We start from the raw sequence: 42,504 nt of genomic DNA, 5'->3' as shown, positions 1-42,504 counted from the left end.
AAAATTTGGTAAGTCGCAAAGTCGACTTACCAAACGTAAGACTATATATCGGTATTGTCACCTAGATTTTGAGTTAGCTCTTCTAATAGCTCTTTAATCTCTTCACTTACTAAAATGAAATCAGCATCAAGCTTTACTGCCATATCTTCTTTAGGGATGTCTGCGTTTTGCTCTTTAAGCGCATCAGCATAACCTAAACGTTTAATAGAACCATCATTTTGTAGTATGAATTTTACACGCTCACGCCAGTCAAATGCGAGTTTGGTGACACGCTTACCATTTTCTAAATGACTTTTTATCTCATCAGAGGACAAGTCATGCTGTTTTAATTTAACTTGAGCACCGTTATCGTCAGGCTCTTGAAGCTCTGCATCAGTGCCAATTGCAAATCCTTCCGGCGCTTCAAATTTTGTTAACCAATCAGTTAAAAATACATCGAGATCATAATTGGCAAAAGCGGGTACCACTGGAAGCGTACCTAAGGACTTTCTCAGTAAAGCAAGTAACTCTTCTGCTTTGTTAAAGCTGGCGCTATTAACAACGACCCAGCCACTTTCTTGGTCAATAAACGCAAATTGCAGGCTTGATTTCTTAAATGCTTGAGGTAGCAAGGTGCTTAAAATATTTTCTTTTAGTTCGTCTTTTTCTTTTTCTTTACTGGACGATTTTCTTCGCGTTCTATCAATTCAACTTTTTCAGCAACCATATCGTTAATTACAGACGCGGGAAGTACTTTTTCTTCACGTTTGGCACATATTAGAATACTTTTTTGCGAAAAATGCGACAAACTGTCACCATGTTTACCCAGTGCTTTAGACCAGCCAAAGGTGCTCATATCTTGGCTGCCACATGGTCTAAACAAGTCTTGCTCTAGGGCTTTTTCAAACTCTTCTTGGTTGTATGAAACATCTTGCTTAAATCGATAACAGATCAGGTTACTAAACCACATATATTGAGAATCCGTGCTTAAAAATAGATAAGCATAATAGCAAGAAATTTAACTTAAAGGGCAATGCCATACTTAAACTTTATGTAGGACATTGCGTATTCAGCTGAATATACCCATGGGCGCTTGCATGTTTTTTGGAAACCTAATGAAGTAAGTTAAGCCTTCGCCTTCTTCACTACTCACTTCAATATCGCCATTAAGAGTTTGTTTTACTAAGTTTAAAGTTATGTGAGTTCCTAAGCCGCTACCGCCTTGATCTCGTTTAGTCGTGAAAAATGGGTCAAAAAGTTTTTCAAGTTGTCCACTACTTACGCCGCGACCATTATCTTTGTAAACAATTTTAACATCGTCATGGTCATCGGTAATGCTAATATCAATAGCGCCCTTATCAATACCATCAAAGCCATGGATAAGAGAGTTCATAATTAAGTTAGTGAATATTTGACTTATTGCACCTGCTGGCAGGTTAAGTATTAGGTCATCCGGACAATCAATATCAATGGTATGTTTCGTCTTTTTGATTTTTGGATGCAATGAACGAACAACTTCTGAGAGGTATTCTTTGAAGTTAATTTTCCTTACCGCTTCACTTGCCTGATCAACGGCAATTTGTTTAAAGCTAGCAACTAATTCTGATGCTCTATCTAAGTTGGTCGTCAATAAACTGGTGCTTTGTTTTGCTTCATTAATAAACTCCTCCAGCGCTTTGGGAGAGAGTGTTTTTTGCGTGTACGCGGCTTCTAGTTTGTTTAAGCGTTCTTGTAAGAATGATGTTGCAGTAACGCCAATTCCAACAGGTGTATTTATATCATGTGTAATACCTGCAACCAATCCGCCAAGCGCGGCCATTTTTTCGGAGCCTACAAGGCGCTCTTGTGCCATATTCAGCTCATCAACATATCGTTCGAGTTCTTTTTGCTTAGTAAGCAACTCTTGCTCTGTTTGGCTACGCAGATCAACCTCTTCTGTTAATGTGAGTTTTTGTTTTTCAAGCTCATATTTTTGTTGTTGTAGGTCCATCATGGCTTGACTGAGGTTGGACGTTTTTCTTGCCACTTCTTGCTCTAGTTGCAAATTGTGTTGGTCAAGCTTTTCATTACTGATAATCAGCTCTTTTTGAGTTTGATTTAGTTGTTTGCGATACCCAGATACTTTGTCGATTAATTTGTTAAAAGCCTCTTCCATGACTTTTAACTCATTACGTTCAGTCGTTCCAATATCAATTTTTTTGCCATCAATGTCATCAAGTTCGATTTCCTCAATCTGGTCGGTTAAGTCTGTCAACGGCTCAGTGAGCAGGCGGCGGAATGCAATTAAAAATAAGATGATTAAGAAGGTGGTCTTAATCATGGCATTACCAATTAAAAAGTAAATCGAGATCATGATACGGCTAAAAACTACATCGCGAGATGAGAATAATGTGACATCACCAACCTGAGTAGCGCGGCCTGAAAACTCAAAAATGAGTGGGAAGGTATATCCAAATAAGCCAGAAGGAGTATCCTCTATAATGGCTTCTTCTTGAACCAGTTGCTGGCTATATAATTCATGTATATCGAGTGAGCGACCAAGTTGAGAAATAATCTCTCCGCTATCATCTCGCACAATGATGCCTTCAATCATAGGGATAGCCAGTAGCCCCTCAGCAGTTGTTACGGTTTGTTTGGTGTTTAGCTCCCAAATTGCACGAGTTAGGCTACGACTGAATGTTTTTTGTAACATGGTCAACTCATTACGGATGTAATCTTTAGTATTAACATACTCCGCGACAACTTGGCCGCACGTTACGACGAATGTCAACAAAAAGTAAACGGAGAGCACATTCGTGAGTAGCTTTTTTGATAGGCTTTTTTGTAGCATGAATGAACGACTGCTCCCCAGAGAAGAATTATTTTAGAATGGCTAATGGTAAACTTAGCTAATAAAGGCTTAAAAATAAATAAATATCTTGTTTTTCGCATAGAAAAAACGCCTCAATATCATTGTGTCTAGGGTCTGTTGATTTTTGCAGTTTGTTTTTACAGCAGTGAGTTGGCGGTTTAGGCAAGACAGAGGCTACGTAGCATAGTTATTCTATGTGAGTTAGCCGATAACGCAGAATAAACCGCCTACTCGCGTTGCTCGCAGAGTTCAACCAAAGGCTTTTACTATTTTGTCATTCGCAACTTACATAACTCATTATGCTACATCGCTCATTTCGCGTATTAAAAGCCTTTGATTTGAATAAAATCTATACCTCAAAGATCAACAGGCCCCAGTATTCCTTACTGATGAAAGAATATTGTGTTATAAGAGCCATGTATAAAAAACAGTAGATAGATTGTAATGAATTACTCAATATTAGTGTGTGACGATTCAACGGTTGCACGTAAACAAGTTGTTCGCAGCTTGAGTAGCTCGTTGAATGCAAATATAAAACAAGCGAAAGATGGTTTGGAGGCAATTGAATTGTTAAAAAGCCATGCAATAGATTTATTATGTTTAGATTTAACTATGCCACAGCTTGATGGTATTGGTGTGCTGGAATATATAAAAAATGATCCACAGATAGAAACTTTTGTGGTTGTTATATCAGCGGATATTCAAGCAACGATGAAGCAGAAAGTGATTCAATTAGGTGCTATTGAGTTTTTAGAAAAGCCGGTTGATAGTGAGCACCTTTTAAAACTGCTGCACACATATGGTATACGCTAATTAAGTTACAAACAGATTGTTAACCTTATATTTTTTCACCTCAATAAACTTTTGAGTCGACTTGCCTAAAGTGAAATGCATAATTTTTGCAAATAGATAAACCAAGGTTGAAATTTTTGCATATTATTCGTTTGTTTTATCGGTTGACAAAGTGCCTATATTTCGGGCAAGCTAAAAACATGAAAACAAAATTTAACACCACCACGATTATTACAACCACCATCCAATCTGGATAGTGGCATAGGTCGGTGCGTATTTGAAAAGGCCTGTGTTCACTAAGAACACAGGCCTTTTTTCGTTTTAGGAATGAGGAAACTTTAAAATGCGTGTTTTAAAATTTGGCGGCTCATCGCTGGCTAACTTTGAATGTCTTAAACAAGTACAAAATTTAATCTTAAATCAGGCGGGTGAAGAAGCGTTGATTGTGTTGTCAGCGCCCGGTGGCATAACTGATCAGCTCGTGGAGCTTGTGGAATTAGCTGAACAGGGAGCAGATTATACCGCTCAGTGGCAGGCGTTGTCAGAGCGTGCTACTGCGCTGCTAGAGCAAGTGGAAAAACTTTACGGCAGTGTGACGCACTGGCCCAAGTTTGACGATTTACAAAATAAGTTGGCAGGAGTTAAGTTGCTAAACAACTGCCCTGACTCGGTTCGTGCCTATGTCATTAGTTTTGGCGAGCGAATTAGTGTGGCATTGATGCAAGCGATGTTAGGTACCTCACAAGCCGTGTACCTTGAAGCGACAGATTGTATCGCCAGTCATGGTGGTTATTTAGATGCTGAAGTGGACTTGCAATTGAGTCAGTCTAAATTTGCCACAGCCATGAATATTAACCCGAGTAAGTATTACATTATGCCAGGCTTTACTGCCAGTAATGCACGTGGTGAGTTAACCACTTTAGGCCGTAATGGCTCTGATTATTCAGCCGCCGTTGCGGCAGCCTGTTTACGTGCTCAGGTGTGTCAAATTTGGACTGATGTTGATGGTGTATATAATGCAGATCCGCGGTTTATTAAAAAAGCCAGTAAGGTTGATTGGTTGTCATATAAAGAAGCTATGGAGTTATCATACTTTGGCGCTAAGGTGCTACATCCTAAGACCATTTTACCTTGTGCAAAGTTCTCTGTGCCATGCGAAATAAAAAATACTCATAACCCAGACGTTGCAGGCTCAGTGATCAGTAATGAACGGCGCGGTGATGAAGCGGTGAAAGCGCTATCAAGCCTTGAAAACTTGGCTATGCTCACCGTATCAGGCCCTGGTATGAAGGGTAAAGTAGGTATGGCATCACGGGTATTTAATGCGCTTGCAAGTGATAGTGTTTCTATTGTTTTAATTACACAGAGTTCATGTGAGTTTAGTATCAGCTTTTGTGTCCATGAGGCTGATTTAGATCTTGCACTTAATGCGTTAGAGTTAGCCTTTGAGCTTGAAGCGCAAGCAGGCTTGATTGAGCCTGTTCAAGTGCAGCGTGATTTAGCTATTGTGACTTTAGTTGGCGATAATATGAAAGCCCATAAGGGGCTTGCTGCAAAGTTTTTTGCATCTTTAGCGCAAGCGCAGTTAAATATTGTTGCGATAGCACAAGACTCAACAGAAAGTGCGATTTCAGCAGTTATAGATGGAGCGCGATGTAATGATGCTGTTAAAGTCTGTCATGAAAACTTCTTTACACACATTCCGTCTATTGACGTATTTTTATTAGGCTGTGGGCTTGTAGGTCAAGAGCTGATTAAGCAATTAGAAAAACAACAAGCTTGGTTAGAAGCACGTAATATAAAGTTAAACTTATATGGTGTGGCTAACTCTAAACAGCTGTATTTAAATGCTGAAGGTGTACCGTTTGATACTTGGCAGTCTCAGCTTGCTAGCCAGCAGCAAGAGTTTGCTCTTGAGCATGTTGAAGCATTTGTTAAGGCCAATCACTTAATTAACCCAGTATTGGTTGATTGCACATCATCACAACACCTTGCGGATCAGTATGTTGACTTTCTTAATGCTGGATTTCACGTAGTAGCAGCAAATAAAAAAGCCAATACAGGTAGCTATGAGTATTATCAGGCGTTAATGCAAGCGGCACAAAGTAAACAAAGAAAGTTCTTGTATGAGACGAATGTAGGGGCTGGGTTGCCTGTCTTAGATAATTTGCAATTGTTATTTGGTGCAGGTGATGAATTGTTATCGTTTAACGGTATTTTATCTGGATCTCTTTCTTACATGTTTGGTGCACTTGAAGATGGTTTGAGTTTATCTCAAGCAACACTAAAAGCCAAAAGCAATGGCTTTACTGAACCCGACCCAAGGGATGACCTCTCTGGCACCGATGTTGCGAGAAAGCTACTTATCATAGCTCGTGAATCTGGGTTAAAACTAGAGCTAAGTGATATTGAAGTAGAGCCAGTGGTGCCGGTTGATTTTGCTCAAGGTAGCTCAGTGGATGAATTTATGGCACGTTTACACGAGCTTGATGCCAGTTTCACAGACAAAATACAAAGTGCGGCAAACGAAAATAAAGTTTTACGATATGTGGGTAGTATCGAAAACGGACATTGTCGTGTCGGTATTGAAGCAGTAGATAAAGCACATGCGCTTTACGATATTCGTGATGGTGAAAATGCACTGGCTATTTTAAGCCAGTACTATCAACCTCGCCCGTTTGTTATTCGTGGCTATGGCGCAGGTGCTGAGGTTACCTCCGCGGGTGTATTCGCTGATATTTTAAAAACACTTTAGGGTAGGAATTATTGATGATTTCAATTTATGCACCTGCATCGATTGGTAACTTTTGCATTGGTTTTGATTCTTTGGGGGCAGCGCTTGCACCAATTGATGGCACTTTACTTGGAGACGTTGTTCATATTGAGCAAGCAAAGCAAGATGCCTTCAAGTGCGTCGGTCCTTATGCATCGAAACTACCCAGTGATGCCAGCGAAAATTTATCTTTTCAATGTTTAATGCATTTTAGAGAGCACGTCGCACCGAGTATGCCTCCTGTACTGCTAACGTTAGATAAACGCTTACCAATTGGTTCAGGGCTTGGCTCAAGTGCTTGCTCTGTGGTTGCAACATTTGCAGCGTTAAACAAATTTGCAGGTACACAATTATCACAATCGGCGATGATAGAATTGATGGCTGATTTTGAAGGTAAAGTCAGTGGTGCGCGTCATTATGACAATATTACACCTTGTTATTTAGGTGGCTTACAACTGACTGCTGAATTAGTACCAGATAAAGCGTTGTCCTTGCCAGTAGATAAACATTGGTATTATGTTACTGCTTATCCAGGATTTGCGCTCAATACTGCGAAAGCTAGGGGCGTATTACCACAAAGCTTAACCACTCACAGTGCGGTGGAATTTGCTCAGCGTTTATCAAGTTTTTGTGTGTTGCTGCAAAGTGAGCGTTTTGAACAAGCGCTTGAGCTGATGCAAGATGATATGGCAGAGCCTTACCGTCAATCACTCATTCCTGGGTTTAGCGACGCTAAGGCTGCATTACCATCACAAGGGGCGAAGCTGGTTAGTATCTCTGGTGCTGGCCCTACGCTATTTGCTCTTTGTCAATCACTTGAAGATGCTAAACAATGCCAGCAATGGCTTGAAAATAACTATATTAATGAACATGGGTTTAGTCATATCTGTAAACTCGATAACTTAGGTACTCGTGACATTTCTCAAGGAGAACATTCGTAATGCAATTGGTTAACTTAAAAGATGAACAGCAAAAAGTATCGTTTACAGAGGCAGTTAAAACGGGTCTTGGGCGTAATCAGGGGGTGTTTTTCCCAACTGATTTAACGCGTTTGGACAATGTTGACGCTTTGCTAGATTTACCATTTGCTGAACGTAGTGCGCAAATACTGGCACATCTAATTGGTGATGAATTACCTAAAGACACCCTTACTGAGATGGTTGCCCGCGCTTTTGATTTTCCAGTTAAATTAGCAAAAGTAGATGAAAAAAATTATTGTTTAGAGCTATTTCATGGTCCTACGCTGGCTTTTAAAGACTTTGGTGGTCGCTTTATGGCTGAGTGTATCGGTTTGTTTAATCACGGTGAGCGCGTTACTATTTTAACAGCAACAAGTGGTGATACTGGGGCTGCTGTGGCGCATGCCTTTTACAATAAGCCCCATGTAGATGTGGTGATTTTATATCCTGAAGGCAAAATATCGCTGGCGCAGCAAAAGTTATTTACTACCTTAGGTGGCAATATCCACTGTTATGCTGTTGAAGGCAGCTTCGATGATTGTCAAAGTTTGGTTAAACAAGCGTTTTTAGATGATGAAGTAAAGCAAAAACTCGGTTTAAACTCAGCTAACTCGATTAATATTAGCCGTTTGGTTGCTCAGGTTTGTTATTACTTTGAGGCATTGGCTCAACTGCCCAAAGGTGAGCGCGGCGATGTACATATTTCAGTACCAAGTGGTAATTTTGGTAATGTATGTGCAGCAATGATTGCATCAATTATTGGTTTACCTGTGAGTAAGTTATCAGCCGTGACCAATCAAAACGATACGGTGCCGCGTTTTATTGCCTCAGGACAATGGTCGCCAAATGCAACTATTGAGTCACTCTCAAATGCAATGGATGTGAGTAAACCTAATAATTGGCCTCGTGTTCAAAGTATGTTAGATAGTGGACAGTTTGAACAACATGATTTTTATTCACGTTGTGTTAGTGAGCAACGTACGCAAGACGTGATGAAAGAAGTGGCTGCTCGTGGTTATGTTGCAGAGCCTCATACCGCTATCGCCCATGAAGGCTTAACACAAGATAAAGCATCAAATAGTACCGGGATATTTTTAGCAACTGCACATCCTGCAAAGTTTAAAGAGTCAGTAGAACAAGTACTAGGGCAACACATAAAGCTGCCTAAAGTGCTGCAAGATGCGCTAGAAAAAACGTGTTTAGCACAGCCGATGACTGCCGATTATGAGCAATTAAAAGCGGCTATATTTGACAAGTTATTATAGAAAATTGTAATGCTGGGCTACTTAAATCAATAGGTAGCTTAGCAAAGGCATTAATATACTTAATTTTATTTGTAAAAACCATTAATAATATTAATGTTAAAATAAAAAAATATCATTACTTTAACGCTGTGAAATAAATTCAATCCCTGTTTAAATATGCTCATGCCAAGATCATAGGCATGATACGCATTAGAGCGTACAATATGGCTTTTTATACCTTACGTGCACCTAGGAGACCCCATGTTAGAACGTAACATGAATATTGCAGACTTTGACCCTGAATTAGCAAAAGCGATTGCGCTTGAAACCACCCGCCAAGAAGAGCATATTGAGCTTATTGCTTCTGAAAACTACTGTAGCCCTCGCGTTTTAGAAGCTCAGGGGTCTCAGTTAACAAATAAATACGCTGAAGGCTATCCAGGTAAACGTTACTACGGTGGTTGTGAACACGTAGATGTGGTTGAGCAACTTGCAATCGATCGCGCAAATGAACTGTTTGGCTCAAATTACGCGAACGTTCAGCCTCACGCTGGTTCTCAAGCAAATGCGGCGGTTTTTCAAGCGTTGCTTCAACCACATGATACTGTATTGGGTATGAGCTTAGCGCACGGTGGTCATTTGACTCATGGTTCACATGTGAACTTTTCAGGTAAAACATATAATGCGATTCAATACGGTCTAAATGAAGAAACCGGTGAAATTGATTATGCACAAGTCGAAGCATTAGCACTTGAGCACAAGCCGAAAATGATTATTGGTGGTTTCTCAGCATATTCTGGTATTGTTGATTGGGCTAAATTCCGTGAAATTGCTGACAAAGTAGATGCTTATCTACTGGTTGATATGGCACACGTAGCAGGACTTGTTGCAGCTGGCGTATATCCAAGTCCAGTGCCACATGCACACGTTGTAACAACAACAACACACAAAACATTAGCGGGCCCTCGTGGTGGTTTAATCATTTCAGCTTGTGATGATGAAGCGATTTATAAAAAGCTAAATAGTGCTGTATTCCCAGGTGGCCAAGGTGGTCCTTTGTGTCATGTTATCGCTGCTAAAGCGGTTGCATTCAAAGAAGCACTGCAGCCTGAGTTCACAGTGTATCAAAAGCAGGTTGTGAAAAATGCTCAAGCGATGGTGAGTGTTTTACAAGAGCGTGGCTACAAAGTGGTCTCTGGCAAAACAGACAATCACCTGTTCTTACTTGACCTAATTGATAAAGATATTACCGGTAAAGATGCTGATGCAGCATTGGGTCGTGCCAATATTACAGTGAACAAAAACTCTGTACCAAACGACCCTCGCTCACCATTTGTGACCTCTGGTTTGCGAATCGGTTCTCCTGCAATTACACGTCGTGGCTTTAAAGAAGCTGAATCAAAAGAGTTAGCAGGCTGGATGTGTGATGTGCTTGATAACATTAATGATGAATCAGTACAGGCAGAAGTTAAAGAGAAAGTGAAAGCAATCTGCGCTAAATTACCTGTTTACGCATAATTTTACGCACAAAACAGCATTTTTTGTTATTATAAAGGCCGCTATTTAGCGGCCTTTTTTTGTTAGCTTTTTAAAGTGAATCAATATGCATTGCCCTTTTTGTACTGCCAAAGATACCAAAGTTATAGACTCCCGTTTAGTGAGTTCAGGCCACCAAGTGCGAAGACGCCGAGAGTGTATTGAATGCCATGAACGTTTTACCACTTTTGAGGGGGCTGAGTTGGTCATGCCAAGAGTGATAAAACAAGATGGATCTCGTGAGCCGTTTAACGAAGATAAGCTTATAAATGGTTTAGCAAGAGCGCTAGAGAAGCGACCTGTTAGTACAGAGCAAATTGATGAAGTGATCCATGAAATTAAATCTAAAATTCGTGCCACAGGCGAGCGAGAAGTGCCAAGTCACTTAATTGGTGAGTGCATCATGGAGGCGCTTAAAAAGCTTGATAAAGTAGCTTATGTTCGATTTGCATCGGTATACCGCTCGTTTGAAGATATTAGAGAGTTTGGCGAAGAAATTGCTAGGTTAGGTGACTGAAGATGTTTTCAGATGATGATTTTCATTACATGTCGCTGGCAATTGAGCTTGCCAAAAAAGGGCGTTTTACTACTACACCCAACCCTAATGTGGGCTGTGTTGTTGTTAAAGATGGGCAAATCGTAGGGCAAGGCTATCATCAACGGGCGGGTGAAGGGCATGCTGAAGTAAATGCATTAAAAGAAGCTGGACGAAAAGCACAAGATGCCACGGCTTACGTTACGCTAGAACCTTGTAGCCACTTTGGGCGCACACCGCCATGCGCAGAAGGGTTGGCTAAAGCGGGAGTTAAACGTGTTATTGCAGCGATGGTTGACCCCAATCCAAAGGTTGCAGGGCGGGGTTTATCCATGTTAGAACAAGCTGGTGTTGAGGTATCTTATGGCTTGATGCAAACGCAAGCCAGGGCGCTTAACAAAGGTTTTATTAAGCGAATGGAGCATGGCTTACCGTATGTTACTTGCAAACTAGCGGCAAGTTTAGATGGTAAAACGGCATTAAAAAATGGTCAAAGCAAATGGATCACAGGTGCAACAGCACGCCAAGATGTACAATACTTTCGAGCTCAAAGCTGTGCCATATTAAGTGGTGCAGACACAGTGATAATGGATAACGCAAAGCTCAATGTGCGTATTGATGAGAGCATGATTGAGTTACCGCAAGAGCTATCGTTGCGGCAACCTGTTCGTGTGGTCATCGACTCACAAAACCGTTTAACACCTGATTTGGCATTATTTCAAATACAATCACCGATATTAATTTTACGAACACACCTTGATAATAGTGTGCAATGGCCGCACTTCGTTGAACAAATAGTACTAAAAGAACAACACCAAAAAGTCTCTTGCCATGCAGTTTTAGAATGCTTAGCTAGTCGAGGCATAAACGATGTATGGCTTGAGTCCGGCGCTACTTTGGCTGGTGTATTTGCTGAGCAAAAATTAATAGATGAATACGTGATATATTTGGCTCCAAAGCTTATTGGCAGCCAAGGCAGAAGCTTATTAAATCTACCTGAAATTACTGCAATGGATGACGTGACTCAATTGGAGTTCCTTGATGTGAGACAAATAGGTGATGATATTCGTATTATGGCAAAAACCTGCTAAGAAGAGGCAATATGTTTACAGGTATTATTGAAGCAACAGGTACACTTGATGAGTTAACGGCCTCAAAAGGCGATTTAATCGTTCGCGTACAGAGCCTTAATTTAGATATGAGTGATGTAAATCTAGGCGATAGTATTGCCACTAACGGTGTGTGTTTAACTGTAGTAGAAAAGTTTAAAGATGGTTTTAGGGCTGACTTATCGAATGAGACCATTAACTTGACCCAGTTCTCTCATTATAAAAAAGGGCAAAAAGTTAATTTAGAAAAAGCGCTACAACCAATATCTCGTTTGGGCGGCCACTTAGTCTCAGGCCACATAGATGGTATTGCAACTGTGGTTGCTATTGAGATGAATGCGCGTGCGACGGAATATTGGCTTGAAACCTCCGCGGAGCTTATGAAATATATTCCACATAAGGGCTCAGTTGCGATAGATGGTATTAGTTTGACCGTCAATGAAATAAAAGATCAGCAGTTTAAATTGACCATAGTGCCCCATACAGCACAAGAAACGACCATTGCTGATTTTAAAATTGGCAGTCAGGTTAATTTAGAAGTAGATCAAATTGCCCGTTACTTAGAGCGTTTGGTGCTAGGAGCACAACCTCAGGCTAGTGACTCAACTCTCACTGCCAGTTTGTTAGCCAAAGCGGGCTTTATAAAATAACCCCAAATAAACCTTAATTGGATAGGTAAATTATGAATTTGAACAGCGCACAAGAAATCATTGATGACATTAAAGCCGGAAAAATGGTTATTTTGATGGATGATGAAGACCGTGAAAATGAAGGCGATTTAATTATTGCAGCCGAACATATATCGGCTGATGCTATTAATTTTATGGCAACTTATGGTCGTGGCCTAATTTGTTTAACGATGACTCAACAGCGCTGTCAACAGCTGGATTTACCGTTAATGGTACGCAATAACGGTGCCCAGTTTTCGACAAACTTTACGCTTTCAATTGAAGCGGCAAAAGGGGTAACTACGGGAATTTCTGCAGCGGACAGAGCGCGAACAGTACAAGCGGCTGTAGCCAAAGGTGCACAGCCTGAAGATATCGTACAACCTGGTCATATTTTCCCAATTATGGCACAACCTGGCGGGGTATTAACTCGAGCAGGTCACACCGAAGCCGGCTGTGATTTGGCACGTTTGGCAGGTTGTGAACCGTCATCTGTGATCGTTGAAATATTGAATCCAGATGGCACTATGGCTCGTCGCCCTCAATTAGAGGTATTTGCAAAAGAGCACGATATTAAAATTGGTACGATTGCTGATTTAATTGAATACAGAAATTTAAATGAAACGACGATTGAGAAAGTAGCGCAATGTAAATTGCCAACAGAGTATGGCGAATTTGATTTAGTTACATACAAAGATACCATCGATAACCAGCTTCATTATGCGCTCGTTAAAGGGCAAGTAAAGTCAGATGATATTACATTGGTGCGTGTGCATTTACAAAGTACGTTTAACGATATTTTGTTGTCAGACCGCGGTGCCGATAGAAGCTGGAGTTTACATAGTGCGATGCAATATATCAGTGAGCATAACGGTGTTTTAGTGGTGCTTGGCAAGCAAGAACAAGGTGCTGAAATAGAGGCTATGGTGAAAGCATTTGCAGCGCAAGATCAGGGTGAACAAGTGACGGTACGTAAGTTTCAAGGTACTTCTCGTACGGTGGGTGTCGGGTCTCAAATCTTAGCTGATTTAGGGATTCAAAAAATGCGCTTGATGAGCATGCCGAAGAAGTATCATGCGCTTTCAGGTTTTCACCTAGAAGTTGTTGATTATGTTGAGCCAAAATAGTAACCGGCAAAAATAAATATACGGGCCTAATATAGGCCCGTTTTAAGTTGTTTGGGGATACTTAAAGTTGTGCTATTATGCGCCCCAATTTGGCAATTGCTTGACCGAACATTTCGGGACATGCTTCAGCATTGGTATTTATAAGATTAGGATCATCTAATGAACATTATTGAAGGTAACAAATATGCACCGGGCAAAAAGTTTGCCATTGTTATTTCTCGTTTTAACGACTTTATTGGTAGCAGTTTACTTGAAGGCGCTGTAGATGAGTTAAAGCGTACCGGTGGCGTAAACGATGATGACATCACTGTGGTGTATGTACCTGGTGCCGTTGAGTTACCTCTAGCAGCTAAGCGCATTGCAATGAAAAAGCAGTTTGATGCTATCATTGCATTGGGCGTGATCATCCGTGGCGGTACACCACATTTTGATTTAGTCGCAAATGAGTCAAATAAAGGTTTGGCAACTGTGTCAATGGATTATGATATCCCTGTCGCATTTGGCGTGCTAACCACTGAAAGTATTGAGCAAGCCATAGAACGTGCGGGTACCAAAATGGGTAACAAGGGCGGTGAAGCTGCACTTGGTGCCTTAGAAATGGTCAACGTACTAGAGCAAATTTAAGAGGATCCTCTGTGAAACCAGCAGCAAGACGTAAAGCACGTATATTGGCCTTGCAAGCCGTTTATTCTTGGCAATTAAGTGGTAACCCAATCGCTGATATTGAACAACAAATGTTGATCGAAAATGATGTGTCAAAAGTAGATGTTGAGTATTTTAAAGATTTAGCGCGCGGTGTTGCCGTTAATCAAAAGCAGCTAGATGAATTGGTGAAACCGCATTTGTCTCGACCGTTTAATGACTTAGACGAAGTTGAAAGAGCGGTACTTAGAGTAAGTGCCTATGAACTTAAGTTCAGAGAAGATGTGCCATATAAGGTGGCGATTAATGAAGGCATCGAATTGGCTAAAATATTTGGCGCTGAAGATAGCCACAAGTTTGTTAATGGTGTTTTAGATAAAGCCGTAAAAGACATTCGCAAGTAAGGCTAAATATAAGGAGAGCCGGCGTTGGCCGGCTTTTTTGTGTATGAAGGAATTTGAACTCATTAATCGTTATTTTACCGGACGAGGCATTGCTCGTCGCGATGTTGATTTAGGAATCGGTGATGATTGCGCGCTAGTCCGTGTTCCTGAAAACTGTCAGTTGGCTGTGACCACAGATACGCTAGTTGAAGGCGTTCACTTCTTTGCAGATATCTCTCCTCGAGCTTTAGGTCACCGTGCGTTGGCTGTGAACTTAAGCGACTTAGCCGCGATGGGTGCAGAGCCTGCTTGGGTCTCTTTGGGCTTAACATTGCCAAGTATTGATGCGCAGTGGTTAGAAGAGTTTGCTGATGGCATGCATGAAATAGCAGAATATTATAATGTGCAAATTGTGGGTGGTGATACCACGCAAGGGCCATTAACGATTACGGTATGCGCTAAAGGGATTGTACCTCAAGGTAAAGCATTAACCCGTTCAGGTGCTAAAAATGGCGATTGGATTTATGTTACAGGACCTCTAGGTGATTCTGGGCTAGCTATTGAAGCACGCAAGCAAAACTGGCAAATTGCTGAGGAGCATCTAGAAAATGCCAATAAGTGTTTTCATTTTCCATCTCCAAGGGTTGCAGCAGGGCAAGTGCTCAGAGGCATAGCAACGTCAGCAATAGATATTTCCGATGGCTTATTGGCTGATTTGTCACACATCCTTAAACAATCTGGCGTTGGCGCAGTGATACATGCGGATAAAGTGCCTACATCTGCCGCATTAAATAGCTTGAAAAATGATGATATTCGATTGCAATTAGCACTCGCATATGGTGATGACTATGAGTTGCTATTTACGGTTAGTGATGATAACAAAAGCATATTAGAGGCTAAGCTTCAGCAATATGGTGTAGAGCCAGTTTGTATTGGGCAGGTAGTCAACAATGACTGCAAGTTAGAGTTGCTCTATCACAATCAAACAATGCCATTGCCAAATATTGGCTTTGAGCATTTTAGCTAGGAGTTACTTTGGCTAAGAAGTATAAATTTAATTTAAAACGTCCCCATCAATTTTTTGGTTTAGGTTTTGGGCTTGGGTTATCACCAGTTGCTCCGGGTACTATGGGTACTTTTGCTGCTTTACCTTTTATTTTTATGACCGCGACTTTTCCGCTTTGGCTACAAGTAGTATTTGCAATTGTTATCAGTGTATTTGGTTTGTGGGTCTGTGGGCAAACTGCACGAGATGTGCAAGTACATGATCACCCTGCGATTGTATGGGATGAAGTTGCAGGCTTTTATATTACTATGATGGGGGCTGCATTGAGTTGGCAGTCTTTAATTGTTGGTTTTTTATTGTTCCGTTTTTTTGATATTGTAAAGCCAGGACCAATAAAAATGCTTGATAAGCGCTTACATGGCGGTTTCGGGATTATGGCAGATGATATTCTTGCCGGTATTTTTTCATTGATTTGTTTGCAAGCTTTGTTTAAAACTGGTGTTTTAACGCTCTGAGATTAGGCGGGAAATAGTGTTAACTACGGATAGATTGTTTAGGTTTGTATTTGTTACAGTGCTCAGCATTATGACGCAATTTGCGCATGCGGCTATCAACGACTATGTCGTTAAGCAGTGGAATTTACAAAATGGCTTACCGTCGCAATCTATTAAAAGTATTGCTCAAGACCAACAGGGTTACATATGGTTAGCCACTCAGTTTGGTTTAAGTCGCTTCGATGGTCAAAAGTTTACTAACTTAACAACCCAAAATACAGATTTTTTGCGCTCCAATGCCATTGATAAGTTATTAGTTGGGCAAGATGGGATGTTATGGATTGGTACTCGTCGTGGCGTACATCGTTTAGACCCTCAAACTTTAGAAGTTCATTCACTAGATATTTCAGGTCCTGTGAGAGATATTCTAGAAGACCAACAAGGAGGTATATGGATAGCCGCCAATGGCCTACATTATGTTTCTCATAGCAATTTATCTTTTGCTAAGACAGCAGTACAGCCGCGCCAATTATCAGCGGTTAAAATTAATCAAATAGTAGGGTCCGTCACCAAAATGGCTTTAGCTAATGACGGGATTTGGTTAGTGAATGAACGCCATTTATTAAAGATTAAACAGGCTAGTTCCTCGACTGAAAACGCATTTAGGCTTGAGCTATCTAGCCGTTTGTCTCTGCCTCAGCAGTTAGCGCAAACTATTTTACATGATTTGGCATGGATAGATGGACGTTTATTTTTAGGAACAGAACTCGGTGCTTACTTTTTAGATATTGATGAAGTGTTACGTCGTTATGATGAAATTGGTAATACAGCCGTTTATAAATTTATGAGTGATGGAGAGGGTGGAGTATGGGTTTCTACCTCTAATAGTTTAATGTTTAAAGAGGGTCGGGGGCAGTGGCAGTCAGTTCGCCCTGTGCAGTCGGAGCAAAGTGTTTGGTTTTCAGATATTTTTAAAGATCAAGAAAACAACATCTGGCTTGCTAGCTTGAATGAAGGGTTATGGTTTGCGCATGCCGGTAAAGTTGAGCGATATTCAGTCGGCCCTGATGTTAATCAAGGTATCACAGCTATCACACGTTCTCCATCTGGACAAATCTGGGTTGCAAATCGTTATGGCGTTGGCATTTTAGAGCAAGGTGAGCACTATAAACCAATTATCGACATTAATCGTTTAGAGCGTTTGACGGTCAATGACCTTGAGTTTCAAGGTGAAACGCTTCTAATGGGAACTGATCGAGGAGTGTTGGTGTATGAGCAAGGAAATTTACGCAGTCTACCTCATCGAGAGTTACGTCAAAATCCGGTGTTTTCTATTAATCCTTCAAATGAAGGGGGGTTATGGTTTGGTACTGGACGTGGGTTGTATCGATTAGAATACTCGGAGTTAACGCCTTTTAACTACAACACTTTTTTAGGAAGCCAATTTATTACTTTTATGGTGGACCTACCAAGTTTTGGTTTTATTGGTACTAATAAAGGCGCTTATCGTTATAACGAACGTGGTATTGAGAAGCTTGGTGGGCAAACCTCATTAGAAAGTGCTTATATTACCAGTATTGTTCATATTCAAGATGTAGCGACATTAATCGGCTCTTGGAGCGATGGACTTTTTTATCGCACCGCCGCTGGTCAGTGGTATCAATTAGATGCATCTAATGGCCTGCCTTATGGTTCAATAACTTCACTGTATTATGATAATAATCTTCATCAAGTTTGGGTTGGTACAAAAAAAGGTGTTTATCGTATGCCCGTTGCCCAGTTTAAAGGGGCAATTACGAACCTTAAAGTGGATCAAGTTATTAGCCAGTTTGACAGGCAACTAGATGGAAAAGCGAGTCGCTGCTGCTCGGGGTTTGGTAATGATGCGGTAATGGAAACCGAGGGTGCAATTTGGTATCCAAGTTCTCAAGGTGTTGTAAAAATACCTAAAGATATGCAGTTATTTGGTTCAGATGAATTGGCTTTAAAGTTAGAAGCTTTATTTACACCCGAACGCAGGCTATCAGGTAAAGAGTTAAAAAATAAAATTGTTTTGAATACCTCAGAGCGTGATTTAACGGTGCAATATACCGCTATTGATTTTTATGCGCCCCAGAGTATTGAGTTTAGATATCGACTTTTAAGTAATGGTGGTACTAACGCTGATTGGCGCGAAACACAACGTCGTCAAGATGCAATTTATACCAATTTAACCCCAGGTGAATATACCTTTGAGCTCCAAGCAAAAAGGCGGGGGCAAGATTGGCAAGCTGCCACAGATAAACGGATCAGCATTTTTATTCCTAGGCGGTTTGACGAAACGATGTATTTTAGATTGTTAATTACCTGTGGTTTTGCTTTTTTATTTTATTTAATATTTTGGGTATTAAGAGCGCAAGAACGACGAAAACATCAAGCATTAGAAGATTTGGTTGCTGAGCGTACTACTGAGCTGAGAAAAGCAAACGAGAAACTCAACCAAGTTAATACACAGCTTAAGCTAGTCAGTCATACTGATGAGTTAACAGGCTTACGTAGCCGACGCTTTTTATTCGATCAATTGCCTAAAGATGTGGAGCATTTTCAGCGCAACGCTCAATCATTACAGCAACAAAATAAAAGCCTTGTGTTAATGATATTGAATATAGATAAGTTTAGTAAAGTAAATGATGCGTATGGCCCGCTTGGTGGTGACAGCTGTTTGCAACAGATGGCAGCTTTATTAAACTCACGAACACAAGGCTCTGACTATGTTGCGCGCTGGAGTGGAGATGAGTTTCTATTACTGTTGCGAGACTTTAAGCGTGATGAAGTTGACAGTTATGCTAGAGAATTGTGTAAAGCGGTAGCTGGTTTCGATTTTAAGTTGCCTAACGGTAAGTCTTTAGGAATGAGTATTTCAATGGGGTGGTCTTTGTATCCATTACCCTTGCTTGGTGGTCAGGTTATTGGTTGGGAAGCTTCTGTAAACCTTGCTGACATCGCATTACATCAAGTAAAGCAGCGAGGTGGAGATGGCGCTGCAACGATTACTTTTGATGATCAATTAGATGCGTTTGAGTTTGAGCAAAGCAGTAACGTTGAATCTCAACTTGAAGTACTACAAAGCAGTGGTTTAGCAGATGTTAAGGTGTGGATGCGTTAATCACGCCTAATGAGTCTGCGCAGTACATAAGCCAGACATCTTGTAATGAATAAAGGGTATGAAATGTCACCGTTATTCTACATTAGTAATTTCTAACGCAGTGAATAAGCTATTTAGCTCGCTAGAATGTTCAAGGTTTTAATAAAAAATTATTATAACAAACGTGTTATCTCGGTAATGGTAGGCTCTGCATCATATATGAGGTTAAGCAGTAAGAGTAGGATGTTTTAAACGTCTTAAATTTGTTTGCCACTAGAGCCAAAAAGATGAAAAAAGGAGCGACTGCTCCTTTTATATTATATCTTGTACTTTTTTTAAGATACTTTGGTCATCTAACCCTAACTCGGCATGCATTTGCTGTTGTGTCCCGTGTTTTATAAACTCATCAGGTAAGCCCAGGTGAGTAACCTTAGGCATTGCATTGATGCTAGCAAAAAACTCGTTAACAGCGCTGCCAGCGCCACCTGCAACAGCATTATCTTCTAGAGTAATAAAGTGTTCATGTGTTGCTAATAGCGCGTTTAATAACTCACTATCGAGTGGCTTTACAAAACGCATATCAATTAAAGTTGCATCACATTGTTCTGCTGCCAGTTTAGCATTGTGTAAAAGCGTCCCAAAATTGAGGATTGCTAATTTCTTGCCTTCACGAATTTGTTTTGCTTTACCAATTGCCAACGGCTGCATATTTTCTTCTATGGCCGCTTCACCGGCACTACCACGAGGGTAGCGTACTGCAACAGGGCCTTGATGCAAATAGCCTGTATGTAGCATTTGACGACACTCATTGGTATCACTTGGCACCATGATGACCATGTTTGGAATGCAGCGCATAAAGCTCAAGTCATACGCACCTTGGTGAGTTTCACCATCAGCACCGACTACACCGGCTCTATCGACAGCAAACAATACAGGCAGGTTTTGCAGAGCAACATCATGAATTAGCTGATCATAGGCGCGTTGTAAAAAGCTAGAGTAAATAGCAACAACGGGCTTTAAACCTTCACACGCAAAACCTGCGGCGAGAGTTACCGCGTGTTGCTCAGCAATAGCAACATCAAAGTATTGCTCGGGATATTCTTTTGAAAATCGCACCATACCAGAGCCTTCACGCATGGCTGGAGTAATTGCCATCAGGCGTTGGTCTTGTTTGGCCTGATCACATAGCCAGTCACCAAACACTTTTGAAAAAGTCGCTGCACTGGGCTTTGATTTAGGTAAGCTATGAATGCTAGGGTCAAATTTTGGTACTGCATGATATCCGATAGGATCAGCTTCAGCAGGTTGGTATCCCTTGCCTTTTTGGGTTTTGATATGAAGTAGTTGTGGACCTTTGAGATTGCGCATATTGCGCAGTGTGTCGACCAGCATGTTGACATCATGCCCATCAATTGGGCCGATGTAATTAAGCCCTAGTTCCTCAAAAAATGTACCTGGGATCACCATACCTTTTAAGTGCTCTTCCACACGACTCGCTAATTCTTTAACTGGTGGCACACCAGAAAGTAACCGCTTACTACCTTCTCGAATATTTGTATAAAAGCTACCAGAAAGAATACGTGCAAAATGGTTGTTAAGGGCACCCACATTCTCTGAAATTGACATCTCATTATCATTAAGAATGATGAGCATGTCTGATTTTATATCGCCAGCGTGGTTCATTGCTTCAAAAGCCATTCCCGCAGTAATTGCACCGTCTCCAATTACGGCTACGGTTTTTCTATCCTTGCCTTCTTTTTTAGCGGCAATAGACATACCTAACGCTGCAGAAATTGAAGTACTAGAATGACCAACACTGAATGTATCGTATTCACTTTCTTCACGATATGGAAAAGGATGTAAACCGTCTTTTTGGCGAATGGTGTGGATCTGATTACGCCTGCCAGTCAAGATTTTGTGAGGATATGCTTGATGCCCGACATCCCAAATTAAGCGATCGTCAGGCGTGTTATACACATAGTGTAGTGCGACAGTAAGTTCTACTGTGCCTAAGCCTGATGCAAAATGGCCACTACTTTGTGATACTGAGTTGAGTAAATATTCTCTCAGTTCATCACTGAACGCGCTAAGTTTGTGCTGCGGCATTTGACGCAGCTGCTTTGGATCATCTGCCAAAGCTAATAAGGGGTACTTGCTACTATCCAATTTCATGGTATCAATTATGTGTCCTACGCAAACTTCGCACAATTATATACAAAGGCAGCGGTTAGTTTTATTTATTTATACAAATTAGCCATTAATTTGTCATGAATAACGAATAATTAAGCAAAACTTAATAGTTTCTCTCAATGATGTAATGCGCTAAATTGGCTAAAATCGTTGTATCTTCTTTTATGTCTTCAAGTGCTAAGATTGCTTCATCAATTAAACTTTGAGCTTTGCTTTTAGCCCCTTCTAGGCCTAGTAGTGCCGGGTAAGTAGATTTATTATTTTCAATGTCAGAGCCTTGAGGTTTCCCCAGAGACTGTGTATCGCCTTCGATGTCTAAAATATCGTCTTGCACTTGAAATGCTAAGCCAACATTTTTCGCGTAGCGTTGCAGTGCTTGGTGTGTTGAAGCCTCTACATTTAAAGCACATAATGCGCCCAGTTCGATAGCCGCGCTTAACAGTGCGCCAGTTTTTAGCTTATGAATTCTTTCAAGCTCAGCTAATGTAACCGTGGTATTTGTTCCAGCGAGGTCGAGCGCTTGTCCCCCTATCATGCCTTCAATCCCAGATGCCTTGGCTAATGTATGTAGCATTTTTACTTGTGTCGTAGCGGGGACTTTAAAGGTATGGCCACTGAGTAGTTCAAAGGCAATAGTTTGCAGTGCATCACCTGCTAAAATAGCGTGTGCTTCATTAAATGCAATATGGCATGTAGGCTTACCACGTCGTAATTCATCATCATCCATTGCTGGTAAATCGTCATGAACTAAAGAGTAGCTATGAATACATTCAATGGCAGCTGCTGCCACATCTAAGTCTTTTATATCTGCACCAAGCATTTGTCCAGTGGCATAAACTAAAAATGGTCTTAATCGTTTACCCCCATTATTAATACTATAAAGGGTGGCGGATTTAATGGTCTCATCGGTATCAAGAGCGCGGGCAAAGTATTGCTCTACATAATTTGCAACGCGAGTTTGTGTTTTGTGTAATTGCGTTTTTAATTCCACAGTTTATTCCACATCACCATCAAATGCAGTTGCTAAACTTTGAGTGTCATTAGCCATGAGAATAGACACTTTTTGCTCGGCTTGTTGCAACTTATTGGTAGATGAATTAGCCAGTGCAATTGCTCGTTCAAACTGTTTTAAAGACTGCTCTAAGGTTAAGGTGCCTTGCTCCATTGAATGAACAATGCCTTCTAATTCTGCCATTGCGTCTTCAAAACTCAGATTTTCTGGTTTTTTTGTTGCCATGATATTGTCTCGTAACTTAACTAATTAAAGCCGTTATAAAATTTAAGAGCCCAATTTTAGGGGCAATGACGTGTGAGGTCAAAGTTTGTAGCATGATTTGCGATACAATATGTTAACTCAGTAGATATATACTGAATGATGGAACTCGCAATTTTGGTGCTTTTTAATATAATTGATTTAAGATATTCAGTAGCTTGCCGATAGTAAAAGGCCACCTTTAAATATTGCTGTGCGCTCAACAGCTAACAGAGCACCTTTTGTGTGTTATTTGAATTGGTCGTGTGAGCAAGAATTAGAATAGATAATACTCTTTGGAGGATATGTGGATTTAGCAACCGTTATTGGGATCTTAGGCGCAATAGGCCTAATTGTGATGTCCATGTTCATGAGTAGTGATGGCGAAGTAATTATGTTTGCTGATGCTGCTTCAGGCGTGATTGTGTTCGGTGGTTCGTTGTTTATTGTACTTGCAAACTTTAGCATGCCGAAGTTTTTCGTGATTGGTAAGGTTGTTGGCAAAGCCTTTATGTTCAAAATTGAGACGCCGGAAGAGTTAATTGAAAAGTCAGTTGAGTTAGCAGATTCAGCGCGCAAAGGGGGGTTCTTAGCATTGGAAGAAGCTGAAATCCCTAATTCTTTTATGCGTAAGGGAGTTGATATGCTCGTGGATGGTCATGATGCTGATGTCGTTAGAGCCACTTTACAAAAAGATATTTCTTTAACCACTAACCGCCATGATGAAGGCGCTTCTTTGTTTAAAAAGCTAGGAGATATAGCCCCTGCGATGGGGATGATTGGTACTTTGATTGGTTTGGTTGCTATGTTGTCTAATATGGATGACCCCAAAGCGATTGGTCCTGCCATGGCGGTTGCATTGCTAACGACTTTATATGGTGCTTTTTTAGCGAATGTTGTTGCTATTCCAATTCAGGCAAAATTAGAGCTTCGTCGAGATGAAGAAGAACTCAATCAAAGACTTATTCTTGATGCGATTTTGGGTATTCAAGATGGCCAGAACCCTAAAGTAATTGAAGGTATTCTTAAAAATTACTTACCAGAGTCAAAACGCGTGCATGAGAAAGAGGAATAACGCTGATGTCTGATGAGCAAGAGTGTAAATGTCCACCCCCTGGGCTGCCAGCTTGGATGGGTACATTTGCGGATCTGATGTCTTTACTAATGTGTTTCTTTGTCTTGCTGTTGGCTTTTTCGGAAATGGATGTACTGAAATTTAAACAAATAGCGGGTTCTATGAAATTTGCATTTGGTGTGCAAAATAAAATAGAAGTAAAAGATATACCTAAAGGAACCAGTGTTATCGCAATGGAATTTACACCAGGTAAACCAGAACCCACCCCAATTGAGACTATTCAGCAGCAAACAGTCGAAATGACACAGCAAATGCTTGAATTTCAAGCTGGAGAGGAAAGCTCTGCAGGTGGAAGGCAAGAGCAAAGGGGAAATAAACGTGGTGGCGAATCACAAAGTACCTCTCAAGAGCAAGCGATGACCCAAGCGATTTCTGCTGCTGATCAAGAGCAGGTGAACGAACTTGTTAAGAAAATTGCGCAGCAGATGGAAAAACAGATTATGGACGGTGCGATAGAGTTAGAGTCACTTGGCCAGCAAATTATTATTCGTATCCAAGAAAATGGGGCGTTTCCCTCTGGCAGTGCATTTTTACAGCCTAAGTTTACGCCAACAATAAGAGAAATCGCAGACTTACTTAAAGATGTACCAGGCGAAATCACGGTGTCAGGGCATACCGATGATTTTCAAGTAAGCGATGAGCTGTATAGCAATAATTGGGATTTATCCGCTACTCGGGCGGTTGCCGTTGCCAGTGAAATGATCAAAGCGCCGGGGTTTGATAAAAATCGCTTAGTTGTAGTAGGTCACGCAGATACTCGGCCACTCGTCCCAAATGAAACAAATGCGGATAGAAGACGAAATCGACGCGTTGAAATCTCTATTTTACAAGGTAAAGCTCAAGAGTCAGACCCAATTGGAGTCTCAGGGCAAAATTAGTAAAGCAGTTACTGGGTAACTACTTTATTGTATTTTTATCCTAATGACGGGGTAACACCTGTCATTTGTAGTCCTTGCGCTGTGATAATTAAAATACCGCAAAGAGCTGCAACTGCAAGTCCAAGCGTTCCCCCCCTAACTTGGTAGCCAGCTGTTTGTCTACCCTGGCGACGTTGTGACCAAACCATAGCAACAGGTAGAAATACAGCCAATATGACAAGTGCGATTGCAGCGTAGCCAAGTGCCATAATGAACCCTTGTGGATAAAATAATGCAAACCCGAGTGGGGGTAAAAAAGTAATTAGTGCGGTTTTTGCGCGATCAAGTTTGCCATTGCCTTTTTTGAATGCATCAGCAAAGAAATCAAAGAGGCCAAGGCTCACGCCTAGAAAAGATGTTGCTAGTGCCAAGTCTGCAAATATAGTTACAAAAGTACTGATATGAGGATTGTGAGCAATACTGGATATGTTCGTGACAAACCCTGTTAGCCCTTCACTTTGCATTAAACTTTGTTGACTCATTATGCCTTGACTTAAAAGCTGCCAAAAAACGTAGATGGTCAAAGGAAGCGCTGCGCCAAACATCATAACCCGTCGTAACGATTTAATATCAAGCCCTACATATTTCACAATTGATGGTATAGAGCCATGGAAGCCAAAAGAAGTAAAAATAACAGGAATCGCAGAAACGACTAAGCCTTGTTGAATTGGCATATCAAGTAGGTACTTACCGTGCACATAGGGACTTAAAACAAAAAATAAAGTGGCAAGTACTGTAATTTTTATACTAAATAGCACTTTATTGAGCTTATCAACTGTACTGGTGCCAGCAGCTACAACGCTTGCAACTAAGATAGCAAGCAATATGGAGCCAATTTGAGGGGCTACATTAACGCCTAATGCATTGTTAATTTTGTCTTGAAGCTGTGCGCCACCTCCAGCAATATAGGCAGCACATAATGCATAAAATAAGAACACCATGGCGAAGTTGGCAATATATTGCCCGCGCTTTCCTAGTAGAGATTTAGCGAGTGTATTAAGCGTTGCATCAGCACTTGCATACTGGTGGAGTTCAAGCATTAATAAAGCGGTATAGGTCATGAGCAACCAAGACAGTACGATTAATATTAATGCGGTTGCAAAGCCTAAGCCTGCGGATGCAATCGGTAGCGCTAACATTCCTGCACCTATGGTTGTACCTGCAACGATCAGCATACTCCCCAGTGTTTTATTTTTAAGCACAAATTGCTCCTTTATATGTGAGAGAGTTCAGCAAGATATACTGGTGTGTCATAAATTGAAATAGTTTTGCTATAAATCAATGTTAACGATTGTAATCTATGTTTTACGAACGGGTAATTTAAGGCGCAATGACACCGTTTTTTCTAAAGAAGTTAGCGTGAAATTTAGCTCACTAGAATGATTAATGTTTCAATAAAATAGGTATTACACATTTATTAGACACAAAAAAAGCGCCACATGGCGCTTTTTGCTCAAATGAAGTTTACTTCACTTCTTTACCAGCAGCTTGTTGATCTGCGTGATAGCTTGAGCGAACAAATGGCCCAGATGCTGCGTGAGTAAAGCCAATTTCATCAGCATACTCTTTTAAAGCATCAAATTCGGCTGGTGGCACGTATCGCTTTACGGGTAGATGATGCTTAGAAGGCTGCAAATACTGGCCTACGGTGAGCATATCCACATTATGTTCCCGCAAGTCACGGAGTACTTGCTCAATCTCTGAGATTTCTTCACCCAGGCCGACCATTAATCCTGATTTTGTTTTAACTTCAGGGTGTGCTTCTTTAAATCGGCGTAACAATTCTAAAGACCATTTATAATCAGCGCCGGGTCTTGCCAATTTGTATAGGCGTGGTGCTGTTTCTAGGTTGTGATTAAACACATCTGGGGGGGTTTGCGTTAGAATTTCTAGAGCACGGTCCATACGACCACGAAAGTCAGGAACTAAAATTTCAATTGTGATATCAGGATTATGTTTACGAATCGCAGTAATGCAGTCCGCAAAGTGTTGAGCACCACCATCACGTAAGTCATCTCTATCTACAGAAGTAATTACCACATAGCTTAACTTCATATCTTTGATAGTCAGTGCTAACTTTTCAGGCTCTTGGGCATCTGGTTTGAGTGGCCGGCCATGAGCAACATCACAAAATGGACAACGACGCGTACAAATAGCGCCTAAAATCATGAAGGTGGCTGTGCCATGATTAAAGCATTCAGAAAGGTTTGGACAAGATGCCTCCTCACATACTGAGTGCAAGCCGTGTTTACGCATAGCATGTTTTATACCGTCGATACGCTCACTTGATTTTGGTAAACGGATCTTTAACCAATCAGGCTTACGTAGCATTTCTTGTCGTTCTGTAGGAAGTATTTTAACGGGGATCAATGCCATTTTTTCAGCATCTCGAAGTTTTACCCCTGGCTCCATTTTTACTGGTTTACTCATTCGTTTTCAAACCCTAGTGTTTGCTCAACAGACTCTGCACTGAGACGTTTTAGCATGTGTTTGACTAACCCATTGGCGACTTCTTCCATTGAGTCTGGGCCATTTAATTCGCTTGTTTGTACCATGTTCATTCCGGCATAGCCACATGGATTAATCCTTAAGAATGGAGACATATCCATGTTTACATTCAGTGCTAAGCCGTGAAAAGAGCAGCCCCGGCGTACTCGTAACCCTAAAGACGCAATTTTACTCTCATTGACGTACACACCCGGTGCGTCTGCTTTTGCGTAAGCTATGATGTTGTACTCTTCAAGACAGTCGATAATGCACTGTTCTAGCCAAGTAACAAGCTCTCGAACACCAATTTTTAAACGGCGTAAGTTAAACAATACATACATCATTTGCTGACCGGGGCCATGGTAAGTAACTTGACCACCACGGTCGACCTTGATTACTGGGATATCGCCTGGCGCGAGTAAATGCTCCTCTTTACCTGCCTGACCTTGGGTGAATACACTATCGTGTTCAACTAGCCAGATCTCATCAGCGCTATTATCATCGCGTTTATCGGTGTAAGTTTGCATTTTTTGCCAAATTGGCTCGTAGCTACGTCGACCTAACTGGCGCACAATTACTTTATATTGGCTCATATTCTTAGCTGTGCTCATTAAAGTACGTAACGTACGTCTTCCAATGAGCCAATATCGGTGTAAATTTGCTCAATTTGCTCTTTTGATGTCACTGTGGCAACTACGGTGATAGATTCATATGTCCCTTTGCTACTAGGCTTAACTTTTGGCACATAGTCACCTGGTGCAATTGCTTGGAGTTTAGTTAACACTTGGTCCGTAAGGTTCACATTTGCCACACCCATGATTTTAAAGGTGAACGGGCATGGGAAGTCTAAGTACTCGTCAAACTTAGTATTTTCTACTGGCTTTACCACAACGGTGTCCTCACTATTAGAACGGGCTTGCTGATTTGCAAGTTGAACTCATTAGGTTAGGTTCTCTAACCGAACATAATGGCGGCATTCTACCATTTTTGTGATAAAAAAAAACGCCTCACGAAGGAGGCGTTTATTTATACTTTTTAAATTATTGGGCGATCTGTAAACGTAAATAGTCGTAAATCTTAGAAAAGAAGCTACCCTCTGCAACTTCTTCAAGTGTAACAAGGGGGTATTGAGCAATTTCTTCACCTTCAAGCTGTAAAAACAAAGTACCGACTTTGCTGCCCTTTTCAAGTGGTGCTTCAAGTGTTTTATCTAGCTCAAAGTTTGCTTTTAGGTTTTTACGTTGTCCACGGGGAATCGTAATTGGCGTATCTTGTAAAATACCTAATGATACTGTCTCTTGACTCCCCATCCAAATACGTTGTTCAACAAAGCTATCACCTGCTTTATACGGTGTGATTGTCTCATAAAATCTAAAGCCGTAGTTCAACAACTTTTTACTTTCAACCTTACGAGCTCGTTCACTCGCTGTACCCATGACCACGGCAATTAAGCGCATATCATCTTTGGTTGCTGACGTTACTAGACTATAGCCTGCCTCAGATGTGTGGCCGGTTTTTATGCCATCAACATCTAAACTCGCATCCCAAAGCAGCGTATTACGGTTATATTGTTTTATGCCATTAAAGGTAAAAGACTTTTCTTTGTATATTGCATATTCATCTGGCACATCACGGATAAGTGCTGCACTAAGCGTGGCCATATCTCTAGGAGTTGTATAGTGTTGATCAGTATCTAGTCCATGACTATTTATAAAGTGGCTATTGCTCATACCTAATTTTTCTGCGTGTGCATTCATTAAATCAGCAAAAGCACTTTCACTGCCAGCGATGTGCTCAGCAAGGGCTACGCAGGCATCATTACCTGATTGAATAATGACTCCACGGTTGAGGTCATCTACGCTTACTTGTTTACCTACTTCGATAAACATTTTTGAAGACTCAGGAAAGTTTTTAGCCCATGCTTTTTCACTGATGGTTACCATATCACTAGGAGCAATATTACCTGCATTTATTTCAGTTCCTATTACGTAACTGGTCATCATTTTAGTTAAGCTAGCAGGCGCTAATTTAGTATCGGCTTCGCCTTGAGCAACCACTTTGCCAGTTGTAAAGTCAACTAAAAAATAACCTTTAGCGTTAACTTGAGGCGGGGATGGCAGTATTTGTGCGTTGGCAGCAAAAATCGAGGCGCAGCACACTAGGCCACAAATTTGAGTAATAAATTTTGATTTTAATAAAGTCATTATGCTCGCAATTTTGGTTAAGTTAGTCAGCGTCACCGCAATATTCTAAAGTTGTTGATCACTATAAAGCAAGAAGGCTTGGATGAATTCACCTTTTCGCAAGTTATTTAGTACAGATTGTGCGTGTTTATCACTTTCCATTGGCCCTAATCGTAGTTTATATAATCCATTTTCCAATGTGATGACATTATCAAGCGCCATTTTTTGTTCTAATGCGTGAGCGATGGCTTGTATTTTATCTAATTGGCTACCTGCTGCTACTTGAATGTAAGTTAAACGTGGCGTTTGGCGCTCAAGAGTAATGGCTTCTACCTTAACTTTAGCTGTACCATTTAAGTGATATCCTAGTTTGTATGCTGCCGCGTAAGATAGGTCAATAAGTCGGTCATCATGAAAAGGACCTCGGTCATTGACTCTCACTATGGCACTTTTTCCGTTGTCTAGGTTGGTTACTTTAACAAAGCTTGGAAGGGGTAAGGTTTTATGAGCGGCTGTCATATCAAACATATTGAAAATTTCACCATTTGATGTGTGATAGCCATGAAACTTTCTGCCATACCATGACGCGACCCCTTCCATAAGGTAGCCTTTTTCATCTGACATTGGTGTATAGCGTTTGCCTAGAACTGAATAAGGGCGACCAGCGCTAACACTTTTTGCTTCATTGGTTACAACAGCATCTTGCATTTCAAGCTCTGTAGGGGCTCTTAGCGGTGCTTTATCGTGTTTTATATGGTAGCGATTGCTACAGGCGTTTAGCAGTACTAGGCAAATAAAACACCAGCCAAGTTGTAACAGCACTTTATTCATGACTTTAAAAGCATCCTCTTATCTGTTGCAATAGCCATAATAATGCCAAAGCCTGCCATTAAGGTTACCATTGATGTTCCACCGTAACTAATCAGCGGTAAAGGGACGCCTACGACAGGGAGTAACCCTGAAACCATACCAATATTAACAAAGACATACACAAAGAATGTTAGGGTGAGCGCACCTGCTAATAGTTTACTAAATGCATCTTGTGCATTTACTGCAATATACAGGCCTCGACCAATTATAAATAGATAAACGCTCAATAGCATGACAACACCAAATAAACCAAACTCTTCACTTAGTACAGAGAAAATAAAGTCAGTATGCCTTTCAGGTAAAAACTCTAACTGAGACTGAGTACCTTGTAACCAGCCTTTGCCTTCTACGCCACCTGAGCCAATGGCTATTTTGGATTGAATGATGTGATAACCAGCCCCAAGTGGGTCGCTTTCAGGGTTTAGAAACGTCAATACTCGTTGTTTTTGATATGCATGCATACCATAATGCCAAAATGCCAACCCCGCAGGGCCTGCCAATAGCGTAAACATACCAATGAGGCGCCAACTAAGGCCAGATAAAAATAGAACAAAAATACCTGAACTGGCAATTAAAATTGAAGTGCCTAAATCAGGCTGCTCTTTTATTAAAAAAGTTGGCACAATGACGATTGTAAAGCCGACCAGTAGATTCCAAATAGACGGTGGCAGGCGATGTTGACCAATGTACCAAGCAACCATCATCGGTACAGCTATTTTCATTATTTCTGAGGGTTGGAATCGTGTAACACCTAAATCTAGCCAGCGTTGAGCCCCTTTACTACTGACACCAACAAACAGTACAGCAACTAACATACCGAGTCCCACTAAGTACATGGGTATGACAATCCGTTTTAACGTATTTGGAGAAAGTTGTGCCATAAAAAAAAGGGCAATAACAGCACCTGCCATGCGCGTAGCATGGCGAAGCATCATATTGGTATCTTGACCACTGGCGCTATACACAATTGTCAGGCTACCTAACATCATTAACACTAATGCCAATAGTAAAGGCCAATCTAAATGAACTTTTTGCCAAATGGTGCGTTTATTATGCAGCGGTGTCATTGTGAGTCCGTATCGAGAGGGTAAGCAGAAAAGTAATAGTCCATCATCTGACGTGCTATGGGTGCTGCAATCGTGCTACCGCCAGCTTTTTGATTCTCAACGACGACAGCAACGACTATTTGCGGGTCATTAAATGGTGCAAAACCGGTATAAACCGCATTATCTCTATGACGTTCTTTAAGCTTCTTAGCATCATATTTTTCGCCTTGGGCGATACTGACAACCTGTGCTGTGCCAGTTTTTCCCGCTGGGTCATATGTTGCGCCTTTAAATGCACTGCGTGCAGTTCCTCTGATAACTGTATTATGCATCGCATCCAATGCAATTTGCCAATGATGTGGGTTTTTGAGTTGAACCGGGGGCTTTTCCTCTGTGAACAAATGTGTCACTGCCTCTTCCTGTTTAGCTACTTGCACTAAGTGAGGTTGTCGGTGAGCTCCTTTATTAACTAAAATGCTTACCGAGTTGGCTATTTGAATGGGTGTTGCTGTCCAATAGCCTTGTCCGATACCAACAGAAATAGTGTCACCTGGCCACCAGTTTTCTTTGAAGCGAGCCCGTTTCCATTCTACTGTGGGTAGTATTGCTGCAGTTTCTTCATGAATGTCGATACCAGATAAGTCGCCAAAGCCAAATTGGTCCATAAAATTAGCAATTTTACTTATGCCGAGCTTATAGGCAATGCGATAGTAATAAGTGTCACAAGACTCTTCAATGGCTGTATAAACGTCTACATGGCCATGACCCCAACGTTTCCAGTCTCGCCATTTATGATCAACGTTTGGAATTTGAAAAAATCCAGGGTCCCAAATTGTAGAGTCTTCTGTTACCAAGCCTTCTTCTAAGCCCAGAATTGCTAAGTGGGGCTTTATTGTAGACGCTGGAGGATAGCGGCCTTGTGTTACACGGTTAATAAGTGGTCTATCTTCATTTAGCAGCTGCTTGTAATTCTCACTACTTATGCCATGTACAAATAGGTTTGGGTCGTAACTGGGATTTGAGTACAACGCTAAAATTCCCCCGTCTTTTGGGTCGATAGCAATTACAGCCCCTCGGGTATCTTTTAATGCATGTTGTACTATTTGCTGTAGGCCGATGTCCAAAGTTAACACCAGGTCTTGTCCTGGAATAGGTGGCTCTACACTTAAAGTGCGTAATACTCTGCCACGGTTGTTTACTTCTACACGCTGTGAGCCAACGGTCCCATGAAGTTGTTGTTCATAGTATTTTTCTATACCAAGTTTGCCAATATCATAGGTTGCGCGATAATTGGTATCTCGCTCTTGGCGTTCAAGTTCTGCCAACTCGGTTTTGTTGAGTTTTGCGACATAACCCAGTGCATGAGTAAGTGTATCGCCATATGGGTAGTAACGAGACAAGCGCGCTTCAACACTAAAACCAGGGAATTTATGCTGATTAACCGAAAAAACAGCTACCTCCTTTTCGTTTAAGCGAGCTTTAAGTATCTGACTTTTAAAGCGACGGTTGTTGCTAATATCTTCTATGAAATCACTTATTTGCTGCTCGGAAATTGCAAGTAACTGGCTAATTTGTGAGAGGCTTTTGTTTAGATCTTTAACATCTTCAGGTACGACTTCTAAATTATAGACTGGGCGGTTTTCAGCCAGCAACACACCATTTCGATCGTAGATTAACCCACGGTTAGGTGCGATAGGAATGACTTTTATACGGTTATCATTTGAGCGAGTTTTGTAAGTATCGAAGTCAACAACTTGAAGGTTATAGACATTCATTATTAAAATGCCGATTAAAGAAACTACAAAAACAAATCCAATGAAAGCTCGACGAGCAAACAAATTTGCTTCGGCTGAATGGTCACGGATCGTAGGCCTTCTTTTTAGCATTTTTTAGTTAACTACTCTCTATGATAAGGGTGATTGTTGTTTAAGCTCCATCCACGATAGAGACTTTCTGCAACAATAATACGTACTAAAGGATGTGGTAGCGTTAAATTAGACAGCGACCACTTTTGCTCTGAGGCTGCAATGCACTCAGGTGCTAAGCCCTCCGGCCCGCCAATCAATAAACTAATGTCCCGACCATCTAATTGCCACTTTTGCATATGATTAGCAAGTTGATGCGTATCCCAAGGATTACCTGTAACTTCAAGCGTTACAATGCGATTCCCTTTAGGGATAGCAGCAAGGGTTTTTTCACCTTCAATGTGTAAGATGCGTTTTATATCTGCATTTTTGCCGCGTTTACCTGCTGGGATCTCGATAAGTTCCAGTGCCATATCTTTGGGAAAACGACGTTGGTACTCTTTGAAACCTGTTTCAACCCAAGCGGGCATTTTCGTCCCTACAGCGACTAACTGAATTTTCAAAGCTTAGCCCCAAAGTTTCTCAAGGTCATATAAACTACGAGTTTGATCTTGCATAACGTGCACAACAACGTCACCTAAATCAACCAATGCCCACTCGCCAATATCTAGCCCTTCTTGACCCATAGGCTCCTCACCTGCATGGCGCGCCTCTTTGGCAACGTGATCAGCAATGGATTGGACATGACGTTTTGAGTTTCCAGAGCAGATAACTAAATAATCTGTCACAGAAGATATATCACGTACATCTAGTTTAACAACATCGCGGGCTTTCATATCATCCACTTTGTCTAAGGCAAAGTCTAAAAGTTGTTCAGAATTCAAGTTTGTTTCTCTTCACTAAATAAAATAATCGGCGATTCTAACACAGCTCAAAGGCTTATTCAGCATACAGGTGATACTCATTAATGTAGTCTATGACCCTACTGTTGAGTAAATGTTTCATATTTTCACTATTTTTTATGCGCTTACGTATATCGCTTGATGCTGCATTAAAGGTACTACCGGTTAAAAAGTAACATAACCCACCAATTTGCTGGTTGAGTGCTTCGATATGTGAAGTTTTTGAAACTTTTAAATATTGCGCCAGTTTTGCTTGATTTGATAGGCGCTCGTAAGGGCGTTGGTAAACGATGATGTGGCAAAGCGAGGTGATTTCTTGCCATTCAAACCAACTGGGTAAGCTATTAAATGAATCCATACCCATTAAAAATAGCAAAGGGGTATTAGGGTGTTCAGCGCGACATTCCTTTAGACTTAATAAAGAATACGATGGGCCTTGTCTACTTATCTCCCTATGGTCTATTGAAAACTTTGTGTTGTCTTTTATAGCCAGAGATAGCATTGCTAAACGGTGCGCATCTGTAATGCCAGGTTGCATTTTATGAACTGGCACGGCGCAGGGTAAAAAATACAGTTGTGTTAGTTTTAATTCTTCGACGCACTGATGTGCCATATTTAAATGACCAAGGTGAATTGGGTCGAAGGTTCCGCCAAATAAAGCAATCATAATGCTAATTAATGTGTTGGTAAGGAAGTTGAAACTCAATAGGCTGGCAAAATGACAAGGCGATATGTGCCAGAGCCTGATAGGGTGATACTAATTGTGCTCGTTTATATGCCACATCAAACTGTGCTAGCAATAGGATTATCTGTTCAATGTGTGCCAAGGTGAGCCGCTCAACAGCCTGTGATGTTGCGGCTTGTTGGTTTTTCCATATGCCGTTTTGTTTAAACAATTGGCTTATATTCTGGCCCTGCTGTAACCCTTGTTTTAAGTCTCGTAAGGTTTGCGCTTCTTTGTTTAAGTTCCAAACAATGCTTGTCGGCTCCACATTGTCACTGGCAAGTTTAAGCATAACCTTGATAATCTGCTTTGTATTGCCATTGAGTAGGGCGCTATTTAAGTCGAAAATATCAAATTTAGCTTGGTTAAGCAGGCCTGTTAATACCTGAGTCTGATCAATTGGATCTGACTTATAAAGTAAAGACAGTTTTTCAAGTTCTTGATGTGTGGCTAGCAAGTTACCTTCGGTTGCATGTAGTAAACTGCGTTTTGCATCATGCGCTAAATTCAACTTTAATCTTTTACATTGTTCATCAAGCCAGCGTGCTAAGTGGTTACCAGTCAGTGGATAACATGGGACAAAAACACCCTGTTTATCTAGCGCTTTAAACCAAGCGCTACGCTGTATATCCTGTCCTGCTTTGGCACCTTTTACAATGATTATGACATCAGGGTTTGGCTGTTCGGTCAAAAGCTTAAAAGCTTGGCTTCCCTGAGTACCTGGTTTTTGCTGGTTTAAATCAAATTCAATGAGGGTACGGGCACTAAACAGCGACATGCTGTTATATTGGGCGATTAGCTCTTGCCAATCAAAGCCAGATAACAAAGTGAATTTAATGACTTCATCAAACCCTTGTTTTTTTGCAGTGTGTTTGATTTGCTGTACACAGCTGGCTTCTTGGTAAGGCTCTTCGCCAAACACCATATAAAATGGTGCTAATGTTTGCTTTAGTTGGTTACTTAGTTGATTGGCATAGTAGCGCATTACAGTTGTGACAACTCGCGGACAATACGTTTGCTTGCTAATTGGCGCAGTTCATTGAGTAATAAATCAAGTTCCTTGGATTTTGCCAGAGCGTTATCTGGGTCGTCCTTATAATTGCGATATAACTCAAAACTTTGTTCTATTGGTTCTTGATTTGGACGGGTTAACCGATAAGAGACGCCATAAGAAAGCTGATACTGCGCAACCTGACCATTTTTAAACAAGCTCAGTGTTTGCTTATCTAAAGTATCACGGTATAGATGCAGTTTAGCTATTTGACTATTGTTTTGTTGTTCAGTGGTGAGCGTCACTTTGGCTTGTTGTAAGTCGTCAACTAGCAGCTCATAAAGCTGAGCGCGAGTATCATCTCCACTTAGCTGCAATGTGCGCATTTCAATAGGGAGGTAAGAGGCTTTCTTTAAATGAAAGCCACAGCTAGATAACAAAACACAGACTAGCGCAAGCGCTAATCCGTGTTTGATAAAAGCACTAAAGCGCATCTTAGTTTGCTACCACGTTAAGGAGCTTACCTGGCACATAAATCACTTTACGAATTGTTTTATCATCAGTGAACTTGGTGACGTTCTCTTCTGCAAATGCGATTGCTTCAACCTGCTCTTGTGTTGCATCTGCGGCAACGGTTAGTTTGGCGCGCAGCTTGCCATTAACTTGCACAATAATCAGCTTCTCATCTTCAACTAATGCTGACTCATCAACATTTGGCCAAGCAGCATCGAGAATATCTGACTCAAAGCCAAGTTCAGCCCAAAGCTCATGACACATATGTGGTGCAATTGGGGCAAGCATAATGACGATGGCGTGCAGTGCTTCATTTGCAATGGCAATATCTTGCGTATCTTTAAGGGGCGCTTTAGCCAACTTATTCGATAGCTCCATGATTGCGGCAATTGCAGTATTGAATGTTTGACGACGTGATAAATCATCAGTGACTTTTGCGATGGCTTTGTGTACTTCACGACGCAATACTTTTTGATTGCTATTTAATGCACTTGTGTCTAATTCAGCTTTACCTGTCGCGTTAACGTCCACTGCATATTTCCAAACACGTTTAAGGAAGCGATGTGCGCCTTCAACGCCTGAATCTGACCATTCTAACGTTTGCTCCGGCGGTGCGGTAAACATCATAAATAAGCGAACTGTATCAGCACCGTACTGTTTGATAACAGTTTGTGGATCAATACCATTATTCTTCGACTTTGACATTTTACTCATGCCTGATGAGAATACCGGCTGGCCGTCATCTTTGTGCCAAGCCTTTGTAACACGACCTTTGTCGTCTGTTTCTGTTTCTACATCAGTGGGTGAGATCCAGATATCACCGCCTTTTTCATCTTTACGGTAGAAGGTTTCTGCTAATACCATACCTTGGCACAGTAAACGCTCAAATGGCTCATCTGAGTTTACTAGTCCAAAATCACGTAATAGTTTATGGAAAAAGCGAGAATATAATAGGTGTAAAATAGCATGCTCGATTCCACCAATGTATTGGTTTACTGGTAACCAGTAATTTGCAGCGCCGGGTTCTAACATTCCTTCGTCATAGCGAGGGCTACAGTAGCGTGCGTAATACCAAGATGATTCCATAAAGGTATCGAAAGTATCCGTTTCATGAAAAGCAGCCGCACCATTAACGGTGGTTTTTGCCCATTCAGGGTCTGCTTTGATTGGTGATGTTACCCCATTCATAACTACGTCTTCAGGTAAGCGTACTGGCAGCATATCCCCAGTTGCAGCAATCTCTTTGCCATTTTCATCGCTTAGCATTGGAATTGGAGAGCCCCAATAACGCTGACGACTAACTCCCCAATCTCTTAGACGGAAGTTGACTTTACGTTTACCTGCACTTTGTGCTTCTAGTTTGTCTGCAATAGCCTCAAAAGCGGCTTTAAATGATAACCCATCAAATTCACCTGAATTGATTAATATGCCTTTTTCAGTAAATGCTTCTGTATTGATGTCGGCTGTTAATTCAGAACCTTGTTCAGGCGCAATAACTTGTTTTATCTCAAGGCCATATGCTGTAGCAAATTCAAAGTCACGTTGGTCGTGTCCTGGTACGGCCATTACGGCACCAGAGCCGTAATCCATCAATACAAAGTTAGCAACCCAAATTGGCACTTCTTTGCCTGTTAATGGGTGAATCGCTTTAAAACCCGTATCAATACCTTTTTTGTCCATTGTTGCCATATCAGCTTCAGCAACTTTGGTGTTTTTACACTCTTCTACAAAAGCGGCGATAGCGGCATTATTTTTCGCGGCTTCTTGTGCGATGGGGTGACCTGCGGCAACACCAACATAAGTTACACCCATAAAGGTATCTGGGCGCGTTGTGTAAATTGTAAATACGTCGCTATTATCTGCGCGTTTAAAGTCTATTTCTAAGCCTTCAGAGCGACCAATCCAATTACGTTGCATGGTTTTAACTTGTTCAGGCCAATCGTCTAACTTGTCTAAATCATCAAGTAGCTCTTGGGCATAATCAGTGATTTTAATAAACCATTGTGGGATCTCTTTTTGCTCAACCACCGCGCCAGAACGCCATCCTTTACCGTCAATAACTTGCTCATTGGCAAGTACTGTTTGGTCTACTGGGTCCCAGTTTACGGTGGACATTTTTTTATAAACGAGACCTTTTTCATACAATTTTGTGAAAAACCACTGCTCCCATTTATAGTATTCAGGGTGACAAGTGGCTATTTCACGATCCCAATCATAGCCAAAGCCAAGTTGCTTTAATTGGTCGCGCATATAATCAATATTTTCGTAGGTCCATTTAGCAGGCGCTGTATTATTTTTAATGGCGGCATTTTCAGCGGGTAGACCAAACGCATCCCAACCCATAGGTTGCATAACGTTTTTACCTTGCAAGCGTTGAAAGCGAGAAACTACATCACCAATAGTGTAGTTACGAACGTGACCCATGTGCAGTCGACCACTTGGGTATGGAAACATTGAGAGGCAGTAATACTTCTCTTTGCTCTCGTCTTCGACAACTTTAAATGTCTTATTTTGTTCCCAGTACTGTTGGACTTTTGACTCTATGTCTTGCGGGTTATATTGCTCTTGCATCTACGTTTCCAGACTTCTTGCAAATTGATAGAAAATTGCCCGATAGCATACCCGAAAAAAGCATTGATTCACAGTAGCTACAGCGCATTTTTAAGCATTTGAGTCAAGCATAAAACAACAACGCTTACCTCATAAGCTATAGTTAAGTTAATACAGCAAAAACGGAGTATGGCATGTCAAGTTACAAATCATGGCTTAGCCAATTTATTGATTGGGTTAATGATGTTAAAGATCATGAGGTAGATGATTTAGTTGAGAAATTCATTGAACATCAGAGTGCTTTAAAGCAGTTATCACAAGAGAAACTGGCATTGTACAAAAGTTATCTAAACCGAGATTTAGCGCATCTTAAAGAACACCAAAAGTATTATGATGATTTGGCATGGCAAGAGCTAAAGGCATCTATATGGTATGAATTGGCGCAGTTAGAGGATAGAACTCAGTTAGAGTGGCAAGCATTGGTGCAAGACTTCAACCACAAAGGTACATACAAGTGCGGAGAATGGATAGCCATGGGGCAATTAGTATGTAAGAATTGCGACAATAAATTGGATGTATTTTACGCCAGTGAAATTATGTCCTGCTCAGAGTGTGGGCATGATGAGTTTATACGTAAAGCATTATCCCCATAAAACCTAGCTTGATAGTAGTTAGCGTTTAGAAATAAGAAGTTAGGAATGACCAAAAAAATATCACCATTGTTAACCGACGCGCTTGCGCCGTCGGTGTCTGTTTCTCATGTGCAATCATGCATGCAAAATCCGTATCCAGAAGCGCTCCCCTTTATTGGTCAACAACGCGCACAAAGTGCCTTAGATTTTGCGTTGGGTATGGAGTTGCCTGGGTATAATGTATTTGTTATGGGTGAAGCTGCGCTTGGCCGTTTTACCATGGTCAAAGACAAACTCGAGGCACATAGTAAAACTCGACAAACGCCTAAAGAGTGGTTGTATGTAAATAATTACGATGATCACCGAGAGCCCATCGCCATGTTTATGCAAGCAGGTCAAAGTAAAGAGCTTGAAGATGATATTGATGAGTTTTTAGACGAGGTGGCAGATACATTTCCTGCTGCATTTGATAATCCTGGTTATCAACGGAAAAAGAAGTCCATAGACCGAGATTTCGATAATAAATATAACGCTGCTTTAACGGCGGTAGAACAGTTGGCAGCAGACAAAAGTGTCGCGTTATTAGAAGAAAGTAACTTGGTGGGGTTTGCTCCTGTCGTTGATGGTAAGCAGTTAAACGATAATGAGTTTGCTGCGCTTGATGAGGAGCTTCAGTCGCACTTTATAGATGCCATTGAAAAGTTAGAAGATGCTTTAATTGAAGCGTTAATAGAGTTACCTCGCTGGAAAAGAGAATCTTCAGAAACGCTTCGGAACTTGAAAAAATCTACTGTAGAAATGGCGACCAAGCCTCTGTTACGTACCTTAGAACATAAATATGCCAGTCACATTGGGGTGGTGCGTTATCTCAAAGATTTACGTACTGAAATAGTGGATGCAGTACTTGAGTGGTTAGATGATGACGCCAGCAGTGAAGAAAACAAAGACGACTTTGATTCTAAAGGTATGCTGAGTGACTTCTTTGCACCAAATATTTTAGTTGAATATAAAGATGGCGACCCAGCCCCTGTGGTGTATGAACCAAACCCTACCTTTGGTAACATTTTTGGTAAAGTTGAATATGCCACATCGCAGGGCACGTTGATCACAAGCTACCGCTCCATTCAAGCAGGGGCATTGCATCGTGCTAATGGTGGTTACTTAATAATGGATGCTGAAAAGGTACTTGCAAACCCACAAGTATGGGATGGCCTTAAGCTTTCATTAAAAACCCATCAAATTAAAAATGACTTACCTTATCAAGATAATTCTGTGGGGAGTAGCTTTACACTTAAACCGCAGCTTATTCCGCTTGATGTTAAAATTATTTTGTTGGGCTCACGTGACTTGTATTACACCATCGGTGAGTATGATGAAGAGTTTGCAGAGTTGTTTCGAGTACTAGCTGATTTTGATTATTACTTACCAAGCTCAGATAAAATGCAATATCAGTTTGTGACTAAGGTTCAAGAGTATGCCAATAGCACTTTGAATTGCACGTTGACGGAGCAAGCATTTGTTCGCTTGCTTAAATTTAGTTACCGACAGGCTGAGCACCATACTAAGCTATCTGCGCGTTTTGCGGATGTGCTTGAACTTGTTGCGGAAGCTAGCTTTTATGCCAAACAAGATAATGTGACGACAATTGATGCTGAACATATTGACGAAGCGGTAGCTGGCAAGCAATACCGTACCGGTCAATTAAGCGAAAATATGCTCAGTGATATACAAGAAGGGCATACGCTTATAGCCACATCTGGTAAAGCAGTAGGCAAAGTGAATGGCTTAACTGTATTACATATAGGTGATACTGCCTTTGGTACGCCTGCACGTATTACCGCGACCGTTTATGCAGGTGCTGACGGGGTTATAGACGTTGAACGAGAAGCTGAACTTGGTAAGGCAATTCACTCTAAAGGGGTGATGTTATTAACAGGGTATCTAGGTAATAAATATGCGCAAGATTTTGCGCTCACACTCAGTGCTAATATCGCAATAGAACAAAGTTATGGCTATATTGATGGAGACAGTGCTTCGCTTGCTGAGCTTTGTGGTCTTATCTCGGCGATAACAAAATTACCTATTAATCAGTCTCTTGCGTTAACTGGTTCTATTAACCAGCATGGCGAAGTGCAGGCGGTTGGTGGTGTAAATGAAAAAATTGAAGGTTTCTTCAAGTTATGCAAAATGAGAGGATTAACCAGTGAGCAAGGAGTGATTATTCCTAATTCAAACAGAGTAAATTTGGTGCTAGATGATGAAATTGTTGATGCTGTTGCAGCAGGTAAGTTTAATATCTATGCGGTTGAGAGTGTGGATGAAGCATTAACCCTTTTAATAGACAAACCTGCGGGTAAGTTAAAAGAGGGAAGCTACCCTTCAGGCAGTATTAATGCGTTGGCTCTGGCGCGATTGCAACATATTGCTAATGTGGTTAATGGCGAAGATAAAGACGATGACAACGTAAAAGAGAAGGATGCCTAATGTCTACTACTAACATTGTTTTATTAGTTGTTATTTTGCTTATAGCGGGGTTTGTGTACAAACAGTCTAAACAGCAAAAACAATCTGCGACTTTTAACCGCAAAGCGGCAGAAGCATTTTTAGCGCAAAATGCAGATAAGCCTAATATGCAAATCACAGAGTCAGGGCTGCAATATGAGGTGCTTACGCAAGGCAGTGGTGAAGTGCATCCAATAGCCACAAGCAAAGTTAAAGTGCATTATCATGGCACTTTAGCTGATGGCTCAGTATTTGACAGCTCAGTGTTGCGTGATAGCCCTATCAGTTTTGGCCTAAATCAGGTGATCCCAGGTTGGACAGAAGGGGTTCAGTTAATGAAAGAGGGCGATAAATTTCGCTTTTATATCGGACCTGATTTGGGTTATGGCGATAGGGCCGCAGGTAAAATAGAGCCTGGTTCACTGCTTATTTTTGAAGTAGAGTTGTTGGCAATCGAGTCTTAACCAAACGAAATATGATATTGATTTAAAGCTTAAGTTTGCTTAACCAGAATTAAAGTTACTTATTTCATAACTTAGGCTTTTAAATTACGTGTAATTAGGGGCTGTTGATCTTTGCTGTA

The 42,504-nt window shown here is 41.1% G+C and carries 37 protein-coding genes and 1 pseudogene; 19 read left to right on the top strand and 19 right to left on the bottom strand.

Features of this window, described 5'->3' with window-relative positions:
- Positions 1 to 41 precede the first annotated feature (41 nt).
- A pseudogene (rdgC, locus tag SANK73390_RS19395) lies at positions 42 to 949 on the bottom strand (recombination-associated protein RdgC).
- A 99-nt stretch (positions 950 to 1,048) separates the two neighbouring features.
- On the bottom strand, positions 1,049 to 2,809 hold the full coding sequence (locus SANK73390_RS19390; RefSeq protein WP_261592484.1) for an ATP-binding protein: 1,761 nt from the start codon (positions 2,807 to 2,809) through the stop codon (positions 1,049 to 1,051).
- Between the two features lie 465 nt (positions 2,810 to 3,274).
- Between SANK73390_RS19390 and SANK73390_RS19385 the strand changes: the two genes are divergently transcribed.
- From SANK73390_RS19385 to SANK73390_RS19320, 14 genes are all read left to right on the top strand, one after another.
- Positions 3,275 to 3,643, top strand: a complete 369-nt coding sequence (locus tag SANK73390_RS19385; protein WP_261592483.1) for a response regulator — start codon at positions 3,275 to 3,277, stop codon at positions 3,641 to 3,643.
- Positions 3,644 to 3,965: 322 nt separating this feature from the next.
- Entirely contained in the window at positions 3,966 to 6,377 is a 2,412-nt protein-coding gene (gene thrA / locus SANK73390_RS19380; protein WP_462767995.1) for a bifunctional aspartate kinase/homoserine dehydrogenase I, read from the top strand.
- A gap of 14 nt (positions 6,378 to 6,391) precedes the next feature.
- The gene (gene thrB, locus SANK73390_RS19375) at positions 6,392 to 7,336 is read left to right on the top strand and encodes a homoserine kinase (protein ID WP_462767994.1); all 945 of its coding nucleotides are present in this window, start codon (positions 6,392 to 6,394) and stop codon (positions 7,334 to 7,336) included.
- Positions 7,336 to 8,619: a threonine synthase gene (thrC, locus tag SANK73390_RS19370; protein ID WP_261592480.1), complete on the top strand. Its 1,284-nt coding sequence runs from the start codon at positions 7,336 to 7,338 to the stop codon at positions 8,617 to 8,619. Before thrB ends, thrC begins: the two co-directional genes overlap by 1 nt.
- A 240-nt stretch (positions 8,620 to 8,859) precedes the next feature.
- Positions 8,860 to 10,116, top strand: coding sequence for a serine hydroxymethyltransferase (gene glyA / locus SANK73390_RS19365; RefSeq protein ID WP_462767993.1), 1,257 nt, complete (start codon positions 8,860 to 8,862; stop codon positions 10,114 to 10,116).
- Positions 10,117 to 10,201: 85 nt separating this feature from the next.
- Positions 10,202 to 10,651 (top strand): transcriptional regulator NrdR, encoded by a 450-nt coding sequence (gene nrdR / locus SANK73390_RS19360; RefSeq protein ID WP_171627637.1) that lies wholly within the window; start codon positions 10,202 to 10,204, stop codon positions 10,649 to 10,651.
- Positions 10,652 to 10,653: 2 nt separating this feature from the next.
- Complete coding sequence (ribD, locus tag SANK73390_RS19355; RefSeq protein WP_462767992.1) at positions 10,654 to 11,760, top strand: bifunctional diaminohydroxyphosphoribosylaminopyrimidine deaminase/5-amino-6-(5-phosphoribosylamino)uracil reductase RibD; 1,107 nt, start codon at positions 10,654 to 10,656, stop codon at positions 11,758 to 11,760.
- An 11-nt stretch (positions 11,761 to 11,771) separates the two neighbouring features.
- Entirely contained in the window at positions 11,772 to 12,428 is a 657-nt protein-coding gene (locus SANK73390_RS19350; RefSeq protein WP_462767991.1) for a riboflavin synthase, read from the top strand.
- Positions 12,429 to 12,460: 32 nt separating this feature from the next.
- The gene (gene ribBA, locus SANK73390_RS19345; protein ID WP_462767990.1) at positions 12,461 to 13,573 is read left to right on the top strand and encodes a bifunctional 3,4-dihydroxy-2-butanone-4-phosphate synthase/GTP cyclohydrolase II; all 1,113 of its coding nucleotides are present in this window, start codon (positions 12,461 to 12,463) and stop codon (positions 13,571 to 13,573) included.
- Positions 13,574 to 13,732: 159 nt separating this feature from the next.
- Positions 13,733 to 14,197, top strand: coding sequence for a 6,7-dimethyl-8-ribityllumazine synthase (ribH, locus tag SANK73390_RS19340; protein WP_462767989.1), 465 nt, complete (start codon positions 13,733 to 13,735; stop codon positions 14,195 to 14,197).
- A gap of 11 nt (positions 14,198 to 14,208) precedes the next feature.
- Positions 14,209 to 14,619: a transcription antitermination factor NusB gene (nusB, locus tag SANK73390_RS19335; RefSeq protein WP_261592474.1), complete on the top strand. Its 411-nt coding sequence runs from the start codon at positions 14,209 to 14,211 to the stop codon at positions 14,617 to 14,619.
- 43 nt (positions 14,620 to 14,662) lie between these two features.
- Positions 14,663 to 15,625, top strand: a complete 963-nt coding sequence (thiL, locus tag SANK73390_RS19330) for a thiamine-phosphate kinase (protein ID WP_462767988.1) — start codon at positions 14,663 to 14,665, stop codon at positions 15,623 to 15,625.
- An 8-nt stretch (positions 15,626 to 15,633) separates the two neighbouring features.
- Positions 15,634 to 16,119, top strand: coding sequence for a phosphatidylglycerophosphatase A family protein (locus tag SANK73390_RS19325; RefSeq protein WP_462767987.1), 486 nt, complete (start codon positions 15,634 to 15,636; stop codon positions 16,117 to 16,119).
- A 34-nt stretch (positions 16,120 to 16,153) separates the two neighbouring features.
- The gene (locus SANK73390_RS19320; protein ID WP_462767996.1) at positions 16,154 to 19,243 is read left to right on the top strand and encodes a diguanylate cyclase domain-containing protein; all 3,090 of its coding nucleotides are present in this window, start codon (positions 16,154 to 16,156) and stop codon (positions 19,241 to 19,243) included.
- Between the two features lie 291 nt (positions 19,244 to 19,534).
- Here SANK73390_RS19320 and dxs read toward each other — a convergent pair whose 3' ends face one another.
- The 3 genes from dxs to SANK73390_RS19305 form a co-directional block, all read right to left on the bottom strand.
- Positions 19,535 to 21,394, bottom strand: coding sequence for a 1-deoxy-D-xylulose-5-phosphate synthase (gene dxs, locus SANK73390_RS19315; RefSeq protein ID WP_462767986.1), 1,860 nt, complete (start codon positions 21,392 to 21,394; stop codon positions 19,535 to 19,537).
- A 121-nt stretch (positions 21,395 to 21,515) separates the two neighbouring features.
- A complete protein-coding gene (ispA, locus tag SANK73390_RS19310; RefSeq protein ID WP_462767985.1) occupies positions 21,516 to 22,403 on the bottom strand; it encodes a (2E,6E)-farnesyl diphosphate synthase in 888 nt (295 codons plus the stop codon).
- A 3-nt stretch (positions 22,404 to 22,406) separates the two neighbouring features.
- A complete protein-coding gene (locus tag SANK73390_RS19305) occupies positions 22,407 to 22,649 on the bottom strand; it encodes an exodeoxyribonuclease VII small subunit (protein WP_261592469.1) in 243 nt (80 codons plus the stop codon).
- Between the two features lie 322 nt (positions 22,650 to 22,971).
- Between SANK73390_RS19305 and pomA the strand changes: the two genes are divergently transcribed.
- Positions 22,972 to 23,739: a flagellar motor protein PomA gene (pomA, locus tag SANK73390_RS19300; protein WP_261592468.1), complete on the top strand. Its 768-nt coding sequence runs from the start codon at positions 22,972 to 22,974 to the stop codon at positions 23,737 to 23,739.
- A gap of 5 nt (positions 23,740 to 23,744) precedes the next feature.
- Entirely contained in the window at positions 23,745 to 24,677 is a 933-nt protein-coding gene (locus tag SANK73390_RS19295) for a flagellar motor protein MotB (RefSeq protein WP_261592467.1), read from the top strand.
- A 35-nt stretch (positions 24,678 to 24,712) separates the two neighbouring features.
- Here the strand turns inward: SANK73390_RS19295 and SANK73390_RS19290 are convergent, their stop codons facing one another.
- From SANK73390_RS19290 to leuS, 14 genes are all read right to left on the bottom strand, one after another.
- The gene (locus SANK73390_RS19290; RefSeq protein ID WP_462767984.1) at positions 24,713 to 25,918 is read right to left on the bottom strand and encodes an aromatic amino acid transport family protein; all 1,206 of its coding nucleotides are present in this window, start codon (positions 25,916 to 25,918) and stop codon (positions 24,713 to 24,715) included.
- A gap of 262 nt (positions 25,919 to 26,180) precedes the next feature.
- A complete protein-coding gene (lipA, locus tag SANK73390_RS19285; RefSeq protein WP_462767983.1) occupies positions 26,181 to 27,146 on the bottom strand; it encodes a lipoyl synthase in 966 nt (321 codons plus the stop codon).
- A complete protein-coding gene (gene lipB, locus SANK73390_RS19280) occupies positions 27,143 to 27,796 on the bottom strand; it encodes a lipoyl(octanoyl) transferase LipB (protein WP_261592464.1) in 654 nt (217 codons plus the stop codon). Before lipB ends, lipA begins: the two co-directional genes overlap by 4 nt.
- A 17-nt stretch (positions 27,797 to 27,813) precedes the next feature.
- On the bottom strand, positions 27,814 to 28,092 hold the full coding sequence (gene ybeD, locus SANK73390_RS19275) for a DUF493 family protein YbeD (RefSeq protein WP_462767982.1): 279 nt from the start codon (positions 28,090 to 28,092) through the stop codon (positions 27,814 to 27,816).
- Positions 28,093 to 28,243: 151 nt separating this feature from the next.
- The gene (locus tag SANK73390_RS19270; RefSeq protein ID WP_462767981.1) at positions 28,244 to 29,407 is read right to left on the bottom strand and encodes a serine hydrolase; all 1,164 of its coding nucleotides are present in this window, start codon (positions 29,405 to 29,407) and stop codon (positions 28,244 to 28,246) included.
- Between the two features lie 45 nt (positions 29,408 to 29,452).
- On the bottom strand, positions 29,453 to 30,217 hold the full coding sequence (locus SANK73390_RS19265) for a septal ring lytic transglycosylase RlpA family protein (RefSeq protein ID WP_462767980.1): 765 nt from the start codon (positions 30,215 to 30,217) through the stop codon (positions 29,453 to 29,455).
- Entirely contained in the window at positions 30,214 to 31,323 is a 1,110-nt protein-coding gene (gene rodA / locus SANK73390_RS19260) for a rod shape-determining protein RodA (protein WP_261592460.1), read from the bottom strand. Before rodA ends, SANK73390_RS19265 begins: the two co-directional genes overlap by 4 nt.
- A complete protein-coding gene (mrdA, locus tag SANK73390_RS19255) occupies positions 31,320 to 33,188 on the bottom strand; it encodes a penicillin-binding protein 2 (RefSeq protein ID WP_261592459.1) in 1,869 nt (622 codons plus the stop codon). The genes rodA and mrdA overlap by 4 nt, the downstream gene beginning before the upstream one ends.
- A gap of 11 nt (positions 33,189 to 33,199) precedes the next feature.
- Complete coding sequence (gene rlmH / locus SANK73390_RS19250; RefSeq protein ID WP_261592458.1) at positions 33,200 to 33,670, bottom strand: 23S rRNA (pseudouridine(1915)-N(3))-methyltransferase RlmH; 471 nt, start codon at positions 33,668 to 33,670, stop codon at positions 33,200 to 33,202.
- 3 nt (positions 33,671 to 33,673) lie between these two features.
- Complete coding sequence (gene rsfS, locus SANK73390_RS19245; RefSeq protein ID WP_261592457.1) at positions 33,674 to 33,991, bottom strand: ribosome silencing factor; 318 nt, start codon at positions 33,989 to 33,991, stop codon at positions 33,674 to 33,676.
- 55 nt (positions 33,992 to 34,046) lie between these two features.
- Complete coding sequence (gene nadD / locus SANK73390_RS19240; protein WP_462767979.1) at positions 34,047 to 34,676, bottom strand: nicotinate-nucleotide adenylyltransferase; 630 nt, start codon at positions 34,674 to 34,676, stop codon at positions 34,047 to 34,049.
- Between the two features lie 4 nt (positions 34,677 to 34,680).
- The gene (gene holA, locus SANK73390_RS19235) at positions 34,681 to 35,718 is read right to left on the bottom strand and encodes a DNA polymerase III subunit delta (protein ID WP_462767978.1); all 1,038 of its coding nucleotides are present in this window, start codon (positions 35,716 to 35,718) and stop codon (positions 34,681 to 34,683) included.
- A complete protein-coding gene (locus tag SANK73390_RS19230) occupies positions 35,718 to 36,218 on the bottom strand; it encodes an LPS-assembly lipoprotein LptE (protein ID WP_462767977.1) in 501 nt (166 codons plus the stop codon). The genes holA and SANK73390_RS19230 overlap by 1 nt, the downstream gene beginning before the upstream one ends.
- Position 36,219: 1 nt before the next feature.
- A complete protein-coding gene (gene leuS, locus SANK73390_RS19225; RefSeq protein ID WP_462767976.1) occupies positions 36,220 to 38,808 on the bottom strand; it encodes a leucine--tRNA ligase in 2,589 nt (862 codons plus the stop codon).
- Between the two features lie 173 nt (positions 38,809 to 38,981).
- Here leuS and SANK73390_RS19220 point away from each other — a divergent pair, with 173 nt between their 5' ends.
- From SANK73390_RS19220 to SANK73390_RS19210, 3 genes are read left to right on the top strand one after another with little or no spacing between them, the layout of a single operon-like run.
- Positions 38,982 to 39,440, top strand: a complete 459-nt coding sequence (locus SANK73390_RS19220; RefSeq protein WP_261592452.1) for a zinc ribbon-containing protein — start codon at positions 38,982 to 38,984, stop codon at positions 39,438 to 39,440.
- A 45-nt stretch (positions 39,441 to 39,485) separates the two neighbouring features.
- Positions 39,486 to 41,903 carry a Lon protease family protein gene (locus SANK73390_RS19215; protein ID WP_462767975.1) on the top strand — a complete coding sequence of 806 codons (2,418 nt, stop codon included), beginning with the start codon at positions 39,486 to 39,488 and terminating at the stop codon, positions 41,901 to 41,903.
- Positions 41,903 to 42,385, top strand: a complete 483-nt coding sequence (locus SANK73390_RS19210; RefSeq protein WP_462767974.1) for an FKBP-type peptidyl-prolyl cis-trans isomerase — start codon at positions 41,903 to 41,905, stop codon at positions 42,383 to 42,385. Before SANK73390_RS19215 ends, SANK73390_RS19210 begins: the two co-directional genes overlap by 1 nt.
- Positions 42,386 to 42,504 lie beyond the last annotated feature (119 nt).

The sequence above is a fragment of the Pseudoalteromonas sp. SANK 73390 genome (genome assembly GCF_054966645.1).
Note: the sequence above shows the minus strand (reverse complement) of the source record. Positions and strands in the feature narration are given on the sequence as shown.

What these genes read in the sequence shown, in the direction of transcription:
- SANK73390_RS19390 (WP_261592484.1), bottom strand. Translation starts at nt 2,809, where the DNA reads ATGCTACAAAAAAGCCTATCAAAAAAGCTACTCACGAATGTGCTCTCC.
- SANK73390_RS19385 (WP_261592483.1), top strand. Translation starts at nt 3,275, where the DNA reads ATGAATTACTCAATATTAGTGTGTGACGATTCAACGGTTGCACGTAAA.
- thrA (WP_462767995.1), top strand. Translation starts at nt 3,966, where the DNA reads ATGCGTGTTTTAAAATTTGGCGGCTCATCGCTGGCTAACTTTGAATGT.
- thrB (WP_462767994.1), top strand. Translation starts at nt 6,392, where the DNA reads ATGATTTCAATTTATGCACCTGCATCGATTGGTAACTTTTGCATTGGT.
- thrC (WP_261592480.1), top strand. Translation starts at nt 7,336, where the DNA reads ATGCAATTGGTTAACTTAAAAGATGAACAGCAAAAAGTATCGTTTACA.
- glyA (WP_462767993.1), top strand. Translation starts at nt 8,860, where the DNA reads ATGTTAGAACGTAACATGAATATTGCAGACTTTGACCCTGAATTAGCA.
- nrdR (WP_171627637.1), top strand. Translation starts at nt 10,202, where the DNA reads ATGCATTGCCCTTTTTGTACTGCCAAAGATACCAAAGTTATAGACTCC.
- ribD (WP_462767992.1), top strand. Translation starts at nt 10,654, where the DNA reads ATGTTTTCAGATGATGATTTTCATTACATGTCGCTGGCAATTGAGCTT.
- SANK73390_RS19350 (WP_462767991.1), top strand. Translation starts at nt 11,772, where the DNA reads ATGTTTACAGGTATTATTGAAGCAACAGGTACACTTGATGAGTTAACG.
- ribBA (WP_462767990.1), top strand. Translation starts at nt 12,461, where the DNA reads ATGAATTTGAACAGCGCACAAGAAATCATTGATGACATTAAAGCCGGA.
- ribH (WP_462767989.1), top strand. Translation starts at nt 13,733, where the DNA reads ATGAACATTATTGAAGGTAACAAATATGCACCGGGCAAAAAGTTTGCC.
- thiL (WP_462767988.1), top strand. Translation starts at nt 14,663, where the DNA reads ATGAAGGAATTTGAACTCATTAATCGTTATTTTACCGGACGAGGCATT.
- dxs (WP_462767986.1), bottom strand. Translation starts at nt 21,394, where the DNA reads ATGAAATTGGATAGTAGCAAGTACCCCTTATTAGCTTTGGCAGATGAT.
- SANK73390_RS19305 (WP_261592469.1), bottom strand. Translation starts at nt 22,649, where the DNA reads ATGGCAACAAAAAAACCAGAAAATCTGAGTTTTGAAGACGCAATGGCA.
- SANK73390_RS19295 (WP_261592467.1), top strand. Translation starts at nt 23,745, where the DNA reads ATGTCTGATGAGCAAGAGTGTAAATGTCCACCCCCTGGGCTGCCAGCT.
- lipA (WP_462767983.1), bottom strand. Translation starts at nt 27,146, where the DNA reads ATGAGTAAACCAGTAAAAATGGAGCCAGGGGTAAAACTTCGAGATGCT.
- lipB (WP_261592464.1), bottom strand. Translation starts at nt 27,796, where the DNA reads ATGAGCCAATATAAAGTAATTGTGCGCCAGTTAGGTCGACGTAGCTAC.
- SANK73390_RS19270 (WP_462767981.1), bottom strand. Translation starts at nt 29,407, where the DNA reads ATGACTTTATTAAAATCAAAATTTATTACTCAAATTTGTGGCCTAGTG.
- SANK73390_RS19265 (WP_462767980.1), bottom strand. Translation starts at nt 30,217, where the DNA reads ATGAATAAAGTGCTGTTACAACTTGGCTGGTGTTTTATTTGCCTAGTA.
- rodA (WP_261592460.1), bottom strand. Translation starts at nt 31,323, where the DNA reads ATGACACCGCTGCATAATAAACGCACCATTTGGCAAAAAGTTCATTTA.
- mrdA (WP_261592459.1), bottom strand. Translation starts at nt 33,188, where the DNA reads ATGCTAAAAAGAAGGCCTACGATCCGTGACCATTCAGCCGAAGCAAAT.
- nadD (WP_462767979.1), bottom strand. Translation starts at nt 34,676, where the DNA reads ATGATTGCTTTATTTGGCGGAACCTTCGACCCAATTCACCTTGGTCAT.
- holA (WP_462767978.1), bottom strand. Translation starts at nt 35,718, where the DNA reads ATGCGCTACTATGCCAATCAACTAAGTAACCAACTAAAGCAAACATTA.
- SANK73390_RS19230 (WP_462767977.1), bottom strand. Translation starts at nt 36,218, where the DNA reads ATGCGCTTTAGTGCTTTTATCAAACACGGATTAGCGCTTGCGCTAGTC.
- leuS (WP_462767976.1), bottom strand. Translation starts at nt 38,808, where the DNA reads ATGCAAGAGCAATATAACCCGCAAGACATAGAGTCAAAAGTCCAACAG.
- SANK73390_RS19220 (WP_261592452.1), top strand. Translation starts at nt 38,982, where the DNA reads ATGTCAAGTTACAAATCATGGCTTAGCCAATTTATTGATTGGGTTAAT.
- SANK73390_RS19215 (WP_462767975.1), top strand. Translation starts at nt 39,486, where the DNA reads ATGACCAAAAAAATATCACCATTGTTAACCGACGCGCTTGCGCCGTCG.
- SANK73390_RS19210 (WP_462767974.1), top strand. Translation starts at nt 41,903, where the DNA reads ATGTCTACTACTAACATTGTTTTATTAGTTGTTATTTTGCTTATAGCG.